50 protein-coding genes (1 of these 50 cut by a window edge) are annotated in these 51,756 nt (G+C 35.4%); 29 read left to right on the plus strand and 21 right to left on the minus strand.

All coding sequences use genetic code 11. The annotated features are described in order from the left end of the window. The 5 genes from LOK78_RS15145 to fucP all read left to right on the plus strand — a co-directional run. Positions 1-173 carry the 3' portion of a DUF5597 domain-containing protein gene (locus LOK78_RS15145; protein WP_232635480.1) on the plus strand. Its footprint begins 1,513 nt before the window's first position, so the window shows 173 of its 1,686 coding nt (coding positions 1,514-1,686); the start codon falls outside the window, past its left edge; the stop codon is at positions 171-173. A 98-nt stretch (positions 174-271) separates the two neighbouring features. Further along, entirely contained in the window at positions 272-5,287 is a 5,016-nt protein-coding gene (locus LOK78_RS15150; RefSeq protein WP_232635481.1) for a translocation/assembly module TamB domain-containing protein, read from the plus strand. Positions 5,288-5,294: 7 nt separating this feature from the next. Next, positions 5,295-7,583 carry a translocation and assembly module lipoprotein TamL gene (gene tamL, locus LOK78_RS15155; protein ID WP_232635482.1) on the plus strand — a complete coding sequence of 763 codons (2,289 nt, stop codon included), beginning with the start codon at positions 5,295-5,297 and terminating at the stop codon, positions 7,581-7,583. An 80-nt stretch (positions 7,584-7,663) separates the two neighbouring features. Continuing rightward, on the plus strand, positions 7,664-8,002 hold the full coding sequence (locus LOK78_RS15160; protein WP_232635483.1) for an L-rhamnose mutarotase: 339 nt from the start codon (positions 7,664-7,666) through the stop codon (positions 8,000-8,002). Between the two features lie 4 nt (positions 8,003-8,006). Further along, on the plus strand, positions 8,007-9,275 hold the full coding sequence (fucP, locus tag LOK78_RS15165) for an L-fucose:H+ symporter permease (RefSeq protein ID WP_232635484.1): 1,269 nt from the start codon (positions 8,007-8,009) through the stop codon (positions 9,273-9,275). On the opposite strand, the gene LOK78_RS15170 is transcribed toward fucP, so the two are convergent. After that, positions 9,270-10,424, minus strand: a complete 1,155-nt coding sequence (locus tag LOK78_RS15170) for an FAD synthase family protein (protein ID WP_232635485.1) — start codon at positions 10,422-10,424, stop codon at positions 9,270-9,272. The two genes, fucP and LOK78_RS15170, sit on opposite strands and share 6 nt — an antisense overlap. A gap of 205 nt (positions 10,425-10,629) precedes the next feature. On the opposite strand from LOK78_RS15170, the gene LOK78_RS15175 reads away from it, so the two are divergent. The 7 genes from LOK78_RS15175 to LOK78_RS15205 all read left to right on the plus strand — a co-directional run bounded on the left by LOK78_RS15175 (position 10,630) and on the right by LOK78_RS15205 (position 17,161). Next, on the plus strand, positions 10,630-11,109 hold the full coding sequence (locus LOK78_RS15175; protein WP_232395641.1) for a MarR family winged helix-turn-helix transcriptional regulator: 480 nt from the start codon (positions 10,630-10,632) through the stop codon (positions 11,107-11,109). Beyond that, complete coding sequence (locus LOK78_RS15180) at positions 11,106-11,342, plus strand: YgjV family protein (protein WP_232395642.1); 237 nt, start codon at positions 11,106-11,108, stop codon at positions 11,340-11,342. Before LOK78_RS15175 ends, LOK78_RS15180 begins: the two co-directional genes overlap by 4 nt. A 197-nt stretch (positions 11,343-11,539) precedes the next feature. Then, a complete protein-coding gene (locus LOK78_RS15185; RefSeq protein ID WP_232395643.1) occupies positions 11,540-12,514 on the plus strand; it encodes an alpha/beta hydrolase family protein in 975 nt (324 codons plus the stop codon). 71 nt (positions 12,515-12,585) lie between these two features. Then, entirely contained in the window at positions 12,586-13,167 is a 582-nt protein-coding gene (locus tag LOK78_RS15190; RefSeq protein ID WP_232635486.1) for an LOG family protein, read from the plus strand. Positions 13,168-13,254: 87 nt separating this feature from the next. After that, positions 13,255-15,300 (plus strand): amidohydrolase family protein, encoded by a 2,046-nt coding sequence (locus LOK78_RS15195; RefSeq protein WP_232635487.1) that lies wholly within the window; start codon positions 13,255-13,257, stop codon positions 15,298-15,300. Positions 15,301-15,371: 71 nt separating this feature from the next. Beyond that, positions 15,372-15,932, plus strand: a complete 561-nt coding sequence (locus LOK78_RS15200; protein WP_166961888.1) for a sugar O-acetyltransferase — start codon at positions 15,372-15,374, stop codon at positions 15,930-15,932. A gap of 113 nt (positions 15,933-16,045) precedes the next feature. After that, entirely contained in the window at positions 16,046-17,161 is a 1,116-nt protein-coding gene (locus LOK78_RS15205; protein WP_232635488.1) for a DUF2914 domain-containing protein, read from the plus strand. Positions 17,162-17,190: 29 nt separating this feature from the next. On the opposite strand, the gene rocD is transcribed toward LOK78_RS15205, so the two are convergent. Then, the gene (rocD, locus tag LOK78_RS15210; protein ID WP_232635489.1) at positions 17,191-18,435 is read right to left on the minus strand and encodes an ornithine--oxo-acid transaminase; all 1,245 of its coding nucleotides are present in this window, start codon (positions 18,433-18,435) and stop codon (positions 17,191-17,193) included. Between the two features lie 168 nt (positions 18,436-18,603). Here rocD and rlmD point away from each other — a divergent pair, with 168 nt between their 5' ends. Genes rlmD through LOK78_RS15225 form a run of 3 tightly spaced genes read left to right on the plus strand, consistent with a single transcriptional unit; the run spans position 18,604 to position 21,312 of the window. Further along, positions 18,604-20,016 carry a 23S rRNA (uracil(1939)-C(5))-methyltransferase RlmD gene (gene rlmD, locus LOK78_RS15215; RefSeq protein ID WP_232635490.1) on the plus strand — a complete coding sequence of 471 codons (1,413 nt, stop codon included), beginning with the start codon at positions 18,604-18,606 and terminating at the stop codon, positions 20,014-20,016. Between the two features lie 2 nt (positions 20,017-20,018). Continuing rightward, on the plus strand, positions 20,019-20,558 hold the full coding sequence (locus tag LOK78_RS15220; RefSeq protein ID WP_232635491.1) for a DUF6452 family protein: 540 nt from the start codon (positions 20,019-20,021) through the stop codon (positions 20,556-20,558). Further along, positions 20,539-21,312, plus strand: a complete 774-nt coding sequence (locus tag LOK78_RS15225) for a DUF6048 family protein (protein WP_232635492.1) — start codon at positions 20,539-20,541, stop codon at positions 21,310-21,312. Before LOK78_RS15220 ends, LOK78_RS15225 begins: the two co-directional genes overlap by 20 nt. 123 nt (positions 21,313-21,435) lie before the next feature. Here the strand turns inward: LOK78_RS15225 and LOK78_RS15230 are convergent, their stop codons facing one another. Next, positions 21,436-22,593: a THUMP domain-containing class I SAM-dependent RNA methyltransferase gene (locus tag LOK78_RS15230; RefSeq protein WP_053970063.1), complete on the minus strand. Its 1,158-nt coding sequence runs from the start codon at positions 22,591-22,593 to the stop codon at positions 21,436-21,438. Between the two features lie 178 nt (positions 22,594-22,771). Here LOK78_RS15230 and LOK78_RS15235 point away from each other — a divergent pair, with 178 nt between their 5' ends. Genes LOK78_RS15235 through LOK78_RS15250 form a run of 4 tightly spaced genes read left to right on the plus strand, consistent with a single transcriptional unit; the run spans position 22,772 to position 25,198 of the window. After that, the gene (locus LOK78_RS15235; protein WP_232635493.1) at positions 22,772-23,503 is read left to right on the plus strand and encodes a class I SAM-dependent methyltransferase; all 732 of its coding nucleotides are present in this window, start codon (positions 22,772-22,774) and stop codon (positions 23,501-23,503) included. Then, positions 23,500-24,174 carry a ZIP family metal transporter gene (locus LOK78_RS15240; protein WP_232635494.1) on the plus strand — a complete coding sequence of 225 codons (675 nt, stop codon included), beginning with the start codon at positions 23,500-23,502 and terminating at the stop codon, positions 24,172-24,174. Before LOK78_RS15235 ends, LOK78_RS15240 begins: the two co-directional genes overlap by 4 nt. Positions 24,175-24,181: 7 nt before the next feature. Further along, positions 24,182-24,760, plus strand: a complete 579-nt coding sequence (locus LOK78_RS15245; RefSeq protein ID WP_232635495.1) for a TlpA family protein disulfide reductase — start codon at positions 24,182-24,184, stop codon at positions 24,758-24,760. A gap of 9 nt (positions 24,761-24,769) precedes the next feature. Next, on the plus strand, positions 24,770-25,198 hold the full coding sequence (locus tag LOK78_RS15250) for a DUF4268 domain-containing protein (RefSeq protein ID WP_232635496.1): 429 nt from the start codon (positions 24,770-24,772) through the stop codon (positions 25,196-25,198). Here the strand turns inward: LOK78_RS15250 and trhA are convergent. Together trhA and LOK78_RS15260 are read right to left on the minus strand one after the other, a co-directional pair. After that, the gene (gene trhA, locus LOK78_RS15255; RefSeq protein ID WP_232635497.1) at positions 25,195-25,821 is read right to left on the minus strand and encodes a PAQR family membrane homeostasis protein TrhA; all 627 of its coding nucleotides are present in this window, start codon (positions 25,819-25,821) and stop codon (positions 25,195-25,197) included. The two genes, LOK78_RS15250 and trhA, sit on opposite strands and share 4 nt — an antisense overlap. Positions 25,822-25,823: 2 nt before the next feature. Continuing rightward, on the minus strand, positions 25,824-26,498 hold the full coding sequence (locus LOK78_RS15260) for a DUF4294 domain-containing protein (RefSeq protein WP_232635498.1): 675 nt from the start codon (positions 26,496-26,498) through the stop codon (positions 25,824-25,826). Positions 26,499-26,611: 113 nt separating this feature from the next. Between LOK78_RS15260 and LOK78_RS15265 the strand changes: the two genes are divergently transcribed. The 9 genes from LOK78_RS15265 (at position 26,612) to LOK78_RS15305 (ending at position 35,857) form a co-directional block, all read left to right on the plus strand. Then, positions 26,612-27,700, plus strand: coding sequence for a M42 family metallopeptidase (locus tag LOK78_RS15265; RefSeq protein WP_053970068.1), 1,089 nt, complete (start codon positions 26,612-26,614; stop codon positions 27,698-27,700). Positions 27,701-27,752: 52 nt separating this feature from the next. Beyond that, entirely contained in the window at positions 27,753-28,313 is a 561-nt protein-coding gene (locus LOK78_RS15270; protein ID WP_232635499.1) for an NUDIX hydrolase, read from the plus strand. Then, positions 28,310-28,993 (plus strand): PrsW family intramembrane metalloprotease, encoded by a 684-nt coding sequence (locus tag LOK78_RS15275; RefSeq protein ID WP_232635500.1) that lies wholly within the window; start codon positions 28,310-28,312, stop codon positions 28,991-28,993. The genes LOK78_RS15270 and LOK78_RS15275 overlap by 4 nt, the downstream gene beginning before the upstream one ends. 59 nt (positions 28,994-29,052) lie before the next feature. Further along, positions 29,053-30,981 (plus strand): DUF294 nucleotidyltransferase-like domain-containing protein, encoded by a 1,929-nt coding sequence (locus LOK78_RS15280; protein ID WP_232635501.1) that lies wholly within the window; start codon positions 29,053-29,055, stop codon positions 30,979-30,981. Continuing rightward, positions 30,981-31,646, plus strand: coding sequence for a 3'-5' exonuclease (locus LOK78_RS15285; RefSeq protein ID WP_232635502.1), 666 nt, complete (start codon positions 30,981-30,983; stop codon positions 31,644-31,646). The genes LOK78_RS15280 and LOK78_RS15285 overlap by 1 nt, the downstream gene beginning before the upstream one ends. A 78-nt stretch (positions 31,647-31,724) precedes the next feature. Next, positions 31,725-32,207: an acyl-CoA carboxylase biotin carboxyl carrier protein subunit gene (locus LOK78_RS15290; RefSeq protein WP_232635503.1), complete on the plus strand. Its 483-nt coding sequence runs from the start codon at positions 31,725-31,727 to the stop codon at positions 32,205-32,207. A 33-nt stretch (positions 32,208-32,240) separates the two neighbouring features. Continuing rightward, entirely contained in the window at positions 32,241-33,680 is a 1,440-nt protein-coding gene (accC, locus tag LOK78_RS15295) for an acetyl-CoA carboxylase biotin carboxylase subunit (protein WP_232635504.1), read from the plus strand. Between the two features lie 28 nt (positions 33,681-33,708). Continuing rightward, positions 33,709-35,250, plus strand: coding sequence for an acyl-CoA carboxylase subunit beta (locus LOK78_RS15300; protein WP_232635505.1), 1,542 nt, complete (start codon positions 33,709-33,711; stop codon positions 35,248-35,250). 43 nt (positions 35,251-35,293) lie between these two features. After that, complete coding sequence (locus tag LOK78_RS15305; RefSeq protein ID WP_232635506.1) at positions 35,294-35,857, plus strand: DUF1579 domain-containing protein; 564 nt, start codon at positions 35,294-35,296, stop codon at positions 35,855-35,857. Between the two features lie 54 nt (positions 35,858-35,911). Here the strand turns inward: LOK78_RS15305 and treF are convergent, their stop codons facing one another. Beyond that, positions 35,912-37,477, minus strand: a complete 1,566-nt coding sequence (gene treF, locus LOK78_RS15310) for an alpha,alpha-trehalase TreF (protein ID WP_232635507.1) — start codon at positions 37,475-37,477, stop codon at positions 35,912-35,914. Between the two features lie 108 nt (positions 37,478-37,585). Here treF and LOK78_RS15315 point away from each other — a divergent pair, with 108 nt between their 5' ends. Continuing rightward, positions 37,586-38,812 (plus strand): multidrug effflux MFS transporter, encoded by a 1,227-nt coding sequence (locus LOK78_RS15315; protein ID WP_232635508.1) that lies wholly within the window; start codon positions 37,586-37,588, stop codon positions 38,810-38,812. Between the two features lie 73 nt (positions 38,813-38,885). Here the strand turns inward: LOK78_RS15315 and LOK78_RS15320 are convergent, their stop codons facing one another. The 15 genes from LOK78_RS15320 to LOK78_RS15390 all read right to left on the minus strand — a co-directional run. Next, positions 38,886-39,446 carry a YceI family protein gene (locus LOK78_RS15320; protein ID WP_053970078.1) on the minus strand — a complete coding sequence of 187 codons (561 nt, stop codon included), beginning with the start codon at positions 39,444-39,446 and terminating at the stop codon, positions 38,886-38,888. A 471-nt stretch (positions 39,447-39,917) separates the two neighbouring features. Next, positions 39,918-40,676, minus strand: a complete 759-nt coding sequence (locus LOK78_RS15325) for a hypothetical protein (RefSeq protein ID WP_232635509.1) — start codon at positions 40,674-40,676, stop codon at positions 39,918-39,920. 128 nt (positions 40,677-40,804) lie between these two features. Further along, entirely contained in the window at positions 40,805-41,293 is a 489-nt protein-coding gene (locus LOK78_RS15330) for a hypothetical protein (RefSeq protein ID WP_053970080.1), read from the minus strand. A gap of 132 nt (positions 41,294-41,425) precedes the next feature. Next, positions 41,426-41,923 carry a hypothetical protein gene (locus LOK78_RS15335; RefSeq protein ID WP_232635510.1) on the minus strand — a complete coding sequence of 166 codons (498 nt, stop codon included), beginning with the start codon at positions 41,921-41,923 and terminating at the stop codon, positions 41,426-41,428. A gap of 150 nt (positions 41,924-42,073) precedes the next feature. After that, complete coding sequence (locus LOK78_RS15340; protein ID WP_232635511.1) at positions 42,074-42,526, minus strand: hypothetical protein; 453 nt, start codon at positions 42,524-42,526, stop codon at positions 42,074-42,076. Positions 42,527-42,664: 138 nt separating this feature from the next. Then, the gene (locus tag LOK78_RS15345) at positions 42,665-43,102 is read right to left on the minus strand and encodes a hypothetical protein (protein WP_232635512.1); all 438 of its coding nucleotides are present in this window, start codon (positions 43,100-43,102) and stop codon (positions 42,665-42,667) included. A 133-nt stretch (positions 43,103-43,235) separates the two neighbouring features. Beyond that, on the minus strand, positions 43,236-43,772 hold the full coding sequence (locus LOK78_RS15350) for a YcxB family protein (protein WP_232635513.1): 537 nt from the start codon (positions 43,770-43,772) through the stop codon (positions 43,236-43,238). Between the two features lie 134 nt (positions 43,773-43,906). Further along, positions 43,907-44,473, minus strand: coding sequence for a hypothetical protein (locus tag LOK78_RS15355; RefSeq protein ID WP_232635514.1), 567 nt, complete (start codon positions 44,471-44,473; stop codon positions 43,907-43,909). A 287-nt stretch (positions 44,474-44,760) separates the two neighbouring features. After that, the gene (locus LOK78_RS15360) at positions 44,761-45,153 is read right to left on the minus strand and encodes a hypothetical protein (protein ID WP_232635515.1); all 393 of its coding nucleotides are present in this window, start codon (positions 45,151-45,153) and stop codon (positions 44,761-44,763) included. A gap of 195 nt (positions 45,154-45,348) precedes the next feature. Next, on the minus strand, positions 45,349-45,879 hold the full coding sequence (locus tag LOK78_RS15365; RefSeq protein WP_232635516.1) for a hypothetical protein: 531 nt from the start codon (positions 45,877-45,879) through the stop codon (positions 45,349-45,351). Positions 45,880-45,918: 39 nt separating this feature from the next. After that, positions 45,919-47,292 carry a YopA family protein gene (locus LOK78_RS15370; protein WP_232635517.1) on the minus strand — a complete coding sequence of 458 codons (1,374 nt, stop codon included), beginning with the start codon at positions 47,290-47,292 and terminating at the stop codon, positions 45,919-45,921. Between the two features lie 34 nt (positions 47,293-47,326). Further along, a complete protein-coding gene (locus tag LOK78_RS15375; protein WP_232635518.1) occupies positions 47,327-48,211 on the minus strand; it encodes a hypothetical protein in 885 nt (294 codons plus the stop codon). 180 nt (positions 48,212-48,391) lie between these two features. Then, on the minus strand, positions 48,392-49,273 hold the full coding sequence (locus LOK78_RS15380; protein ID WP_232635519.1) for a trypsin-like peptidase domain-containing protein: 882 nt from the start codon (positions 49,271-49,273) through the stop codon (positions 48,392-48,394). 759 nt (positions 49,274-50,032) lie between these two features. Continuing rightward, entirely contained in the window at positions 50,033-51,202 is a 1,170-nt protein-coding gene (locus LOK78_RS15385; protein ID WP_232635520.1) for a serine hydrolase domain-containing protein, read from the minus strand. A 171-nt stretch (positions 51,203-51,373) separates the two neighbouring features. Next, positions 51,374-51,756 (minus strand): hypothetical protein (locus LOK78_RS15390; protein WP_232635521.1); only part of this gene is annotated, 383 nt, incomplete at its 5' end.

The raw sequence follows: 51,756 nt of genomic DNA on the forward strand, positions 1-51,756 counted from the left end.
TTGAACCTTCTGGAAAATATGCCGATAAGCCTTGGTGGTTTTTAAGTGTTGAGGAAGGACACTATGAAAATGGTACTTTTGTTATGGACCGTATCCTAAATGGAGACCAAACTGATTGGGGGTTAAATTTTGACACTCCAAAAGTACTACGAGTCAAACTTTATACCAGGTAACTAAAAAGTAGGCCATTTCTTATGGATTAGCAATTTATTAAGAACATGTAACTTACATTTAATTACATTTGTAAGAACCATCTAAATTGTATTAGGAATTGTCTACAGATTCTACCAAAACCTCAAAGAAGAGGAGACATCGTGTCTTCCGAATTCTTGTAAAAGTGTTTTTGGTACTCCTAGTCCTTTTTATCCTTTTGGTTGTTTTCATCAGGAGTCCGTGGGGACAAGATATTATTGTTCACAAGGCCATAGACTATGTCACCAATAAAACCCACTCCAAAATAGAACTGAAAAAGGCTTTTATAACCTTTGACGGCGATATACAAATTGAAGGTCTCTATGTGGAAGATCAACAAGGAGACACATTAGTTTACTCTAAAAGACTTGAAGCCAACATGCCGTTGTGGGCGTTAATTACAGGTAAGGGAATGGGTGTTGATGATTTGGAATGGGAAGGATTGCGTGCCAACATCATCAGGAAGGATTCTATCAATGGATTTAATTTCCAATTTTTAATTGATGCATTTACTTCCAATGAAACACCGGTTGAATCAACTCAAGATACGGTTTCCAAGCCATTTAATCTTGTATTGGGCTCTTTGGACTTAAAGGATTTTAATATCGTTTATATTGACCAAGTAACAGGCATTCAAAGCACTTACAAGTTTAAAACCTTGGAAGTTGACATGGATGAAACCAATTTGGAAACCATGACTTTTAAAGTCGATGACCTTGAGTTACAAGATGCCTTTATTGATGTTACCCAAACTCCAGTAATAGCCAGTTCTGAATCAGAAACGTCCATACTTCCATTCATTTCAGTGGATAACCTAACCCTGAACAAAGTAAAAGCACATTATAAATCCATTGGAGACGGCTTAGAAGTGAACACAAATATTGATGATTTTAATACTGAAATTGAAAGCATTGACTTAACAAACCAAGCGTTTGTTTTTGGGGAATTGAATTTAAAACAATCACAAATTGACATCAAAACAACCAAAAAAAATTCAACCGAATTCAATGAACCATTGGCTTCTGATTCCAACTCCCTTGAATGGCCAGACCTTCAATTAACCATTGGTGAAATAGATTTTGAGGACAATCAATTCAGTTTTATTTCCAACAATCAAAAACCGAAAAAGGGCACTTTCAACCCAGAAGCTGTGGTCATCACAAATTTCAACCTTCAAGCAGCTAATGTGCATTTGAAAGATAAGACTGCTGGATTAGAATTGAACACTTTAAATTTTAATGAAGCCTCAGGAATTAATGTACAAGAAATAGGTATTGGATTAACAATAACAGATCAAAATCTTAAAATTCAACAACTAAACGCCGCAGTAAATCAAAATAAAATCAAAGGAAGCCTAGACTTACAATATGCCTCTTTAGCCTCTTTTTTGGCAAACCCAGAACAAGCTAAAGTAAATTTGAATCTAGCAAACATGACATTTGACTTGAATGATGTGTTTAAATTTGAACCCAGTCTTCGGGACAATTCTTATATGCAAACACTTGGACAAAAGGCACTTCAAGGTAACCTGAAGGCACAAGGAACTTTGTCTGATATTCAAATTTCTCATTTGAATATCCAATGGGGAAAAGAAACGCAAATAGACTTAAAAGGTCAGATTAAAAAAATAACCACTTCAGATTCCATAACTTTTGACATTCCGAAATTTAGAGCAACTACGGTAAGATCTGATCTCATCAAATTTGCTTCGGAAGATTCATTAGGTATCCAGTTTCCAGAAACCGTTAATCTCCAAGGTAAAGCCAAAGGCAACCTCAACAATATTCGAGCTACCGCCTTGTTAAACACCTCACAAGGAAACGCCAAATTAGAAGGTTTTTTCAATAAAGAGGCAGGTATTCATTTTGATGTAGATGGTCAGATTGATAATTACCAACTTAATGAATTGCTTAAAAATGAAGATTTCGGTGCTCTAAGCTTAAGTTTAAAGGCCAACGGCTCGGGAAGTGACATCAATCATTTAAATGCTCAATTGGATGCTGTTATTTCAGAATTCAAACTAAAGCAATATGATGTTACAGACCTAAGTATTCAAGGAAATTTGGAAAATGGACAAGGTCATATCATTTCAGATTACAAAGATGACAACCTCAACATGAATCTGGATGCATTGGTCACTTTAGATTCTATTGCTCCAGAAGCCAAGATAAATTTGAATGTTATTGGGGCTAATTTAAACGCTTTGGGAATTACAGACCAATCCCTTAGAACTGGATTTCAGTTAGAAGCTGATTTTAAAGGTAATAGCTCGTCATTTGATGTTGAAACGGAAATTAATGAGGGCGTAATCGTTTATGACAATAAAAGGTATTTACTTGGTGATTTACAAGCTCAAGCCCATGTGAGACCAGATACCACTTCTGTCACTATACACAATAAAATAATTGATGCCGATTTGGAATCCAATTCAAACCCGCAAACCTTTAGCAAAGCTTTATCACAACACATACAAGGTTACTTTTACAGAGATCTCCAGAGGGTGGATACTTTAGAGCGGCCTGTTAAATTAAAATTCAAGGGTACTATAAATCCGTCTCCTCTGTTAAATGAAGTATTACTTGTCAACGTTGAAGATTTAGACACCATTCAAATTGCTATGGATTTTGATGAAATGGCTTATCGATTAGACACAGAAATTTCGGCTCCTCATATTAATTATGATGGTAATAAATTGGATAGCCTTCATTTTGATATGCTTACTGATAAAGAACATTTTGATTTCAATTTCAGGTTTAAAGAATTAACGGCTGGTCCATTGGTACTACCTCAAACCATTTTTTCAGGTCATCAGGAAAACCATGAACTCTCACTACAATTTATAGCTAAAGATCAGGACACTACCGTAATGCGTATGGATTCCAAAATTACCGGTGATAGCGAATTGCTTCATTTCCATATAGAACCCGAAACCCTTGTATTGAACAAAAACAATTGGCAAGTTCCCGCGACGAATCAAATTGATTATTCAAATCAGAAACTAACCTTTCAAGATGTTCTTTTTCAGTTTCAAGACCAGAAAATTCAATTGACTCATGAATTCCCTAACATACAAAAAGATCATGTAGCTATGACCTTCAAGCAATTAAACCTTGAAGAACTCCTAGGATATTTCAATCCTGACAAAACACTTGCAACTGGTTTAATAAATGGGGATTTAATAGTTGAGGATCCTTTTGGTAAAACTGGTTTAAATGCCCAATTGGACATCAATCAACTTCATGTATTAGACGTGGACTTAGGCACGCTTTCCCTTAAAGGAAAACCGATACAAAACCAGCAGTATGATTTTTATCTATCTACAAAAGGAGGAATGGTTGATTTAGACCTTAAAGGCGACTATTTAGCTGGAACAGAAAGAGCAGCCTTAGATTTGGATCTCAATATCAATGAATTTCAAATGAAAGCATTGGAAGGTTTCAGCATGGGAGCTTTGACTGATACAAATGGTAACATGACAGGTAAATTTCAAGTTAATGGAGCACCTAGTGATTTAAAATATCAAGGCCAATTGGATTTTAATAATGCAGCTTTTAATATAGCCAAGTTCAATGCCGCCTTCACCTTAAAACAAGAAAGTGTTCAAGTAACCAATGAAAAGATTTCATTAAGTAAATTCACCGTTTTAGATGCCAACAACAATCCTTTAATCCTAACTGGAGACATTCTTACTGAAAATACTTTAAATCCTTCGTTCAACCTTCAAATACAAGCAACAAACTTTCAGCTTTTAAATGCTTCTGCTGATGACAATGATTTTGTTTATGGTAAAGCTGTTTTTGATGCCACCGCAAGTTTAACCGGAAATCTTCAAATACCTAAATTGGATGTAGATGCAACTGTTGGTAATGAGACCGACATTTCATATATCATGCCTTCGGCTTCTGTCAACATGGAGCAACGAGATGGTGTCGTTATTTTTGTAAACAAGGATCATCCAGATGCTATTCTTACACAAACTGAAGAAACAACTTCCACACTTAAAGGTTTTGATATTAAAGCTCGCGTTAAGGTAAAACCAGAGGCAGCGGTGACTATTATTATCAATGAGAAAACCAATGATAATTTTAAAGTTTCTGGAGAAGGAGATTTTGTATTCAACATGAAACCCAATGGACAAATGACTCTTTCTGGAGTTTATGATGTTACGGATGGTCATTATGAGATGAGTTTATACAATTTAGTAAACCGTCGATTTGATTTAAGTCCCGGTAGTAGAGTAACCTGGTCTGGAGATCCGTTTGATGCTGCCCTTGACATCAAAGCCCTTTATGAAGTTAAAGCTTCGGCTTCGGCTTTAATGGCAACCCAAACTTCAGGATCTGACCCTTCTCTGCGTAATAAATTTAGACAGGTATTACCCTTTGAGGTGTATCTTAATATTGATGGGGAACTCATGCAACCTGTTATCTCATTTAATATTGATATGCCAGAAAATGAACGTGGTGCTATCAATGGTCAAGTCTATGGTCGTGTACAGCAATTAAATCAACAGGAAGAAGAATTGAACAAACAAGTTTTTTCCCTGTTGGTGCTGAACCGTTTTTATCCCGAACCCGGCAGTGATGGTAGTAATGGTGGTATGGCCTCAGTGGCACGTGACAATCTCAATGACGCTGTTTCTGATCAACTCAATATGTTTTCGGATAAACTACTAGGAAAAACAGGCTTTGAATTGGATTTCGGACTCGATAGTTTTACCGATTACCAAGGAAGTACTCCTCAGGATCGCACACAATTGGAGGTCGCGGCAAAGAAAAAACTCTTCAACGATCGATTGACGGTAAGTGTAGGAAGCGAAGTGGATATTCAGGGAAGCAATCAAACAGAGGAAGAAACTCCGGTTATAGGAAACGTTACATTAGAGTATTTATTGACCAAAAATGGCCGATATCGCATTAAGGGATTTAGAAGAAATGAATTTGAAAATGTCATTGATGGCCAAACAATGGTCAGTGGTATTGCTCTAATTTTCACCATGGAATTTAATAAATTTAGTGAGTTTTGGCATGCTATATTTCATCCTGAAGATGACACGCAAGAAAATGAATCGCAGCAAAATCAAGTAAAAGAATAGGAGGCAGATGAGAATAACTAATAATTCATATAACATACAATTTAGATATCTCAATCTTGTAATTCTATTGTTTATTACCTCTTGTGGTGTGGAAAAATTTATCCCAGAGGATGAACGCCTTTATACAGGGGCAACATTGAGCATGTCCTCAGATACGACCATTGTTAACAAGGATTTATTAAAAAATGAATTGGAGCAGGTCTTAATGCCAGAGCCCAATTCTAAATTCTTAGGAATGTACGTGGGGTTATATTATTATTATAAAAATCAGAAAAAACATCCTGGATTTATTAATAGATGGCTCTATAAAAATTTGGGGGAAGAACCTGTTTATCAATCAGATGTTGAACCCCATGAAGTGAGAGATCTTTTGGTCAACAGACTTGAAAACAGAGGTTTTTTTTACAGTACATCTGGTTCGCAGGTAAATGAAAAGGACAAAGAAGCATCGGTTGATTATACCGTAAATATTACAAGTCCCTATACCATGGCTACCTATCAATTAGACTCCATTCCAAGTCCATTTTATCAGGAAGTGAAAAGAAGTCTTGAGGAAACACCGTTTAAGGAAGGCATGCGCTTTGATTTGGGAAATTTTGAATTGGAACGCCAGCGTATTGAACGTCAACTAAAACTAAAAGGTTACTTTAATTTCAACAATCAGTTTTTAATTTTTGAAGCCGATACCAACAGATATAAAAACAAGCGCTATGATTTGTATTTAAGTTTGAAGTCCCATGTGCCGAACAAGGCTTTAATTCCCTATAAAATTGCAAAAGTTAATGTGTATTCCAATTACGAATTGAATCAAGATTCACTACAAATTCAAACTACTCGCTTTAATGAAAAAAACTATTTAGAAGAGCAACCTTTCTTTAAACCTAAGTATTTAGATCCCTTCATTCTGATTAAAGAAGGTGATTATTACCATCCTGAAAAATCTAGAAATACCGCTCGACGTCTCTCTTCTATTGGGTCCTATAAATACGTGAATATTCAATATAAGGAGTTGGATACGCTGGAAAATGACAATTTGGGATTGTTGCAGGCAGATATCTACCTATCGCCTTTAAATAAACGCTCTTTAAGAACCGAACTACAGGCGGTAACCAAATCCAACAATTTTGCGGGACCAGCTTTAGGGGTTACTTATACCAACCGAAACTTATTTGGTGGTGGCGAATCGTTTAGTGTAGGAGCCAAAGTGGGTTATGAAAAGCAAATTGCTAGTGGTAGCAGTAGTTCTTTGAGCAGTACCCAATTGGGTTTAGAAACAGAACTATTGGTTCCTAGAATGGTTTTTCCAATTAAGTTTGATAATGATTATTTTGAATATGCTATTCCTAAAACCAAAATTGGTTTCGGTATTGACTATTTGAATCGTACTCAGCTGTATGCCCTACTTTCTGGAAACGCCAAGTATGGTTATGTTTGGAATGCCAATCGGTATGTCACTCATGAGATCAATCCCGTAACGATCACTTATACCCAACTAACCAATACCACACCCGAATTTGAACAAATCCTTGATGACAACCCGTATTTGAGAGAAAGTTTTGAACAAGAATTCATTGCTGGACTCACCTATTCTTTTACTTATAACGGCATGGTAGATGCAGCTAACACTCACCAGTTCTATTTTAATACCACCTTTGATATGGCGGGTAACATCATTAGCTTGTTTGGAAAAGAGCAAGAGCCTGGACAGCCCGAAAGCTTTTTAGGTTTAGAATATGCACAATATGCCAAATTGGATGTGGATTTCCATTATCATTTTAATTTTGGAAAAGAACAAAAAATTGCCACGAGGCTTTTTGCCGGGTACGGACTACCCTATGGAAATTCAAACGTTTTACCATTTGTAAAACAATATTATGCAGGTGGACCATATAGTGTAAGAGCCTTTAGAATTCGTTCCTTGGGTCCAGGAACATTCCATCAGGAAACAGATAATGATGATGTTTATATAGACCAAAGTGGAAACATCAGGTTAGAAGCCAATATTGAATACCGCTTCCCTATTGTTTCATTTTTAAAAGGCGCCCTTTTTGTAGATGCTGGGAATATTTGGAACAGTAAATCCAATGAAATTCTACCAGGTGGCACCTTTAGTAACAATTTTTATAAAGAATTAGGAATGGGTGCTGGTGTGGGTACTCGTGTTGATGTTCAAGGATTTGTCATTCGTTTTGATTTTGCGACCCCATTCCATGATCCCTCATTACCTGACGGCGAGCGCTACAACTTTGATGTCAAAGACACCATTTTTAATTTTGCTATTGGCTATCCCTTTTAGTACTTAATTCTTGACACTTTCATATATGACATTGATTTGCCTATATTAGTTCCCAATAAGAATATATCATAAAAGCATTCATGAGACATTGTCTTACCTTAGACCTAAAGCCAGACGAAGAACTTATTCAGAAATATGAAGAATGGCATCAACCTAACAACATTCCGATGGACATTCCAAAAGGCATAAAGGCCATTGGTATTTTAAACATGGAAATCTTTAGATGGGAAAACCGGTTATTTATGATTGTTGATACGGAAGACTCGTTTGATTGGGATGTTCAAATGTCTAAACTAGGTGATATGCCTGGGCAAAAAGAATGGGAACTACTTATGGATGCCTACCAACAAAGACTGGACTCCTCTTCAGACAAGTGGAAGAAAATGGAGCGTATTTTTTCACTTTCTGATTGCTTCTAATTCTATGAATACTAACATAAGTCACTCAATATTACCCAAGAAAAACAGATTCGTATTTTTTCTTCTGGCCCTGTGTTTTATGGGATGGGGATTGGCAAACAACATTACGGATCCGCTAGTGAAGGTCTTTAAAAACGTCTTCGGCGAACTAAGCACCTTTCAAGCATCTTTAATTCAATTTACATTTTACTTTGGCTATTTTTGTATGGCTATACCAGGAGCACTGATATCGAAGAGGTATTCTTTTAAAATAGGTGTATTAGTCGGTTTAGGTCTTTACATCGCTGGGTGCTTTTTACTATATCCTGCTACCCTCGCCCAAAACTTCCTTTACTTTTGTCTATCCTTTTACATTCTTGCCTGTGGTTTGGGTATTTTAGAAACAAATGCCAACCCTTTTGTTCTGCTTCTTGGCCCAAAAGAAACAGCAACAGAGCGATTGAATTTAGCACAGTCCTTCAATCCTGTGGGTTCCATCTTAGGTGTGTTTATGTGTCAAATTCTAATTATGGCCCAGTTACCTACCAATACCCAAGGAGATTTAGCCATCCCTGCTCATGAAATAAAAGAAACACTCGGAGTTATTATTTATCCTTATTTAATTGTTGGTAGTGTGCTCATATTGGTTTGGGTATTAATTGCCATTACAAAAATGCCCGATTTAAAAAGAGCGACGACGGCTTTAAATATGAAGCAAACGGTTGGTCAATTGTTGCGCAAAAGTAACTACCGCTTTGCCGTATTGGCCCAATTTTTTTATGTAGGGGCACAGATTTCTGTTTGGACTTATACTAATTTCTATCTACCCGAACAGATAGGTGCTTCACAGGAATTAACCTTACAATATCATACCGTTGCCTTGATTTGCTTTGGTATATTTCGATGGATTTTCACTTCTTTAATGCATAAAATTGCTGCTAGCAAACTCTTGTTTGTAGTGGCCATAGTTGCTATTTTACTCAGTTTAAATGTTATTCTAATTGGAGGCATGGTAGGTGCAGTATCATTAATTGCCATTTCAGCCTGCATGTCGTTAATGTTCCCTACTATATTCGGAATGGGCTGTGAAGGATTAAACGAAGAAGAAACCAAAGTAGGAGCTTCTGGTCTTATAATGGCCATCCTTGGCGGCGCTATATTAACACCGCTGCAAGGTTCATTAATAGATTTTCAAAATGTGTCTTTTTCATATGTAGTTCCTCTGATATGTTTTTTAGTTATAGCCCTTTATGCTGCTTACCATAAGAAACTTCTAAAAAAGAATGTATTATAGGTGGGAATCTTTCCTTCTGATATGGATTCGCATGGTTCCGGGTATGGGTTCCTTAGATACCATTATCAAATACCCACCACCGCCCGCACCGGCCAGTTTCCAAGCTAAAGCTTGATCTTTATACTTGGCAATCTCTTGTTCAATACGGTCATTCAACATGTTAGGAAACATCGTTGTTTGGGCTTTAAAGGAATCTAAAAATCCTTGAGCAAACCTATCTAAATCTTGAGCTAATATGGCATCCCAAACTTGATCTGCAGCCTGTGCTAATGCCTTCACATTGGTTTCGTTGATATAGGTTTCTGACAGAAGATCTAATCCCTTTTCTCGCGGCCATAATAAGGTCATGCAAAGGTGAGCTTCCAACCAAGATAAAATTGATTCTGAGTGAATGGATTGAAATTTCTTGGGCCAATAATCATTGTCATAGTAATGCCTAACCAATCCAGGCATGCAAATACCAATTGCATCCTGAGCCCCTGATATAATGGAAGACCCGGGATCATTCTCAAACTTAAACAGGATTTCAGCCAGTTTTTCTGGTTTTTCCAAAGGAAGATAATAGGGCCATATATTTTTGGCCGCATTTCTTGTGGAGGTAGACATGCCGCACCTTTCATTGTATTCTATGGTAGGTTCCAGTGAAATGGTAAGCGCCCATCCTGGATGGAATTTGGACACATAGGGTTGATCGATCCAAGTGCCTGCCAAATCTATTCGGTAGGGCAGCGTACAATTTCCTTCGGTTCTAATGGCAGTAGTGGAACGCTCAGGTAAGCCCGCATCAGGTATACGCTTTAATACTTTAAAATCAATACCTAAGGAGTCACAAAGCTCCTTTTTTGCAGGTGAATAGCCATCTTCATTAACAACAAAAATATCTGGTTGCAGGTCCTTTAAATCCTCATCAAAATCCAAAATACCTGAACCTTTATTGACAAAGACTTTTTTGACGTGCTTGATGGCATCAATTACATACATTCGTTCTTGTTCAGAATTAATAGTATGTCTGCCCTTGAGCTCCAAAACGGTGGCATCTGAGCCAATGCCCACATAAAGATCTCCATAAGAAGCAGCCTCTTTAAAGAAAGCGATGTGTCCGCTATGCAACATATCAAAACAACCTGATACAAATACTTTTTTTGCCATGTACAAAATTTAAAGCCGTGAAGATATTCGTTTTTTGGTTTAATGCCAACCCTAGAACGTAATTGTTACAGTAAGTATCAAGGGATATTTTCACATAAGCAAAAGAGTTTAAACGAATTAAATTTTTCATAAAATAAACAAATATAAGTAACTGGTTACGTTTTATTATTTACATTTGCGTAACCAGTTAAATAAATTTAAAAAAATGGAAGACTTTTTAGAAAAGTTACATATAGAAGGTTTTACTAGTAGGATCAAGAGATTGAGTGATTTATTGTTATATAGTACGAGAGATTTATACAAAATTCAAGGCATGGATATCGAACCTAACTGGAACCTTATTTTTAGATTACTTCAAGAAAATGAGGAATTGACCATTTCAGATATGGCAGAGAAACTACAACTTTCTCATCCAGCAATTGTGAAGATTATCAACAAGATGAAGAAAAATGGATATATTATCACCAACGTTGATAAAATTGATAAAAGAAAATCCATTTTGACCTTATCTCCAAAAGCAAAAACCGAACTGGTGGATTTCGAAGAATTGTGGCATACACAAAATATGATTATCGAGAACTTATTAGCTGATAGTCCAAATTTTCTAAACGAACTAAAAAACATTGAACAAAAATTAACCGAATTAGATTATAAACAAAGAGTCCTTAACAAATTGAACGAATGAAATTAATCATTGAAGCAATAGGCTATATAGCCATCGCAGCTGGCTTTTTTGCCGCAACCAAAAAGGAAATGGAGCATTTTCGTTTTTGGCATTTAATTTCAAGCGCTGTTTATATTGTTTATGGATTTTTATTGAATTCTGGACCATTGGTAATCTCTGGGTTCATTTTTTGTATCATTCACATTTACCACTTAAAACAAAACAAATCGAAAAGAAATAGAAATTTTCGTTAACTAAATTTAATTCATGTTAAACTACCCTTTTATCTTAATAGAAATTTAGGTAATCAATTTCATCACACAAAAATTGTAACAAACTGTAGGACTTATCGTCTCATTTTAAAAGTAAGTTATTACATACCAAAGTCTTTCCAATTATTTATCAGACTTCTCTTAAATTACTTGACGACATAACCTTAAAATATATACGGATGAGATACCTAAACGCTTTAATTTTTCTATTGATACTTACAACCTGTCAGGCACAGGAAAACAAGCTTCTATTAAAACAGAACTTAATTTCTGACTTCTCCCAAACACCTATTTATTCAAGACTTACCGAGAATATCAACGGAAAAATAGAATGGAAAGAAGCTTTTAAATACATCGATAGTATTGATATTTATAGTATTACTTACCTAAGTGACGGTCTAAAAGTAAACGGTCTTTTAGTAAAGCCCAAAAAACAAGGAAATTATCCTTGTGTAATCTATAATCGAGGTGGAAACAGGGATTTTGGTTCATTAGTAATAGCTCACGGAATTATGACATTAGGCCAAATCGCCAAGGAAGGTTACGTGGTCATTGCAAGTCAGTACAGAGGTAACGGCGGTAGCGAGGGACAAGAAGAATTTGGCGGCAGTGATGTCAACGACATTACCATTTTACCCGAAGTATTAAAAGAAGTTGAAGGGGCCGATATTGAGAATATTGGCATGTACGGCTGGAGTCGAGGTGGTATGATGACCTACATAGCCCTTACCCAAATGAACAATATAAAGGCGGCAGCCGTTGGAGGGGCTGTTTCCAATAACTTCTCCACCATAAAGGACAGGCCAGACATGGAGTCTGGAGTTTTAGCTGAATTGATACCCAACTATAAAACTAATAAAGAGGCTGAGTTAGAAAAACGATCAGCTGTTAAGTGGGCTGACAAATTCTCTAAAGAAGTCCCAATTTTAATGCTACATGGTAATGCCGATTGGCGAGTCAAGCCAGAACAAAGCCTCACGCTTGCCTTAGAATTTGAAAAATATCGCATCCCCTATAGATTGATTATGTTTGAGGGAGGTGACCACGGTATCTCAGAACATAGAGATGAAGTCAACGAACAGGTTATAAATTGGTTTGATAATTATTTAAAGAATCATACTCCTCTACCAAACATGGAATATCATGGAAAATAATCCTAAAATTTAATCCAAGGATTTCAACAATTTGATAGTCATTTCCTAACTTTCGTGAAAAAGTAAATAACATGAAACGAGTGTCTGTATTTTGTGGTTCCAGTTTAGGAAATGATGCCATTTATAAACAAGAAGCCTTCCAATTAGGTAAAACCCTTGCCCAAAAAGGGATTGGTTTGGTCTATGGTGGTGCCCATATCGGATTAATGGGAGCCGTTGCAGATGGTGCGCTTTCTGAAAGCGGCGAAGTCATAGGGGTGATTCCAAATTTTTTGAGATCTAAAGAAATTGCTCATGAGGGTATTTCAGAATTGATCTTAACCGATACTATGCACCAAAGAAAATCAAAAATGAATGATTTATGTGATGGTGTTATTGTCTTGCCGGGAGGTTTCGGAACTTTGGACGAATATTTTGAAATGCTCACTTGGGGCCAATTAGGACTCCATCAAAAACCTTTAGGTATTTTAAATACCAATGGCTATTACAATCACTTAATAAACCATGTAGAAACCATGGCTCAAGAGGGTTTTCTATCTGAAGACAATAAATCTATGGTGATAATTGAAAGTGAAATCAACATTTTATTTGAAACCATGGCTTCATACCAATCTCCAAAAACTGGCAAATGGGTTGATGAACAAAAAATTTAGATTTCAATGGTTTTCAAATCAATTTAAAACTATTTAAAGAGGGAAATTATTTTTACGTATCTTCAAGATCCTAAAAACCAATCATCTATGAAGATTCAAGTTTATATTTCCCTGCTCTTAGGAATTAGTATCCTCTCCTGTAAACAGGATAAACAAAAAGCTATAACTTCTCTTTCCAACCATCAGGGAAACGAAGCTTATTCCGTCATAAATTACGGCGCCAAAATTGGATATTTGAAAACCGAGACTTCGGGCGATACCATCCATGTTGATTTTGACTATAAAAATAATGGTCGTGGACCCTCTCTCAAAGAATCCCTTATTTTAAATACGGAAGGCCTACCTCTTTCATGGCATATTGAAGGTAATACCACCTTTGGCAATCAGGTAAATGAGCAGTTTGAGTACGAAAATAAATGGGCTAGATGGACAGACGCCACCGGTTCAGATAGCTTGAAAACGACTTCTCCACCATTCTATTCAAATCAAAATGGCAGCCCCTACTCCATGCTTTTGATGGCAAGACATCTATTGCGTCAAAAAGATCAAAAAGCACCTGTCTTACCCCAAGGTACAATTTCTCTCCAAAAAATAGAACCCATTCAATTGGAAGGAGATACCACAAATTTAAAATTGGCGTCCTATTCCATTTCAGGAAACAGCATGAACCCAAGCTATTTTGTGATGGATGACCAGCAAAATTTATTTGCTACTATTTCTTCCCATACGGTCATCATTAAGGAAGGCTATGAGGACTTCACACAAAAAATGATTGATCTTTCAGAAACCTACGAAGCCCAACGGTTTACCGATTTACAAAAATCTTACGCCCACAACTATCCCAAAAAGGTTAGGATTAAACAAGTGAAGATTTTTGATCCGCAAACTTTAAATTTATCCAATATGGTGTCTGTAGTAGTTGAAGGTGACAAAATCTTGAGTATTGATGCCCCTGATACAGTTAGGGAAAATGAAGTTGTAATAGATGGTAATGGTGGAACCCTTATACCCGGTATGTATGACATGCATGCCCACACAGGTGAAAGACAAGGCCTTCTTAACCTATTGGCAGGCGTGACTTCCTTTAGAGATATGGGAAACCATAATGACGTTCTCACAAATTTGATGGTAAAAATTGATTCTGGATTATTGGCCGGACCAAGAATTCACAGATTGGGTTTTATTGAAGGTAAAAGTCCTTATAATAGTAATGGTGGTATTTTGGTATCCTCTTTGGAAGAAGCCTTGGAGGCTATTGATACCTATCACAACCAAGGGTTTTATGGTATCAAATTATACAACAGTATGAATGGTGATTGGGCTCCAGAATTAGTTAAAAAAGCCCATGAATATGACATGTTTGTATGCGGTCACGTGCCGGCCTTCTCAAATGCCAACGCTATGCTTAATGCAGGTTTTGATGAAATGACCCATATCAACCAAACTATGTTAGGTTGGGTTTTAGAACCAGATGAGGACACACGAACGTTACTCAGGCTCACCGCTATGAAGCGATTTCCGCAAATTGATTTAAACAGTGAGCAAGTGCAAGAAACCATCGGTTTGTTTATCAAAAACAATACAGCCATAGATCCTACTTTGGCTATTCATGAAGCCTTACTTCTAGGAAGAAATGGTACCATCTCCCCAGGTACTGTTGACTTTATATCTCATTTACCTCCCGCAGAACAAAGAAGCTATAAAGTTGCATGGTCTGAAGTTACCAACAGTGAGGATGATGAAGCTTATAAAGGGGCGTTCAAAAAAATTATTGAGACCCTGACTCTTATGAAAGATAAAGGCATACAAATAATACCTGGAACAGACATGGGTGGCTCTTTCTTTTTCCATCGGGAATTGGAATTATACCAACAGTTAGGCTTTACACCAGCCGAATTGTTAAAACTAGCAACTTATGACATGGCTGCATATCTGGGTGATAAAAATCTGGGAAGCATTAAACCAGGATATTTGGCAGACTTCTTTTTGGTTCCCGGTAATCCTGTAGAAGACCTTAAAGCCATTAAAACTGTTTCCATGGTATCAAAAGGTGGGACTTTCTATTATCCGAAAGAAATATACCCTTCTTTTGGTATTGAACCATTTACAGACATGCCTTCGGTTAAAGAATAATTTTTAATTATTTCAAGTATCTTTTTTAGTCTAAAGGTTTTAAATTTATAGGGACACTTAATACGTCTTAAATGAAAACCGAGAAAGAAAAAATGATGGCTGGTGAGCCATATGATGCACATTGTGAGGAAATGATTAGCATTAGAACCAAGGTAAAAAGGATTTTACACAAGCTGAATGTTACCGAATATTATACCGATAGATTTCAAGAAACCATTCATGAATTATGTCCAAACTCAGCTAAAAACATTCATTTAGAACCTCCCTTTTATTGCGATTATGGAGATAACATTTTTGCTGAAGAAGGTGTTTTTATCAATTTTGGAGCTGTTATTTTAGATGGGGCTCGGGTAACCATAGGCAGAAAAACATTGATTGCCCCAGGAGTTCATATTTATACCGCAAGACATCCTTTAGATATTAAAGAACGTAGAGTTTGGGAAGATTGTAGTCCTGTGACCATAGGAGAAGAATGTTGGATTGGTGGGCACGCAACCCTTTGCCCTGGTGTGACAATTGGAGACCGCTCGGTTATAGGTGCTGGTTCTGTCGTAACCAAAGACATTCCCGCAGATTCTTTAGCAGTAGGTAACCCAGCAAGAGTGGTAAAAAAACTAAATTTAAAGGAATAGAAAACTTCAATTTGACATCTTAGAGAGATCCATAGAGTCCAAAAATAATTCCAGTCATTTTTTAAATTTTATTTCATATTCATTTCTTTATCTTAGTTGCATAAATACCCTATATGAAAAGATTTTTGGTTAAGTATCGAAGAAGTGCGTTCAGTCGTTTTATACAAAGGCACCAAAAATCAGCTCCCGTCATTTTCTTTATAGGTGGTTTTATATTTGACTCGCTTACATTGGGTCGTATTGACCGACTTTATGATATGATTGTTTTATGTTCCCATATGACTTTGGTGAGCATAACACTTTATCTTTTTAACGTTGCAGATGATGGCAAGTGGAAAGGTACCTTTTTAGAGCGTTTTGAAACCTACTTCCCTTTGGCAATTCAATTTTTCTTTGGAGCACTTTCTAGTGCCTATGTGATTTATTTTTCAAGAAGTGTCTCCCTATCAAAAACGACATCATTCTTTATTATATTAGTCATTCTACTATTTGCCAATGAGTTTTTAAAGCAACGTATTTCCAATAAAAATTTACAGTTTAGTGTTTATTTCTTTATAAGCTTTACATTCTTTACCTTCATGGTTCCTGTGTTTATCAAAGAGATGAATCCAAATGTTTTTTTGTTTTCGGGAGCCATGAGTTTGGGGTGCACCTTATTTCTCATTCTTTTCATTTATAAAGTGAGTCCCACCACCCGCGCCGAAGTCAAACTACCTAGATTATTGGTGTTAATTTTTGGGATTTACATAACCATCAACACCTTTTATTATTTTAAATTAATTCCACCAGTACCTTTGGCCCTAAATCACGGAATTGTAGCTCACAACATAGAAAATAAGGACCATAAGTATTTTGTGACATTCGAAAAAAGGAAAGCCCAACACATCTTTTGGCGAGAACACCGCTTGACTTATGCTCATAGGCCAGGTGAACGAGTCTATGTGTTTTCATCTGTTTTTGCACCAACCGAATTGGAAAAATATATTATCCACCGCTGGAAGTGGTACAATCCCAAAACTGAGGAATGGGAAATTGTAGAAGATATTGGATATGATATCCAAGGAGGGCGTGATGAAGGCTTTAGAGGTTATACCTACAAAGCCAATGTAAAAGAAGGAGAATGGAAAGTGGAAGTGATCACAAATGAAGAATTGATTTTAGGTGTCATCGATTTTGTCATTGTTAATGATGGATCTTCTCCCAAACATTTAGTCACCAAAAAGTTTTAAAAAAAGCGACCCTCGGGTCGCTTTTCAATTTAAGATTCAAATTCTTTAAGAGTTTCGATAATAATACTAACGCAATCCAATAATTGCTCTTCCGTCATAACTAACGGAGGTGCAAAACGAATAATATTACCATGGGTAGGTTTAGCAAGAAGTCCGTTATCACGAAGTTTCAAACAAATGTTCCAAGCTGTCTCGCTTTCCTCATCATCATTGATGACAATGGCGTTTAACAACCCTTTACCTCTAACCAAATTCACAATTTGACTGGTTTGAATGTATTTGTCTAATTCACTTCTGAACAAATCACCCAAGCGTTCAGCATTCTCTGCCAATTGTTCATCCTTAACAACTTCCAAGGCAGCCATGGCTACAGCAGCAGCCAAAGGATTCCCTCCAAAAGTACTTCCGTGAGTTCCTGGCTTAATTACTTTCATAACGTCATCATTAGCCAAAACAGCACTCACAGGATAGACACCACCGCTCATAGCTTTCCCCAAAATCAAGATATCTGGGGTAACATTCTCATGATTTACAGCCAATAATTTCCCAGTACGGGCAACTCCTGTCTGCACCTCATCAGCTATAAACAAAACACCATAGGCTTCACAAAGAGCTTTGGCTTTACTTAAATAACCTTTAGATGGTACATAAACGCCTGCTTCTCCTTGAATAGGTTCTACTAAAAATCCAGCGACCTTAGGATTTGACTTTAAAGTTTCTTCTAGTGCTTCCAGATTATCATAATCTATTTTGATAAATCCGTCCGTATAAGGACCAAAGTTTTTTCTAGCTACAGGGTCGTTTGAAAAGGATATAATCGTTGTGGTACGTCCGTGAAAATTGTTTTTACAAACTACAATTTCTGCTTCATTCTCATCAATACCCTTAACCTCATAAGCCCATTTTCTACATATTTTAAGGGCCGTTTCAACAGCTTCGGCACCGGTATTCATCGGTAATAATTTATCAAACCCGAAATAATTGCAAGCAAACTCTTCATAACGTCCTAACATATCATTATAGAAAGCCCTTGAAGTTAAGGTTAGCTTTTGTGCTTGTTCGGTTAAAGCTCCTACAATACGTGGGTGACAATGCCCTTGATTTACAGCCGAATAGGCACTTAAAAAATCATAATACTTTTTACCTTCTACGTCCCAAACATATACCCCTTCTCCTCTACTTAATACTACAGGTAGCGGATGGTAATTGTGGGCGCCGTATTGGTCTTCTAATGCTATCGCTTGTTGCGAAGTCAATTGGTCTAAAACAGCCATTTTAATAAAATTTTAGTATGAAAAAAATAACCATTCCTTCTCTACCTTTATTCCTTCGAAGTTTCGAAAATTCAGCGTGGGAGAGAAATCATCCCTAAGAGGTTCGCAAATTAAGGAATCTTGAATGATTTTTAGAGAAAATCCTATCAATTATTCTATTTTTGCCCCATGGCCAGAAAAAACAAAAGACACATATTTACTGAAGTTGAAGTAATTGATGCAGGAGCCAAAGGTAAGGCAGTCGCTAAAGCTTCAGACGGAAAGGTGATTTTCCTTTCAAATGCGGTTCCCGGTGATGTGGTAGACATCCAAACCTTTAAAAAACGTCGTGCCTATTACGAGGGTAAGGCCATCCATTTTCATAAATATTCGTCTAAACGTACCGAACCCGTTTGTGAGCATTTTGGTGTTTGTGGCGGTTGTAAATGGCAAAACATGGATTACCAATACCAATTGGAATTCAAACAAAATGAGGTAGAAAACAACCTAAAAAGAATCGGTCATCTCGAATTACCCGAAACTACCAAAATATTAGGCTCTAAGGACGTCTATTTTTATAGAAATAAAATGGAATTTTCATTCAGTGATAGTCGCTGGCTAACTGAAAAGGAAATCAATTCTGAAAAGGATTTTGACAATAAAAATGCCTTAGGTTTTCATATCCCAGGTATGTGGGACAAGATTTTGGATATCAAAAAATGTTGGCTTCAAGAGGATCCCTCCAATGATATAAGAAACACTATCAAATCCTTTGCAACTGAGCATGGTTTGGAATTTTTCAATACTCGAAACCAAACCGGACTGCTCAGAACATTAATGATCAGGACTTCTTCCATAGGAGAAATTATGGTGCTTGTTCAATTCTTTGAGGACAAAAAAGAACAAAGAGAAGCATTGCTAAACCATATATCAGAAAGCTTTCCACAGATTACATCATTGCTCTATGTGATAAACCAAAAAGCTAACGACACCCTTTACGATCAAGAAGTCATTTGCTACCAAGGTAGAGATCATATTTTTGAGGAAATGGAAGGTTTGCGTTTTAAAATCAATGCTAAATCCTTTTACCAAACCAATTCCAATCAAGCCTACGAGCTTTATAAAGTAACCCGTGACTTTGCACAACTAACGGGTGAAGAATTGGTTTATGATTTATATACAGGGACCGGAACCATAGCTCAGTTCGTAGCTAAACAAGCCAAAAAAGTTATAGGTGTTGAAGCAGTACCGGATGCTATCACTGCGGCCAAAGCCAATGCACAATTTAACGGCATTGAAAACGTTGACTTTTTTGTTGGCGATATGAAAGAGGTTTTCAACGCCCAATTTATTAAAACCCATGGCAAGCCAGATGTCATCATAACCGATCCTCCTAGAGACGGGATGCACAAAGATGTGGTTGCCCAAATTTTAAAAATAGCACCCAAACGCGTCGTGTATGTAAGTTGCAACAGTGCTACACAGGCAAGAGATTTGGCTCTTATGGCTGAAGATTATAAAGTGATCAAGGTACAACCAGTAGATATGTTTCCTCAAACACATCACGTTGAAAATGTCGTACTTTTAGAACGAATAAAATAACTATGAAAAAACTCTTTTTACTTCTTCTTTTGATGGTCGTTTCGTCTAATTGCGAACGAGATGACATCTGTGATGAAGGCAAAGTAACTACTCCAAGGCTTTATATAGGTTTTTACGATATCGATTTGATCAACTCCGATACGCCAAAAAATGTTGTTGGGTTGCGCGTTCAAGGTATTGGCAATGATGATTATTTAGCAACCTATTCAGGAAGTAGTCCATTAAACGAAATTTACCTTCCCTTGAAAACCACTGAGGATCAAACGCAATATAGTTTGATTAGGGATTACTCGGTAAATGATAATGATACACCTGATGACCCTAGTGATGATTTCATTGAGGGAAATGAAGACATTATTACCATTTCCTACCAAAGAGAAACAGAATATGTTTCAAGGGCTTGTGGCTATAAAACCAATTTTGCTTTTTTGACTGTAACCCCAGTTAACGATGGTGATAACTGGATACAAGCCATCCAATATGCCGAGGACAATATGACAATAGAAAACGAACAAGACATTCATGTTAAGATATATCACTAATATTTTTTGTATTGCTTTAGCTTCATTTTCAATGTTTGCGCAAAATGACAGTCTAGTCGGACAACAAGTTCAAGGAAATGTTTTGATTGTCGAGGAGCCCAAATCTGATTCGCTAAAGATAAAAGAGACTTATGGGTTGCGATTGGGAGTTGATGTAAGCAAGTTTATAAGACCATTTGTTGAGGATGATTACACTGGTTTTGAGGTTATGGGAGATTACCGTCTTACCAGAAAATGGTACTTGGCAGGAGAAATAGGCGCTGAAAACAAGCGCACCCAAGACAATGATTATTTAGATGTCACCACTCAAGGGACCTATTTTAAAGCTGGAGCCGACTGGAATGCCTACGAAAATTGGTATGGCATGGAAAACATGATTTACCTTGGCTTTCGTGTTGGAGCTAGTTCATTTAGACAAACGCTTCATTCTTATGGGGTGTATTCCACAGATCAATATTGGCAACCCCAATTTACCAATAATGAAGAACAAGAGTTCAAGGGACTTTCTGCTATTTGGGGAGAAGTTATTGCGGGACTTAAAGTAGAAGTGTTCAATAACATCTATATGGGCGTCAATGTGCAATTCAAATATCTGGTTACCCAAGATGAGCCATCTGGTTTTGAAAACCTATACATTCCGGGATATCAGCGTACTTATGACAGTAGTAACTTCGGATTTGGTTTTGGATACAATGTATCTTATCTCATTCCTTTCTTTAAAAAAGATAAAAAGAAAATAACCGAAGAAGAATAGCTAATTGTTATCGGGAACATTTTGCGTCGATATACATGCTCAAACTTCCCGTTCTTGAATGCCAAATTCCCATGATAATTTACAACTAAGAACCGTTTTAAAGTTATTTAGCTTAAAGAATAGTTAATCTTGGTACTTTGCCTTTTTACTGCCCTCGTAGATTTCATATTTCACCAATTTCGACTCCAATTTGGCATTGAAAACCTTAATCTTTCTTGATGGTCTAAGTCCCACATGTTTTAAAGCATCTAGGTTGGAGGTTATGAACCAAGCTTCTGTACCTGGATAACTTTGTTTAAGGGTATCACCAATATTCTTATAGAAATTTTCCATATCAATATCCAAACGCTCTCCATACGGCGGATTAAAAACCATATGAAGTTTTCCATCCATAGGTTTTTCCGTTTTGAAAAAATCTTGGTGTTCAATAGTTATAAACTCATCCAAATGGGCATTCTTAATATTGTCGATAGCCTTTCTAACTGCTGAAGGCGATTTATCATACCCAATCATTTTATGGTGAAAATCTCTTGTTTTCTTCAATAGGGACTCTTCAATCATTTCAAACAAATCAACATCCCAATCCTGCCAGCGTTCAAAAGCAAATTCCTTACGCATTAAATTGGGCGGAATGTTACAGGCAATCATAGCCGCTTCTGCCAACATGGTTCCACTACCACACATGGGGTCCATAAAATTGGATTGTCCATCCCAACCAGACATCATAATCAATCCAGCTGCCAGAACTTCATTGATAGGTGCTATGTTGGTAGCTGTTTTATATCCTCTTCTGTGCAACGATTCACCCGAAGAATCTAAAGAAATGGTACAAAGGTTTCTGTCAATATGAACATTAATTTTTAAATCAGGGAATCTTAAATCGATATTGGGTCTATCGCCAGATTGGTTTCTAAATCTATCCACAATAGCATCTTTGGTTTTTAGCGCTATAAACTTGGAATGCGTAAAAACTTTAGAGTGTACTGTTGCATCAATAGCCAAAGTTCCAGTCGGCTTTAAATAGCGTTCCCAGGGCATTTTATATACTGCATCATAAAGATCCTGTTCACTTCTTATGTGAAATGTCTTTAAGGGTTTTAATATTTTGATAGCGGTTCTAAGCGCCAAGTTCGCCTTATACATAAAGCCCTTATCCCCTACAAAGCTTACATTCCTCACACCTTTCTCAATATCCATCGCTCCTAACTGTAGTAACTCTTTGGCTAGTAAATCTTCAAAACCAAATAAGGTTTTGGCCACCATTTTAAAATTATTATCCATATTGGGTTTTTAATTGCTAGCAAAAATACCATATTTTTGTGGCTTAGTTAATCTTTTTTAGTCGGGTTAAGGATTGAACACTTGTTGGAGCTTTTTTTTGGCGGAATTTCTGCCTAAAAAAGCGACTTGTGAAAGCCTGATTCAAAATTCTTTAGAATTTTGAAAACCCCATTATACTATGGCAGAACATACACAACAATGGTACGCTTCTTGGTTTGACACCCCATTCTACCACATTCTCTATAAAGATAGGGATCATCATGAGGCTCAACTTTTTATGGATAATCTTACCGGATACCTTAATTTACCGGAGCAAGCAGGTATTTTGGATTTGGCCTGCGGACGTGGAAGGCATTCGGTGTATTTGAATAATTTAGGATATCAAGTAACGGGAATTGACTTATCTGAAAAAAGTATTGCCTATGCCAAACAGTTTGAAACGGACTCTTTGAAGTTTGAAGTTCATGATATGTGTGACCCTTATCCTAAAAAATTTGATGCAGTTTTTAATTTATTTACAAGCTTTGGGTATTTTGATCAGGAAGAGGACAATCTTAAAACCATCAAAGCCATCAAGCAAGATTTAAACGACTATGGATTTGGGGTGATTGATTTCATGAATGTTTCTTTTGTTGCAAATCATTTAATTACTGAAGACAAAAAAACGGTTAATGGTATTGATTTTTATCTAAAAAGATATGTCAAGGACGGACATATTTTCAAAGACATTGAATTTGAATTTGAAAATAAGAACTACCATTTCCAGGAACGCGTCAAGGCCCTTACACTAAAGGATTTTGAAGCGCTATTTGAAGAAGCTGGTTGTTATTTATTGGATGTTTTTGGTGATTATAAACTAAGAAAGTACTATGAATCTAGCTCTGAACGACTAATCATGATATTTAAATGATAGAATATTTTTTACCCATTTTGGCCGTTTTTATGGGCGTAGGTATTGTATTGGCTACCAATCATAAAAAAACAACATTCTCAAAATTATTGTTGTCATTTAGTGGTGCCTTTTTATTGGCTGTCACTTTGTTCAACTTGCTACCCGAGGTTTATGAGCATTTAGATAAGGTCGTGGTAGGAACTTGTATTATGGGAGGAATTTTGATTCAGATCATTTTAGAATTTTTCTCAAAAGGTGCCGAACATGGACATATCCACCTACATGGTGATCATCACCAATTTCCATGGATGCTCTTTTTAAGTTTGTGTTTGCATAGCTTTTTGGAAGGCTTTCCCATTCACCATCATGAAACCATGGTCTATGGGGTATTTATCCATAAAATACCTATCGCCATGTTGATCACAACCTTTTTGTTGCATGCAGAATACAGTCGTTTCCAAATTATTATTTTTCTAAGTGTTTTTGCCGTCATGACACCTCTTGGAACCCTTGTATCATATAGTGGTTTGATTCCTCTTGGAGCCATCAATTATATTAATGCCTTAGTGATTGGTATCTTCCTACATATCTCAACGACTATTTTGTTTGAAAGCAATCAAGGCCATTCTTTTAATCTTACTAAATTGCTATCCATTATCTTTGGATTTGTTTTAGCATATTTCATATAATTCCGAAATGAATCACTTATCTATTTTCTGTTTACTATTTTTTTTGGGGGTTGCTGGACGAGCACAAACACCTGACTGTGTTCTGGAAAAGAGCTCTTTTAATGATATCTATAAAGTAGATAAGAATGATCTTATTTGCCTCTCCCAAAACACAAAAAAAGATAAGACTTTGGTATTTTCATTTGCTATTTGGTGTGCCCCTTGTATCAAACACCTCCCCAATGCCATCAAATTAGCTGAAGATTATAATTTAGATTTTTATGTTCTTTTAATTGAAAAAGAGGATGATCGAAATGCAACCAATGCCCTTTCCTTTCTAAATCAAATCAAAAAAGAAGCCAACAAAGATTTTCAGGTAGTTATTCTAAAGGATAGTTACGGCAAGCGTAGTAACAAGAAATATAAAGCCTTTTTAGATGAAATTACTCCAGACACCTTTGAGAACATTAATGGAATGTCCAAATATATTGTCATTGACCAAGAAGGAACCGTTTTAATGGTCACCAATTGGAAAGACAACAGGGAGAATGACTGGCAAGACGATTCAAAAATGATCGAAAAACGTATTATACCAATTTTAAAATAACATCAAACCTTGTTTTCTAAAGAAGAATCCAGATATTTAAGAGAAACCTTTTGGACCAGTTTTGGAAAGTCCTTCCCTAGAAAATGGATTTTGTACCATACCAAAATCAAAGGATTGAGTTTTAAATTCTATTTTGATACCAAATCAGCTTTTGTTTCACTGGACTTGGAAGATGATTTGGAAAACCGAATTGAATGCTGGGAGAAACTAGTCGCTCTAAAGAGTATCTTAACAGAAGATTATCTACCCGATGCCATATATGAAGAGGTCTTTTATCTTGAAAATGGAAAAGAAATATCTCGGATTTATGTTCCGCTGGAAGCCAAAGTTTCGATTCACAATAAAAATACTTGGCAACAGGTCATGGAATTTTTCAGTGAAAAAATGACTTTATTTGAAGCCTTTTTTGAAGAGTATAAAGACGTGATCAAACCTTAAATCGCGTATAATAATATCATCAGGTAATGGCTTATAGCCCCACCCAAAACAAACAAATGCCAAATCACATGGTTATATGGTATTTTCTCTATGGCATAAAACACGATTCCAACGGTATAAAAGAGACCTCCTGAAAATAAAAGCAATAATCCGTTATAGCTTAAAGCCTCCGATAAAAAACCATAGTCCAATACAACAAGCCAACCCATAACTAAATATAAAATGAGTGAAATCGCTTCATACTTTCCAGTGAAGAAGATTTTTAAAATGCTCCCGATAGCCACTATGACCCATTCTATGATAAAAAGAGTCCAACCTTTACTCGTTTCCAAAGTAATTAAACAAATGGGCGTATAAGTACCTGCAATCAACAGGTAGATACTTATATGGTCTAAAATGCGATAATAATGCTTTTTGGATTCATGCTGAACTGCATGATACAAAGTTGATGAAGAAAATAAAACAATGAGGGTGATGCCATAAACAATCACACTAAACAAACTATATTCTGTTTTGTGGTTGTCAAAAACTATGAGCAATATCAAACCGACTATTCCCAGTAAAGCTCCTATTCCATGAGTATAGGCATTGAACTTTTCTTCTAATGGAGATTGGATACGCATGCTTATTTGGTCGCCTTTTTAACCCATTTATTTGTTAGTTCAAAATAATCAAAATCCAAAGCAGACTCTTGATATTCTAACACCCCATTTTGAAAACTACGTTGCAAAATATCCTCAATATAGTAGTCTTCTTTACTATCTACAGGATTAAACTCTTCCTTCAAAGAAATACTAAACAAATTGGCTGTGCTGTTATACCAAAAGGCTCTCCAACCACTTCGTAAACTCTTTACCAACTCAAACGTCGTTTCTCCTGTTTGCCGATGAATTAACTTTACTAAAATTTGACCTTCAGTACGGGTAAGGTTTTTTAATTCTTCGGTAAATTCCTCCTCGAGATATTTTTGAATGAGTTTGGTATACTTTCTCTTGTCCTTTTTGGAAGTCATCATTTCCAAGCGTTCATTGAGTGTTTGTAACCTTTCAGAAGCCATTTTGGCATACGGATAGACCTTTATGGTTTTTCTTCTAAGTATCAAATAAGCCCGTCTGTCTTCCCTACTATCAAATTTCAATTTTTGAAGTAAAAGTACTTCCTCCAAATCTATGGCAGTTCTAGGAATGGAATCCCCCTGAATAATAATGTATTCTACCTCCTCAGAATCCCTATCATCAGAAAGTTCTTGGGCGTGTAACCATATTGGTAAAAACAAACAAATTAGGGGCCATTTTTTCATAACTGAAGGTTTATCTAAAACCGTTCCAAACATAGGTAAAATTAAGAATTTACTCTTCCAATCCCCTTAAAAATCTTATAATATTATTATTTTAGTGCAAAACTTAAAACCGTATGGCAAAGAAGCAAGTTCTCAATAAAAAATCCTTGGATTTTCTTGAAAAATACTTAAATAATGCCGCTCCTACTGGCTATGAATGGGACGGACAAAAACTGTGGATGGAATACGTAAAACCCTATGTGGATACGTTTATTACTGATACTTACGGCACCGCTGTTGGTGTCATTAATCCAGACGCTAAATACAAAGTCGTGATTGAAGGTCATGCTGATGAAATTTCTTGGTATGTCAATTACATCACAGACAATGGTCTTATCTATGTCATAAGAAATGGCGGAAGTGATCACCAAATTGCCCCAAGTAAAATCGTAAATATTCACACCAAAAAAGGCATTGTAAAAGGCGTTTTTGGTTGGCCTGCTATTCATACTCGGGACAAATCAAAAGAACAAACTCCTAGCCTAGAAAATATCTTTATTGATGTGGGAGCCAAAGATAAAGCAGAGGTGGAAAAAATGGGCGTTCACGTAGGTTGCGTTATTACCTATCCAGATGAATTTCATATCTTAAATGGTGACAAATTTGTTTGTAGAGCCCTTGACAACCGTATGGGTGGTTTCATGATTGCTGAAGTTGCTAGATTACTTCATGAAAATAAAAAGAAATTACCTTTTGGTTTATACATTACCAATTCAGTACAAGAGGAAATTGGTCTACGTGGTGCTGAAATGATTACCCAAACGATTAAACCCAATGTGGCAATAGTTACGGATGTAACTCATGACACCACCACCCCAATGATTGAAAAGAAAAAAGAAGGTCATTTGGAGTTGGGTCTTGGCCCAGTGGTAGCCTATGCTCCTGCTGTTCAGCAAAAATTACGTGATCTAATTACTGATACTGCTGAAGAAAATAAAATTCCTTTTCAACGTTCTGCCCTTTCAAGAGCAACCGGAACAGACACAGATGCCTTTGCATATAGTAACGGCGGAGTTGCTTCTGCCCTAATTTCATTACCATTAAGGTATATGCATACTACGGTAGAAATGGTACATAAAGAGGATGTAGAAAATGTTATCCGATTGATTTATGAAAGCCTTTTGAAAATAAAGGATGGCGAATCTTTTAGTTACTTTGATTAAATATTAATAAGTCCGCTTTACATTTTCAGAATGCTAAAGCGGCTTTTTTTTTATGACAGACGAATTCATAGATATTGTTACCCAAGACGGCAAGCCTACTGGTAAAAAGGCCCTTAAATCTGAAATCCATGCTAAAGGTTTTTACCACAACACAGCACATGTATGGTTATACAATGAAAATCATGAAATTTTGCTACAACAAAGGTCTGTGCAAAAAGTTATTTGTCCAGGTATGTGGGACGTTTCTGTAGCAGGCCATGTGGACGCAGGTGAAACACTCACCGAAGGAGCTGTGCGGGAAACTAAAGAAGAACTTGGGTTGAATCTCCATGAAAGTGACCTAAAAAAAATTGGTGTTTTTGAATGCTTTCAAGCGTATGATAATGGTATAAAGGATAATGAATTTCATCATACTTTTATAGCCAAATTAAACGCAAAACTTCAAGATTTAACTCCGCAAATTGAAGAAGTAGAAGCTTTAAAATTGGTTACTTTCGAGGAATTTGAATCGCTTCTTAAAGAAAGCGGTACTAATAATCACTTTGTGCCCACTAATAGAGCTTATTACCAAAAAGTACTTCAAGCTATTAAACAGGAAACAGCCAACTCTTGAGTATTTTAAATTTGATACTAGCTGCATTAGCCCCAGTGGTGGCTATTATCGTCTATATTTATGCCAAAGACAAGCATGAAAAGGAGCCTAGGCGCTTAATGTTTTATACGTTTCTATTTGGTGCTTTTCTGAGTATTTTTATTACTACCGTTCTGTATGTGATTTTTGATTATATACTTCCCATAAACAAAGACACAGTACTTCAACAATTTATAAAGGCCTTTTTTATAGTAGGACTTACCGAGGAATTCAGCAAGTATATCATTGTAAGATATTATTCCCAACGTCGATCAGAATTTAATGAGCCATTTGACGGTATTGTCTATGCCGTTATGGTTTCCATGGGCTTTTCCGCTACTGAAAATATCCTGTATGTTTTAGAAGGCGGTTATGAAGTGGCCCTCCTGAGAGCTTTCACAGCAATTCCAGCTCATGCCACCTTCGCCGTAATCATGGGCTTCTTTATGGGGCGAGCTAAATTTTCAAAAAATAGAATTAAATGGAACTTAATTGGCTTATTAGGAGCCATTATTTTTCATGGTGCCTATGATTTTTTCCTTTTCATCCACTTTATTCCAGGAATTTGGGTCGGTGCTTTTGCCTCTTTAATCCTTGGTCTATTCTTATCCTTAAAAGCGATTAAAATTCATCAAGAAGGTTCTTTTTTTAAAAACACCTAATCCATTTCTTAATAGCCTAGGATTGCTTAAATTAGCATAGATAAATACTTCTTGATACCATGAAGAATACTATTGCTGAACGGATTGCTGACTTTATAAAGCGCTTTCCTCCATTCGACCTATTAAGAAAACCCCAACTTCAAGAAATTTCGCAACAGGTAAAAATTATCTATTTAGAAAAAGGCGAAACCATATATAAAGAACATGATCCGCCACAGGATCGTTTTTACATCATCCATAAAGGAGCGGTTTCCCTCATGAAAAAAATGGATCAAGACAAAGTGGAAGTGATCGATAAGTTTGATGAAGGTGATGTTTTTGGTTTAAGACCCTTGTTTGCTCATGAGAACTATGCCATTACCGCTGTAACCGCCGAAGAATGCATTTTATACGGTATTCCCATTGACATTTTTCAACCAATGGCTTCCAAAAACAAGAACATAGGAAACTATTTGATTGAAAGCTTCGCTTCAAATACCGAAAATCCGTTTACCAAAGAACATCACGTTCAGTTCTTTTCTGATGCTGAAATCATTTTAAATCCAACGGATAACCACTTTGAATTACAACCTGTCAACTATATAAAAAAGATTATTCTTGCCGAACCAAGCTCCAAAATAAGAACCATTGCCAAGACAATGAGTGAAAAAAACATTGGTTCTATTATTATAGCTGATTTGGAAGATAAAATTCCAATAGGGATTGTGACTGATAAAGATCTACGTAATAAAGTGGCCACTGGGCTTCATTCCATCAACGAGCAAGTCACCAAAATCATGAGCAGTCCGGTGTTGTGTTATCCCAAAAACATTACCATCGCCCAAGCCCAAATAACCATGTTAAAACATAAAATTGGGCACTTGTGCATCACGCAAGATGGGACACCCAATAGCCGAATAATTGGTTTGGCTTCAGAACACGACCTCATTGTTATGAAAGGGACCAACCCTTCTGTGTTGATGAAGGCCATTAAAAGAAGTAATACCACTAAGGATCTCAAACGAATTAGAGAAAAAATCATGGTGCTTCTTAAGGGCTATATCATGCAAAATATCCCCCTTACCCATACCAGCAAGATTATTTTTGAACTCAATGATGCCACTGTAAAAAGAGTTGTCGAGCGCTGCTTGGTGAAGATGAAAGAAGATCCACCAGTCAATTTTGCTTGGATGTCACTAGGAAGCCAAGGAAGAAAAGAACAATTACTGCACACCGATCAAGATAATGCCATAGTTTTTGAAAATGTGCCCCCTGAAAAACTGGAAGAAACTCGAGCCTATTTTTTAAAACTGGCAAAAAAAATAAATAAGAGACTCAATACCATTGGTTTTGACTACTGTCCTGCCGATATGATGGCCAAAAACCCTAGATGGTGTCTAAGCTTGGATGAATGGAAAGACCAGTTTAAACAATGGACGACCAATACCGGCAACGACGAGCTGCTTTTATGTAATATCTTTTTTGATTTTGACATTAGTTATGGTGATTCTAGACTAACAAACGAATTGGCAGATCATGTACTCCATATTGTAAAAGATAATACCATTTTCCTATCCAAATTAGCAGCCAATGCGCTTAGCAACGCCTCCCCTTTAGGCTTCTTTAGGCAATTTTTGGTGGAATCTAATGGCGAGCACAAAGATCAATTTGATTTGAAAAAACGAGCCTTGATGCCCATAGTAGACGCTGGAAGATTACTTACCTTGAAATTCCAAGTTAAAAATATCAATAATACCGCTGAGCGCTTTGAAAAGTTAGCCGAAATCTTCCCAGAGAATGAGGAACTCTATTTGGGATGCTCCTATGCCTTTAAAGCCATTTCAAAATTCAGAACCAAACACGGGTTACAAAATAATGATAATGGTCGATTTATTGAATTGGAACATTTGACCAAAGAGGAAAAAATGAAATTAAAACGCTGTTTTAAAACCATTGCTCAGGTTCAAGAATTTATAAAAGTAAGGTTCAATGTAAGCACGCTTCTCTAATGTTTGATTGGTTTAAAAAAAATACAAAAAGATTAAGTCTCCCAGAATTCTGGAACCATTATGAAGATTCCTTTAAGGACGATGAGAATCTGACCTTAAAATCGGCTCGTTTTGTAGTGTTAGATACAGAAACAACCGGATTTGATTACCATATTGATCGGGTTTTGTGCATTGGTGCCGTAGATATCATGAACTATGAAATCCAAGTTGCCAACTCATTTGAAGTTTATATTCAGCAGGAGCGCTTTAACGAGAAAACGGTGCCTATACACGGAATCATAAAAAATGAAAGAATCTCAACGCTTACAGAAATTGAAGCCATCGAACGATTTTTAGACTATTTGGGTAATGCCATTATTGTAGCACATCATACCAAATTTGATGTCACAATGATTAATAACATGCTACAAAGACATGGATTTCCCAAATTAAAGAACAAAGTTCTAGATACCGTCCATCTTTACAGAGAAACCAAAATAAGAACAAATTTCAACCAAAACGAAACCCTTTCCTTAGATCACATTGCCGATAAGTATTTATTGGACGTTTCAGATCGACATACAGCAGCAGGTGACGCGCTTCTCACAGCTCTTATTTTTCTTAAAACGACAACCATACTACAAAATAAAAAGGACTGGACCTTGAAAGACATGTTAAAGCTATAGCAAATTACCAATAATATGGTTTCTTAGTTACGAAAACGTTATAGATTGGTTATCTTTATCGCATTAAAAAATCAATCTATGAGTCATTTCAAAGTGTCAGTTAATGAAAATGAACCCATCACCCTTACTTCTGAGGAACTAATGGGTTTAGACATTCATCCAATTACTGAAAACGAGCAACACGTTCTGTATCAAAATAAAGGATATTATGCTCAAATAAAAACTAAAGATTTCAACCACAAAGAATTTGAAGTAAAAATTAACAACAACCTATACAACGTTAATATTTTTAGCGAATTAGACGTTTTAATTAAGGACATGGGCTTTGAAGTTGGAGCTTCAAAATTTGTAAATGATATTAAAGCTCCCATGCCAGGTTTAATTTTAGATATTCAAGTTACCGAGGGAAATGAAGTCCAAGAAGGCTCCCCATTACTTATTCTAGAAGCCATGAAAATGGAAAATGTATTAACCTCTCCCCGATCAGGTATTATTAAATCCATAAAAATTAATAAAGGTGATGCTGTTGATAAAAACCAGCTCCTTATTGAATTTGAATAATCCAAAAAGATCTCAAAACTAAAAGTTTCTTTCATGAAAAAAATACTAGTTGCCAATCGTGGTGAAATAGCTCTAAGGGTTATGAAAACCATTAAAAAAATGGGCATTAAAACGGTGGCCATTTACTCCACTGTTGACAGGCAATCTCCTCATGTAACCTTTGCTGATGAAGCCATTTGCGTGGGTGAAGCCCCTTCCAATCAATCTTATTTGCTTGGAGACAAAATTGTAAATATTGCAAAAGAATTAGAAGTGGATGCCATACACCCTGGTTATGGTTTTCTTAGTGAAAATGCTGATTTCGCTGAATTATGTGAAGCTAATGACATTGTTTTCATTGGTCCCAAATCCAAAGCGATTAAAGTGATGGGTAGCAAACTTGCTGCCAAGGATGCGGTTAAAGCCTATGACATTCCTATGGTGCCTGGAATTGATGAAGCCATTACCGATGTTGATAAGGCCAAAAGCATTGCCAATGATATTGGGTTCCCCATACTTATCAAAGCCTCGGCAGGTGGTGGTGGAAAAGGGATGCGAGTGGTGGAAAAGGCCAGTGATCTGGAATCCCAAATGAACCGTGCCATTAGTGAAGCTACTTCTGCTTTTGGAGATGGCTCCGTTTTTATTGAAAAATATGTTGCTTCTCCAAGGCACATAGAAATACAAGTAATGGCCGATACCCATGGCAATATCATTCACCTTTTTGAAAGGGAGTGCAGCATTCAAAGAAGGCATCAAAAGGTTATTGAAGAAGCGCCTTCTTCCGTATTGACTCCAGAATTAAGACAGGAAATGGGACAGGCGGCCGTAAAAGTGGCAAAAGCTTGTGACTATGTAGGTGCCGGTACGGTAGAGTTTCTTTTGGATGAAAATATGAATTTTTATTTCTTGGAAATGAATACCAGACTTCAAGTAGAACATCCTGTAACAGAGCTGATAACAGACACCGATTTGGTAGAAATGCAAATTCGTGTAGCTCGTGGGGAAGAGCTCCCCAAAAAACAAGAGGACCTACAAATTAATGGTCACGCTTTGGAATTAAGGGTATATGCAGAAGATCCCCTAAATGATTTTCTTCCTAGTGTAGGAACCTTGGAAAAGTACCGTTTACCTAAAGGAGAGCATATCAGGGTAGACAACGGATTTGAAGAAGGTATGGATATTCCTATTTATTACGACCCCATGCTGTCCAAATTGATTACCTATGGCAAAAATCGTGAAGAGGCAATTCAATTAATGAAAGAGGCCATTTCTGATTATCAAGTGAAAGGCGTTGAAACAACCTTACCGTTCGGAACCTTTGTTTGTAACCATGAAGCCTTTATTTCAGGAAATTTTGACACCCATTTCGTCAAAAAATACTATTCGCCAGAGGCCATTCAAAACGAATGGAATCAAGAAGCTAAAATTGCTGCCCTTTTGGCCATAAAACAATTTGAAAAGGAAAAAACCATTTTAAAACTACCTAAATAGGAAGTTCTAACAAGAAGAAAAAGATCCTATGGAAGATAAAATCAAAGATTTACAAGATAAATTAAGTTTAGCCTATGCTGGTGGCGGACAAAAAAGAATTGATAAACAGCATGAAAACAAAAAACTAACCGCTCGTGAGCGTGTTGAGTATCTGTTGGATGAAAGCTCCTTTGAAGAAATTGGCGCCTTGGTAACGCATAGAACCAAAGATTTTGGCATGGACAAACAGCAGTTTTATGGCGATGGTGTTGTTACCGGTTATGGTACCATTGATGGCCGATTGGTTTATGTGTTTGCCCAAGATTTTACAGTATTTGGTGGTTCCTTATCAGAAACCCATGCAGAAAAGATTTGTAAAATAATGGACTTGGCCTTAAAAGTTGGTGCTCCCGTCATCGGACTCAATGATTCCGGTGGTGCGCGTATTCAGGAAGGAGTTCGTTCTTTAGGTGGTTATGCCGATATTTTTTATAGAAATGTTCAGTCCTCTGGGGTTATACCTCAAATATCTGCCATTATGGGCCCATGTGCGGGAGGTGCCGTTTATTCTCCAGCAATGACCGACTTTACCTTAATGGTTGAAAATACAAGCTATATGTTTGTGACGGGACCTAATGTGGTTAAAACCGTGACGAATGAAACGGTAACCTCTGAAGAATTGGGAGGTGCTTCTACACATGCCACAAAATCAGGAGTTGCCCATAAAACCTCGTCTAATGATGTGGAGTGCTTGGAAGATGTTCGGAAATTATTGAGCTATTTGCCTCAAAATAATCAAGAAACACCACCCAAACTGGAATATGTTCTAACCGATGAAATACGAGAACAATTATCTGATATTGTTCCTGACAACGCCAACAAACCCTATGACATGCACGATGTTATTTCGGGGATCATAGATCCGGATTCGTTTTATGAAATCCATAAAGATCATGCAGAAAACATTATTGTAGGGTTTGCTAGATTAGGTGGCAAAAGCATCGGAATCGTGGCCAACCAGCCGATGTTTTTAGCTGGTGTTTTGGATGTCAACAGTTCGAAAAAAGCTGCAAGGTTTGTGCGATTCTGCGATAGTTTTAATATTCCATTACTAGTTCTGGAAGACGTACCTGGATTTTTACCCGGTACCGATCAAGAATGGAACGGTATCATTGTTCATGGAGCTAAATTACTCTATGCTTTCAGTGAAGCGACGGTTCCAAGAGTTACGGTTATTACCAGAAAAGCCTATGGAGGTGCTTATGACGTGATGAACTCCAAACATATTGGTGCTGATATGAATTTTGCCTGGCCAAGTGCCGAAATTGCCGTCATGGGTGCCAAAGGTGCTGCTGAAATTATTTTTAAGAAAGAAATCAAGGAAGCTGAAGATCATGATGCCAAATTGAAAGAAAAGGAAGCAGAATATGCTGAGAAATTTGCAAACCCTTATAGCGCCACCGAACGTGGTTTTATTGATGAAGTTATCTTACCAAAAGATACCCGTCGCAAATTAATTAAAGCATTTGCTATGCTGGAGGACAAAAAAATTGATAGGCCAACTAGAAAACATGGTAATATTCCATTGTAAAAATCTGTATCTTTAGGGACAACAACAATTAAAGAAAACTAACATGAGAAACCCTTTATTTTTAATGATTGCCCTATTTATTTCTTTTTCAAGTTTTTCTCAATCGCCTGAGGAAATGAAAGCTTGGGAAAGTTATATGACTCCAGGAGAAGAGCACAAATGGTTGGCAAGTATGAATGGTCAATGGACTGCTACTGTGAAACAATGGATGGATCCTTCAAAACCACCAGTAGAGTCTAAAGCAACTACAGAAAACCGCATGCTTATGAATGGTTTGTATCAAGAATCAACCCATCGAGGAAACATGATGAATATGGCTTTTGAAGGTCGAAGCATCACAGGTTTTGACAATTCAAAGAAAATGTTTGTTTCCACCTGGATTGACAACTTCGGAAGTGGTATTATGGTGATGGAAGGTATTTTTGTGGAGCCATATCGTGTGCTTGTTATGGAAGGCACCATGGTAGACCCAAGTACTGGAAAAGATTTAAAGGTGAAAGAAGTCATGACGTTTGTTTCTAAAAACTCCTATAAGTTTGAGATGTATATGGATATGGGAGGTGCTCAGATAAAAACCATGGAAATAAATTATACAAGGGAGAAATAAAATCCCATTCTAAAATTTAGAAGCTCCTATTTTCTGAAGAATTTAGGAGCTTTTTTATTTAAGCTTCCCTTTAAATGCCAAATAGACCCCATTACTCCATCCAAAACCATCTTGCAACGGATACTCTCCCCCTCCTGCTTCAATATCTAGATTTTCAACATGGTACTTTTCAACAAACTTCCCCGAAGTTCTAAAGACCTTTTCGTTCAAATTTACCCACCGACTCATAATCTCGTTGGCCAACTCTTGATGTCCATAATTTTCTAAACCAATAACCGTAATCCATTGTAATGGCGCCCAACCATTTGGTGCATCCCATTGCTGCCCTGTATGTTTTAATGTGGTAACCAAACCTCCCTCCTTTAAAAAATGAGCCTCTATAAAACGTGCTACCCTATCTGCTTGATTTTGATTTGCCATTTTAGAAAACAAAGGATACACCATGGCTAACGATAATCGCCCTGTCTTTTCCTGGGTTTTCCAATAAACATCTTCAAATACTCCTAGGGAGTCATTCCATGAAACCTCGTTCAAATACCTTAGTCTATTGGCTTGGTTGGTTTTTAATTGATTGATGAATTCTGCATCTTCACTTTCATATGCTGAGCGTAAAATGATTTCCATCTTAAACATCAAAGCATTCAAATCAACTGGTAAAATTTCTAATATTTCTATAGTTTGCAGCTCTTGATTGTTTTGAAACCATCTAGAACTATAATCCCATCCTGATTCTGCTCCCGCTCGCAACTGTCTGTAAAGGTCTCGATTGGGGAATTGCTTTTGTAATAAATAATCTTCTCTGAAGGATTCTTGTCTGGGTTTGTTATAAAAATCATAATAACGATTCATCAACCCATATTCTGTCTTGACGACATGCTGATATACTTTTTGTGTAGAATCATGTGCCATCCAAAATTCATATTCCTTTTTAAGGGCTCCTCTATATTTCTTATAAACTGATGCCCCGTTTTTTTGAGCAAGTAATTCTACCATGCAAGCAAAAAAAGGTGGTTGTGACCTAGATAGATAGTATGTTCGGTTGCCATTAGGTATAAACCCAAATCGGTTAATTAAATAGCTAAAATTATCCAATATATCTTCAATTAAATCCCAATGACCACTTTCTACTAATCCCAACATAGTAAAATAGGAATCCCAATAATACACTTCCCTAAATCTTCCTCCCGGAACAATGTAAGCATTGGGCAAAGGAATCAGACTGTTTCTTAAACCAACTGAATCTTTCACTTTTGTCAAAACAGGCCATAATCTTTCAATATGTTCTGAGGCTGAATTTGTGGTGTCTGTTTTAAAATGAAGGTCATTGACTTTTGGAACCTCAAAATATCTAGCTACAAAGGATTCTAAATCTAAATTGCCATTGGTCCTTTTCTGTTGGTAGTCCTTAAGAATAGCATCATAAGAATCAAGTGCTGTGGCGTCAACAAATGTTTTACTGTCGGGAAATATTTCGGCTAATTGTATTTCTACAAACAAATCCCCCAGTTGTTGTTCTGGAAAAACCAATTCGGTGGAAGGGCTAGTTGCCTTTTTGGAGCTTTTTGGTTCCTTCTTGCAGCTAATGAAAAGAAAAATGGGAATCCAGATGAGATATTTCATGATCTTAATTTCATTGAAATTACGGTTTTTTGTTAAACAACTGTGAAATTTACTGTTGACACTTTAACTACATCGTTTTCTCTGAATTGGTTGCTTTACATTTGTGGCATGCAAAAGCTTACCCAAAAACTCTCAGAAAAGAATATTAACATCGAATTTATTGGCTTAATGGCTTCCTTGATGGCTATTGTAGCCTTAAGTATCGATGCCTTATTACCGGCATTGCCAGATATTGCTTCAGATTTAAACGTACACGACCCTACCCAAAACCAAAAGCTTATTACCATGATTTTTTTGGGTCTGGGCTTTGGCCAACTTATTTTCGGACCTCTATCTGATAGCTTTGGAAGGAAACCCATCATTTACACCGGATTCACCATTTTTGTTTTCGCGAGTATTTTATGCGTCACCACCAATAGTTTTGAGTGGATGGTCGTGGGAAGAATATTTCAAGGGGTGGGATTGTCTGCTCCTCGTACGATCAGTATCGCTATGATTAGAGACACTTACCGGGGTGATTTTATGGCTCAAGTGATGTCTTTTGTGACCATGATATTTATTCTTGTTCCGGTAGTAGCGCCAACCATAGGGCAATTAATGATTACCTTTTTTGATTGGCATTCCATATTCAATCTCAATTTAATTTATGGTTGTTTGGTCATTTTCTGGTTTTGGAAAAAGCAACCAGAAACCTTAGCTCGGGAAAAACGCATTAAACTGTCACCCAAACTCTTTTTGAACGGGACACGCGAATTTTTTAGATACAAGGATGCTGTGGCCTATACCTTTGTTTCTGGGTTGATTACGGGATCCTTTATGGTGTACCTAAGTACCTCCCAACAAATTTTTGAAGAGCAATATCACACGGCTGAATTGTTCCCTTATATTTTTGCCAGTTTGGCTATTTCCATTGGGTTTTCAACCTTTTTCAATAGTGCCTTGGTGCTGAAGTTTGGGATGAAACGTCTAGCTACCGTTTCTACGATAGGGTTTAGTGTCATATCGCTCCTATTTGTTCTGATCTTTCACTCTGGAGTGAATCCTCCCCTAGCTGTGCTGGTTCCGTTTTTTGGACTACAGTTCTTTGCTATCGGTTTTATCTTTGGGAACCTACGTTCTATGGCAATGGAACCCATAGGGCATATTGCAGGTATTGGAGCGGCCATCAATGGTTTTATTTCAACTATTATGGCGGTGCCCATTGCTAACTACATTGGGAGTTTTGTGAATGATAGTGTGCTGCCGCTTTTTATTGGTTTTTCAATTTCGGGGGTACTTTCCCTGGTGTTAATGTACATGGTAAGACATATAAAACATCCTGAACCTGAAGCATAAAAAAGTCGGTTGACTTTTTAAGGAATCAACCGACTTGAAACTAACTAATAATTAAACTTAGGGATTTAAAAGATTAGAATTGTAAATCTGCAACGATGTCAAACTCATCATAGATTACTTTGTCTTTTAAGTTTCCGAAGAAACTAGAAGAACCATATCTTACATCATACTTACTTCTATCTACTTTAACGCTAGCACTTGCTTTGCTTCCGTAAACAGATAAGTCAAAAGTAATGGGATGTGTGGTTCCTTTTATGGTTAGGTCACCAGTTACTTCGTAAGAGTTTTTACCTGTAGAAGTCACTTCAGTGAAAGTTAAAGAAGAGGTTGGGTACTTTTCTACACCAAAGAAATCATCACTTTTTAAGTGACCATCTAATTGGTCTTTGTATTCTCCAGACAAATCAGTTGATCCGATAGAAGTCATATCCATTACGAAGCTACCCCCAACTAATTCTTCTCCATTGAATTCTAAGTTACCAGATTTTACCGCAATGGTACCTTCATGAGCTCCGGCTACTTTATAACCTTTCCATACTACTTTACTTTCTTCTGCTTTAATCATCTTTTTTTCTTTTTTAATAGGATTTGTAATTACTGCTAAAACTAAAACTGCTGTTGCTATTAATTTCATGGTTATCTTTTTTGTTTGTTATTGATGGTACAAAGATCCCGCAGATGCCCCTATTTAAAAATGAAGTAGATTATGAAATGAAGTTAAACTAGTTTAACCTGTGAGGTGTTTTTGGTCAAACATGTTTGGAATATATTGGTTTAAGCACCTCTTTTTGAACCTATTGTATAGACAACTAGGTTACCGAGTCTATTTCTTGTTCTCTATACTCCTTTTGCTCATTTCAATCGCAAAAGGCACTCGAACTCACCCAATGTTCTTCAAATACACCCTACTTGATCTATGGCGAATCGATGCTTTAAACAGGGTTTTGACCCGAACTCACCCGAACTCACCCGAATATGACCCGAATATGACCCGAAGATAACCCGACTATAACCTGGTTTAAAATGCTTAAATAAGTTTGGCGGTGTAAGGAGTGAAATAGATTGTTTATTGGCTTTTAACTTAGGGCTTTGTTGTAATTGGTATCTATTTAAGGTTTTTTAATTTTATTTCTTGATTGATTCGGAAAGTTAAAATATCTGATAATTCATTTTTGTCCAACTTTCCTTTTACAAAAAATGTTAAATCGGTCTGTTGATTTAAAAACACTCCTTTATTATTATCAAATTGAAAAATAGTATTCCCGTTAACAAAGACTGTCAAAGATTCTACATTAGGGTTTTCAATGGAATGTTTTTTAGAATTAATTGTACCTGAATAAGTATTAAGTCCATTTTCAGATTTAGTTTTGACAATAACATTTTCCACTTCCAACTCTATAATATCATTAATCAAATTAAAGGGGATTTTGAATTTTTTAGTAATTGATTCACCTGTTTTAATTTCTTCCAAAATTACTGGGAAGAGAATATCTTTTATTGAGGTAGCCTCTTCTGAAATTTTACCTTCTATTTTTCCTTGATTAGTGTAGTTTTTAAAAATAACATCATCTTTCAGATCAATTTCGTCAAATGTAGTAACAGAGTCATTTACTTTTTCAATAATCTTTTTATTTATAATAACTAAGTCAGCATGTGTACTATCAACAATATCAACTATAAGGCTTGCAGAAACTTTCACTCCATTTTTTTGATTTAAATAGTTCACTTCATTTGTAGCTGACATCGAAAAATCATATTCGATTTTATCATAATTCTCGAAATTCCATATATTTTCTTTTTTAGATAGTTTAGTTGCTGAAACTAAGATTAAAAAAATTAAAGGGTAAAAAAATACTTTATTCATATTTGGGTATTAAATACAAAGGTTCGTAGAACCTCCAGTTATCGGTTTAGTTTACTTTGTTTTTCAATTTAGAACTAGTAAAGAATTCCATTCGGAATTGTTGTTATTGGTTGTTATCAGGTGTTTTTTTATTCACATTTATGCAATTCGGAATAGTATTTAAACGGATTGTGTTTAACATATTCTTTTCCACTTATCGATGCGCAGAACTTTTCTTTATCCATTTCTATTATTAATTCCAAATATTCAATAAATTCCTCAGCAAATTCTCCATCTGCAAAACTGATTAATTTTAAACTCGGCAAATAAAAATTGTTATTTTTTTCGGAAGACACTTTCTCAAAAATTAGACGAGTAGTGTCATAGAAAAAGTCAGTTTTAGCCAATTTGTGGTCAGGTCCAGTTGTTCCGTAATAAATGTGAAATTCAGCATTATTTTCAGGAACTAATTTTATTAAAATGGAATCAGGTATTTCCTTTTTCTGTAAATAATATTCTGAAGCAGTATTTAAATTTTTTTCATAATCAGTTTGACTCCATTTTTTTAATTCAGTCATATTATTAAAAGTCAGAAGTGAAAGAATGATTGCAATTTTCAAAGTCAATATTTTACTCATAGGTTTTTCTCAAATGTGCTAAAACGTTAATGGCTAAAGCAAGTATGGTGAAAATTTCCGCTTAGCTGTGGGTCGTGATAAAGGGAATAGAAAGTATGGATGTGTCAAATTAAACGCCAAAACATCTTATAATTAGTCTTTGTTATAGGTAGTTTTTAATTTTTCAGTTTGCATGTGAATACAATCTGAAATTGTTAAGTTGAGAATGGAAACTCTATTTTTTCCTTTTTTGAATGCTAAATAAAAACTGTTCCACTGTTTTGGAAAGAGTATTCCTGAAAGGGCAAAGAGTAGGCAATAAATGCTATAATTTCCATTTCCAAGTAAATACATTTGCATTCTGATTTCCTCAAGTGGAGACATTCCGTATCCCAGTATTAAATGTTTTAAATCATGGTTTTCAAACTTTGGTATTACTTTCAAATGGTACTTTTTAAGCATCCCATAAATATCATAACCGACTGTACCTTCTTTACAACTTTGTAACTCTACCATATGTTTTTCCATCTCATTTTTGAATAAGAATTGAAGAGGTTTAATAACTAACCATATCTTTAAACCTTCAACAAAGTTTTCACGAATATTTAAAGGAGGTAACTTTTGGTTCTGCGCAACATTAATACTAATCATGATTTCTTTTTTTAATTATATACAACGGTGATAGATAGGTTTCGTTTTGGAAAAATCCGCAAAAATTTTGATACGCCAGTTTGCACTTCGTGCTCGTGTGGGAGATAGCCGGGAACAAGCAATTACTTATCCATTATTATTTGGCTTTGTTTATCTTTTTTCAGCATAATTAAACTTCTCAAAATTTTCGGGAAATTCGTTTTTCAATTCTAATTTATTTGACGTCACAGTGGGTTTGATTTTAATAACTTTTGTTTCGCTATCAATTTCAACTTCGTGTTCACTTCTCATATTTACAACGTCAATATGCAAAACTTTAAATTGATGTTTTCCGCTATTAAGGTTTATAATTACATATTCACTTGGTCTAATTTGTCCAAGAGGTTTATTGTCCAGCCAAATATTCAACCGAGCTGTATTGTCCATTTTATGTAAAATATTCGCACCATTATAAATCAGGACATTTCCATTCCCTAAATCATTCAGTTCAACATTTTCAATGTTAGTTTTTAAGAATGTATATTCGGATGTAATTGGTTTTAATGCACAAGAGGTTAAGAGTATTAAACTTAATAAAGTGATGATAATTCTGATGTTTTTCATTTTCAATGTTTGGGGTTTAATAACGCACTACGGTCTATTCTAACTGTAAGTTACGGGTTTTTAGTTAATGATTTCGGTTTAGCACTAGCGAAGCATTCCAATCGGAATTACTGTTATTGATTGTTCTCAGGTGTTTTTTTATTCATCTAATAGGTCTAACTTCCAACTGGTATTTTTTCTTTTCTCTTTCCAGTCCCAATAAGTTCCAAAAAAATCTTCATGAAGCATAGAATCCATTTCGTTTTCTTCGTCAAAGTCAACCAACATAACTTCTCCCCACTCTCCGTACTCAACGGTTGGGTCAGATGTCCCATCTAAAATATTTAGGAATCCGAAAAACACATCTGAAGTATTACTTGCTAATATTTTCCTCAATGCGCTTTTTAGAACCGGATTACCGCTTAATTTTGAGACTTCTTCTTTTTCTGATTCTGTCAAGCCTCCATTAGGCGGATAGTTTATAAGGCGATTGATTTTATTACTCTCAATGTCATTAGCAATATAGTTTGCATTTTCTTCAATCATCTGATGGATTGAAACTAAAAGAGACATTTTATTTTCTTCTGATAACTTCATTTTCCGTTTATTAAGTTTCCTAACGGTCCCTTCTAACCGTAAGTCATTGTTTTATTTTATTATGTTTTTCAATTTAGAAATAGCGAAGATCTCCAATCGGAATTGCTGTTTTACATTGTTGCCAATAGCACCTTTATTTCCATTTCCAATTCAGTTCGTCAATATATTCTGCTCCTAAGTCGGTCACACGTTTTTTAAATTCCGTTTGATTTTCAATTGAGTGTTTTGGGACAATCAAAGATAAATCAGTAGTTAATTTTATGAAGAAATGTTCTTTTGTTTCTATCAGTTCTTTGATTTCAGTTCCGTTTAATTTGGTATCAGATGTAAAATCTTTGGCATTAATAGAATTTTCATTAAAGTCAATTTGCACAGGCTTATTTATCCGGTTTTTATAATTTTCCTCAACGTGTTTTCTAAAATGATTTTTATACCTCCTTTTGGAATATTTTGGATAGAATATAAACCACAGAATTGCTGTAATTCCAAAAACTATAATTCCAATGTAATTTTCATCCCTATTGGTTAAGTATAATCCATATGGTAAAAAAAGAATTGGTCCTAAAATTCTATTATTCCTGAGTTTCTTTTTATGTGATTCAGACTTTGAAGACGCATATAGCTGATATTCTAAAAAATCTGAGTTTGTAAGTTCGTATTTTAAGGTCATTTGGGTATTAATGGTTTGTGTATAAAAAATTGTGGTTTTGGGTAAAAGGATTATTCTTTACCAGTTCGCACTTTGTGCTCGTGTCAGAAGTAAGCGAGAACAAGTAATTACTTATCCGTTGTTCCGCTAATTTTTTATTCCTTTTCAAAGAATGCTTTCACTTCTGAATAATAATCCTCCCCGTATTGTTGATAGAATTCTCCATTAGGTTTTATTATTAAAAATCCGGCACAGTTTTGATGTTCTGTAAAAACATTCTTATAGAAAAAACCAGAATCCATTATAAATTCATCCATTTGTTCATAAATTTCTCTATTGTAAGAATCATTCGTATAAACAAAAAAGTCAATTGCATTATAATCAGAACTCATTCTTGATGAAATACTAATTCTGTTTTTGGTCACTTTTCTATTGTCATTTTTGTTGAATCTAACATTTATACAATTTGGCGCTTTTTGGTTATAATTTATAAGAATAGATTTATTATCAGGAATTGTGGTTTTTAATTCTTCTTCCAGATTTTTAATCAATTTATCGTATTCAGTTCGGTTTAGTGTTCCAGAGTAAGCTACTCTACTTTTTTTGTATTGAGAATTGGAATGAGTATTTACTTTTGTGTTATCTAGATCTTTATTAGCTCCACAGGAGGATACTAAAATTAAGAAAATAATATATGCTCCTTTTTTTAATATTTCATTCATAGATTTTTGTTTGGTCAATTTATGCACAACGTTTTTTGAATGGCTTGTTTCAGTTTAGCTTTTGAGGATTTTGCTTCGCCAGTTCGCACTTTGTGCTCGTGTAAGATGTAGGCGAAAAAAAGCAATTATTCATCCGTTGTTGTGTGTTAGGCATTTTTATTTTCAGTCGATTACTAATTCTTTATACAATTCTTTTTCAAATTCAATCATTTATAATGTGGCATTTCCCAAATAAATACTTTCATTAAATTTCAACATACATGAATTAGATTTATAATTCATAACATTTAATTTATCCGAACTACCATCCTATTTTCTGCTTCAAAATTCCATTGTACTTGCCAAGTTCTACCATCTATTTGGTCAAGCAGAATGAAGTTATATGAATTGGTAGTTGGATAAAGAAAAAACCTTCCATTTTTCTCTTCTTCTTTAGGTACAAGTGAAATATAGGATAATATAGTTTCAAATTGATTGTCATCTAGGCTCCATTGGACTTGCCACATATGTCCATTTCTCGTATTCAATTTGATAAAATTATGTGAATTATCTGTAGCAAAAAGCCGAAAGACAACATCACTGTCAGTAGAAATATTTTGATTAGGAATGTCAGGTTTTCCTTGAGCAAAAGTTAGCATTGTCGTCAATACAAAAATCAGTGTTAGAGAAAGTGTCTTCATAAAATTTGCTTTCTATGTTAGTATTTATTTTATGCGTGTCATTTGTTTTGCTGACACACAACGATTTCGGCTATGAACATTTGGGGATTTTACGCATTAACTTTTCGGATAATAACTGACCTTCAATTTATTCATTTTACTTTCTTTAGGCGATTAAACCGCTATTTTTTATATACGTTGTTAGCAGCTGGTTTTTCATTTCAGATTTTCTCTTTTAGTTGGCATTCCATTCTGGTAATAATGTATCTCATATTCGCCAGCTCTTTTTTTTGTACCAAAAACAATTGCAATTCCAATTCTATAATTGTAATGATTGCCAGAATAGTCAATTGTCATATGTTCAAGTTTTAGTAAATCAAAATCCTTTCTCTTTTTCGAATTGCTGTCCTTTTTAGCCTCAATTACAACCAGATTATGAGCATTTGTGTTTCGCTGATGGATAATTATATCTGGTGTTAACTGATAGTTGTCAGTTTCATTTGGTGAAATTCCAATTTCAATCATTCTATTTCTTGCAATATCTAATGCTTTTCTATCATTATCTTTCAGTTTATCACCATTATATTCAGGGTCGACAGTTAGTTCTTCAAAATGTGGTGTTAAATACTTTGTCAGATGGCCAGTAAGATTAAGCTCATTAAGTCCTCTTGCTAAAATGTCATATTCATTTTCCAAAACGGATTTAATTGAATTATCAAGTCTTTTTAGTATTTCATTAATTTCCATTTTATAAAATAGTTGAATTTGTAGTTAACTCAATTATAATCAAATCCAAGGAACATTTATTTCCCTGTCTTTTGGATAAAGTTTTTTTGAACATCGATTAGAATATTTCCCTTTATGCCCTAAAATAAATAAAAGCGACATTTCAATGTACCAAATACATAATTGAAGAGCTTGGTATTTAGTCTGTAAGGATAAAGCTGATATTTTTTTTCTTTTTTCAATTTGAGAATGTACAATTGAATTACGAATTTGTACGACTATTGAAGGCGCATCAATGTATTCTGGTGACGTGCCAATTAATTCATTTAACTCATTAAAATCTTTTGGGACACTATAATCAATTTTTAGATGAGAGAGTAAAAGTCGAATTTTATTTGCTGCGTTAATATTTTCTGAATCTTTCCCAATTAACAGCCCATTTTTTTCAATTAGTAACCAGTTGTATATTAATTCTAATGCAGTTTGAGCCATTATTATTGAACCTTCTGTGTAACCTGAATTATTGTTTGCTTCAATGTACCAGTGCACCGTTGAAATCAAAAAATTTCTATCATTCTCATCTTTCCACAAATTTGTAAATTTTTGAAAAAGTTCATTAAGACCCTCTGTAGAATGCCTTAAAGTCCAACTGGTGGCACTTTTATGAATATCTAATGAGTAATTTGAATAATCAGACCAAACTTTGTTGTTTTCGAAAATCCCACTATGAAAAACAGTTGAAACTCTTCGTCCATTTAAAAAAGTTAGGAATGTGTCAAAGCAATTTATAATTACTCTTGCGTTTTCAAGTGTTAAATTACCCTTTGTTTTTGTCAACCTTCCTGAATAGAGTAGAAGATAGCCACCTTTGGAATTTAGGTTTTCGAGTCGTTCATTATAGTCTAATGTTTTATCAATAACAATTTTATATTCCTTGTTTTCAAATTGAACACGGCTTCTTGACCAAGAAACAGATTTTTCAAACATTTTATGAACAGATGAACCTAAAAAGTTTCTCAAGTTGGGAATAGCAAAGGTTATAGAATCAACACCAATTGAACTGTCATTAAAAACAGCATACTTTGTAAAAACACCTTTAATCTTTTGCTTATCATTAGAAAGTCCTAATGTGCGATTAGTTATGAATGTATTTCCAGAGGATAAGCCATCAATTATCAAATCATATTCATCTAATGCATTTTCTGATTTTATTGAAATTTCAGTTTCTGATAATACGAATCCGCTGAATACCGTGCCTTTTTGTGGAAACCATTGATATTCAATTTTCCCATCTATGTGAATTTCACATTTTTTATTTTTTAATAAAAATTCTCCTGTATAAATATCAATAACTTCATTAGCATTATCCATTTTTACAGGAAGGTCAACTATAGGCGGAATGCCTTCTATTAATTCATCTATATCCTTTCGCATTTAGTTGTTCAGCTGGTTTAATTATTTTAATTTTTTAATCAATTCCAAGGTTTTTTTCCATATCTCTCCATTGCTTACCGAATTCAATTTGTTCTTCTACTGCTTTTCGTTTTTCTTCTGGCAAACATTGGATACAAGTTGGATATTGAATTCCCTTGTAGTACTCCTCACATTTTGGGCATAATTCCATTCCATATAAGTCATAGTTAGAAGCACATTTTCTACAAGCTGTTATCGTGTCTTCAAAGGAAAGGTATTTGATGTTGTCGTTTAGATAAAGTATAAACGCTTTTTTCTCTATAGATTCAGCGTCATTATTTTTTGCTATATTTCTTTGAAACCAATACTTAATATTTGATAAGTTATGTTGATTTCTCCATTTATCTTTTGACACAAAGCACTTATCTCGCACTTCATATGCGTCCTTACCTTCGAAAAAAATAGAAATCAGTTCAGTTGCCGACCTATAATTCGCTTCTTCAAATTCGTGCTTACAATCCGCACATCGATATTTTGGAATTTTTCTCACCCTTTCACTTGGGTTTTTATTCATACAATTCGGACACAATGGAATCGGTACATATTCATAATTATTTAATACATGATTTCTAAATACCGTTTTATCAATTTCGGAATTGTTATCTATATATTGATTTATGTATGTTCTCGTTATCTCTCTTAAATATTCGTTGTATTTCTTTGGATGAGACAGGTGCTGTAACGTTAAAGTATCTGTACTACTACATATCTGGCATTTTTCTTTAATGAATTTTAACCTTCTTTCTTTCCAATCTTTTGTATGCCAAGACCTTTGATCTTCTTTGAAACCATTCCAACATTGCTCTTTTGCAAGTTCTATCCCAATCTCATTATTTATGAGTTTATCTCTTAATTCTATATATTCATCGTATGTTAACATTCGAATTCTATTATTAAGTATTGATGAACGCAATATCAGTTTAACTTGCTGCTAACGGTCTCGGCTATGCGTAGTTGCGTGGGTTAGCACTCAACTTTGCAAGTACACACCAAACTGAAAATCCGAGAGGATTTTCAGAAGTAAGCGAGAACAAGCAATTACTTATAGCCATTGTTGTGCTTAGTTTTTTAATAATTTTTTCAATTCTGTTTTAAAATCCAATAACAAATTAGATTTAATAGAAACTCCAATATTGATAGGCACACCAGTAGTAGTTGTAATGTTAACTGGTAAATTATGGATTGTTATTTCACCGGTTCCTTTAGCGTTATACATAGGTCCAGCGTATAATATTCCTACTAAATAAAGCCTTGTGCCCAAATTTATTCCTGTATCGGTTGCATAAGAACCTTGATTATATAATATAACTGGTGAACCACTAGAACCTGGGAATGCAGGTATATCCAATAAAAATTCAGCTTTTCCTTGATAGTCAATCTTCATTGGTGTTGCTGTTTGCCCTTTCCTAATAATTGGTAAATTATTTTTACTATCCCATAATCCTATTGGGTAACCAATCATAAGTATGTCTTCAAGAGCTGTGAAAGATTCCCAGATTTCTTTTTCGGGAATTAAACTTTCATCAAAACTTCTGTAATAAATAGGTTTATTATTTTTTATTGATTGATTTAGTATCGGTGCGATTGGCATAATACATAAATCAATTTTTGGGTCTGGATGTGGTAACCAGTATTTTTGAAAATTAACTATTTCAATTGTTTCTTTCTCACCGTAAATAGGATTACCTAAACTATCTTTTTTTGTAAATAGAAATTTACCTTTTATTGCATTTTGTATTACATGTTTATTAGTTACAATAACTGGGATAGTAGTGCTGTCGGTTTCATTCATTTTAAAACTAAATATGAATCCACTCCCAGTTCCGTCTTTCGAGATTGTTTTTCCTGTATTATCCTTTATTAAATATTGACATTCAATTCTTATTGTGCTATGTATTAATTGTTCTGAAAGAGAGTTAACTTGAGCGTTAGATTCAGCCATAAAAAATAATGTTAATGTGAGTAGTATATATTTCATTATGTGTTTTTGTTCAAATTAAGCACAACTCGTTATATCCCCATAAAAATAGTCTTTTACCCCTCTTTTTGTCAGGATATCATCACTTTTTTGTGTGGGTTTACGAGTCTTGTTATTGTTTGTTATTATTGTTTTAAAATACATGAACTAATAGGCTTATTTCAATTAATAAACCGTACGAGCTAGAAACTAGTCGTATCAACTTAAGGAGAGCCACTAATTTATTATTATTTATTAAAATTGTAGGTGTTTTTTTGTTAAAAAAATAGGTTTTTTTGTGGGGTGGTGAAATAAGAGATGCTGAAACAAGTTCAGCATGACAAGGGTTTGGGTTCAGTATGACAGGGTTGGATTCAGCGTGACTAGAGATACTGAAACGAGTTCAGCATGACAAGGGATTGGGGTTCAGCATGACAAGGGTTGGGTTCAGTATGACAAGGGTTGGGTTCAGTATGACAAGGGTTGGGTTCAGTATGACAAGGGTTGGGTTCAGTATGACAAGGGTTGGGGTTCTGCGTGACTAGAGATGCTGAAAACAAGTTCAGCAGGACAAGGTTGGGTTCTGCAGGACAAGGTTGGGTTCTGCAGGACAGGTCTGGGTTCCGTATTACAAGAAATCCAAAATTACTATTGTCTGTTGAGCACTGAAGTAAGCCATTTCAAGTGGTTTGCTTCGCCAGTTCACACTTTGAACTTTTGTTGTTTGTAGGCGAGAACAAGCAATTACTTATGACCATTTTTAACGGTAGTTTTTATATAATCACTTACTAGACTGTATGTTTCGTTTATTAGTTCGTTAAATGATGAATTTGAATTTAAAAATATGGCAATAGTTAAAGGTCGGTCAAATTCTCTTAAAACTACTGTTCTTGTACCGTACCAACCCCCAGTATGCATTGCCAAATCTTCATTAGTAAACCATCCCATAGCATACTTTAGTTCACTATTCGCTAAAAATGGATAACTTTCCTCAAAAGGGTTCGAACTCGGCCATTTCTTTTTTAGGATTGAACTTGGTTTAAAAATTAAATCGTGTGCCTTTTTGGATAGTATGTTATTATTTCGCAAAGAGTTATCATATGCTAAAAAATCATTTGCACTTGTATATACTGCCCCATCTCCCATAATGCCATTCATATACCAGCCATCAACTTTTTTCCAATTATCTAGACTGTCTTTTTCATAGCAAAAAGCTCTTTCTTTAATTTCTATTGGATTTGCTAGATTATAGTAATTCGTTTCTTTCATACCAGCTTTGTCAAAAATATTTTTCTTGGCATAATTTGAGAATTCTTCTCCTGAAACCTTTTCGACCAATAAAGCTAAAACAAGATAAGCAGTATTAGAATATTCCCAATTTTTGCCCGATTGGAACAATGGTTTTGGATTTGTAGCTAGCCATTCTAAAACATCTTTATTTTCTACTATTTTGCTCCGGTCCCAATTGTTATCAAAATAAGCTTCATAGTCAGCAATTCCTGAGGTGTGATTCATCAATTGCTCAATAGTAATATCGGCGAAAACGGGATAATCCCAAAATTTATTTATGGAATCATTCAAGGAAAGTAAGCCCTTGTCCACGAGACTTAAAACACATAAAGCAGTAAATTGTTTACTCACAGAAGCCATTCTCATATTCGTATTAATGGTAATAGGCTTTTTAGTTTCTAAATCCCTTAAACCATAACCTTTTCCGATGATCATTTCTTGATTATAAGAAATCAATAAAGCAGCGCCAGGTTCATTTATTCCAATTTTTGAATTGAAAAGTGAATCTAGTTTTACTTCTAGTTCTTTTAAACTTGTTACGTTTGTTTCCTCTTTTTTATCATTCGAATACTTGCAAGAAAATAAGAGGACAACACATGTTATTATTAAAAATAGATTCTTCATTTGGTTGATTTGAATTACTGTTAATGGTCAGGTATATGGCTTGTAGCTGGTTTCAAGTTAATGATTTTTGGTTTAGCACTGACACTGGCAATTCCGAGTGGATTCTAGCCTGCCGTGGGCGTAGTCGAATCCGCCGTAATTGGGGTTATACATTGTTGTGCTTTCGCTATTTTAGTCATATTCCTCTATTAATTCATAAATGTTTTCTAATTCAGTTTTAAGTCTTTGGTAGTTGTCTATCTGTACATTAGAGTTATAAAATATATTGTCTATTAAGCTCTCAAACTTTAGAATATTCAGCACATTTAAATTGTTGTGGCTGCTAAATTTTGAAGGTCCGATTAGTTCTCCATGTGCAGTGTGTTCATAGTCCATCTGTCTGAAACTAATATGCTCATATATAAACGGGTAAAAATAATCGTTAAGGTCTTCGTTCATGTATTTTTCTCCACTTCTAACCTCTTCGACTAGAGATGGTAAACCGTATAAAAGTGTTTTTAAGGAATCGGATTTAATAAGCGCGACTTTTCCAGTATTCAGTCCTTCGTTTAAGG

The organism is Mangrovimonas futianensis (assembly GCF_021245805.1).
Taxonomy (GTDB): Bacteria; Bacteroidota; Bacteroidia; order Flavobacteriales; family Flavobacteriaceae; genus Mangrovimonas; species Mangrovimonas futianensis.

What these genes read in the sequence shown, in the direction of transcription:
- LOK78_RS15335 (WP_232635510.1), bottom strand. Translation starts at nt 41,923, where the DNA reads ATGATTAGTATTAATGTTGCGCAGAACCAAAAGTTACCTCCTTTAAAT.
- rocD (WP_232635489.1), bottom strand. Translation starts at nt 18,435, where the DNA reads ATGGCTGTTTTAGACCAATTGACTTCGCAACAAGCGATAGCATTAGAA.
- LOK78_RS15385 (WP_232635520.1), bottom strand. Translation starts at nt 51,202, where the DNA reads ATGAAGAATCTATTTTTAATAATAACATGTGTTGTCCTCTTATTTTCT.
- LOK78_RS15260 (WP_232635498.1), bottom strand. Translation starts at nt 26,498, where the DNA reads ATGAAAAAATGGCCCCTAATTTGTTTGTTTTTACCAATATGGTTACAC.
- LOK78_RS15330 (WP_053970080.1), bottom strand. Translation starts at nt 41,293, where the DNA reads ATGAGTAAAATATTGACTTTGAAAATTGCAATCATTCTTTCACTTCTG.
- LOK78_RS15185 (WP_232395643.1), top strand. Translation starts at nt 11,540, where the DNA reads ATGAGATACCTAAACGCTTTAATTTTTCTATTGATACTTACAACCTGT.
- LOK78_RS15205 (WP_232635488.1), top strand. Translation starts at nt 16,046, where the DNA reads ATGAAAAGATTTTTGGTTAAGTATCGAAGAAGTGCGTTCAGTCGTTTT.
- LOK78_RS15350 (WP_232635513.1), bottom strand. Translation starts at nt 43,772, where the DNA reads ATGACCTTAAAATACGAACTTACAAACTCAGATTTTTTAGAATATCAG.
- LOK78_RS15325 (WP_232635509.1), bottom strand. Translation starts at nt 40,676, where the DNA reads ATGAATAAAGTATTTTTTTACCCTTTAATTTTTTTAATCTTAGTTTCA.
- LOK78_RS15245 (WP_232635495.1), top strand. Translation starts at nt 24,182, where the DNA reads ATGAATCACTTATCTATTTTCTGTTTACTATTTTTTTTGGGGGTTGCT.
- LOK78_RS15230 (WP_053970063.1), bottom strand. Translation starts at nt 22,593, where the DNA reads ATGGATAATAATTTTAAAATGGTGGCCAAAACCTTATTTGGTTTTGAA.
- LOK78_RS15355 (WP_232635514.1), bottom strand. Translation starts at nt 44,473, where the DNA reads ATGAATGAAATATTAAAAAAAGGAGCATATATTATTTTCTTAATTTTA.
- treF (WP_232635507.1), bottom strand. Translation starts at nt 37,477, where the DNA reads ATGAAATATCTCATCTGGATTCCCATTTTTCTTTTCATTAGCTGCAAG.
- LOK78_RS15285 (WP_232635502.1), top strand. Translation starts at nt 30,981, where the DNA reads ATGTTTGATTGGTTTAAAAAAAATACAAAAAGATTAAGTCTCCCAGAA.
- LOK78_RS15380 (WP_232635519.1), bottom strand. Translation starts at nt 49,273, where the DNA reads ATGGCTGAATCTAACGCTCAAGTTAACTCTCTTTCAGAACAATTAATA.
- accC (WP_232635504.1), top strand. Translation starts at nt 32,241, where the DNA reads ATGAAAAAAATACTAGTTGCCAATCGTGGTGAAATAGCTCTAAGGGTT.
- rlmD (WP_232635490.1), top strand. Translation starts at nt 18,604, where the DNA reads ATGGCCAGAAAAAACAAAAGACACATATTTACTGAAGTTGAAGTAATT.
- tamL (WP_232635482.1), top strand. Translation starts at nt 5,295, where the DNA reads ATGAGAATAACTAATAATTCATATAACATACAATTTAGATATCTCAAT.
- LOK78_RS15370 (WP_232635517.1), bottom strand. Translation starts at nt 47,292, where the DNA reads ATGCGAAAGGATATAGATGAATTAATAGAAGGCATTCCGCCTATAGTT.
- LOK78_RS15320 (WP_053970078.1), bottom strand. Translation starts at nt 39,446, where the DNA reads ATGAAATTAATAGCAACAGCAGTTTTAGTTTTAGCAGTAATTACAAAT.
- LOK78_RS15175 (WP_232395641.1), top strand. Translation starts at nt 10,630, where the DNA reads ATGGAAGACTTTTTAGAAAAGTTACATATAGAAGGTTTTACTAGTAGG.
- LOK78_RS15200 (WP_166961888.1), top strand. Translation starts at nt 15,372, where the DNA reads ATGAAAACCGAGAAAGAAAAAATGATGGCTGGTGAGCCATATGATGCA.
- LOK78_RS15305 (WP_232635506.1), top strand. Translation starts at nt 35,294, where the DNA reads ATGAGAAACCCTTTATTTTTAATGATTGCCCTATTTATTTCTTTTTCA.
- LOK78_RS15340 (WP_232635511.1), bottom strand. Translation starts at nt 42,526, where the DNA reads ATGAAAAACATCAGAATTATCATCACTTTATTAAGTTTAATACTCTTA.
- LOK78_RS15190 (WP_232635486.1), top strand. Translation starts at nt 12,586, where the DNA reads ATGAAACGAGTGTCTGTATTTTGTGGTTCCAGTTTAGGAAATGATGCC.
- LOK78_RS15235 (WP_232635493.1), top strand. Translation starts at nt 22,772, where the DNA reads ATGGCAGAACATACACAACAATGGTACGCTTCTTGGTTTGACACCCCA.
- LOK78_RS15300 (WP_232635505.1), top strand. Translation starts at nt 33,709, where the DNA reads ATGGAAGATAAAATCAAAGATTTACAAGATAAATTAAGTTTAGCCTAT.
- LOK78_RS15365 (WP_232635516.1), bottom strand. Translation starts at nt 45,879, where the DNA reads ATGGAAATTAATGAAATACTAAAAAGACTTGATAATTCAATTAAATCC.
- LOK78_RS15240 (WP_232635494.1), top strand. Translation starts at nt 23,500, where the DNA reads ATGATAGAATATTTTTTACCCATTTTGGCCGTTTTTATGGGCGTAGGT.
- fucP (WP_232635484.1), top strand. Translation starts at nt 8,007, where the DNA reads ATGAATACTAACATAAGTCACTCAATATTACCCAAGAAAAACAGATTC.
- LOK78_RS15160 (WP_232635483.1), top strand. Translation starts at nt 7,664, where the DNA reads ATGAGACATTGTCTTACCTTAGACCTAAAGCCAGACGAAGAACTTATT.
- trhA (WP_232635497.1), bottom strand. Translation starts at nt 25,821, where the DNA reads ATGCGTATCCAATCTCCATTAGAAGAAAAGTTCAATGCCTATACTCAT.
- LOK78_RS15265 (WP_053970068.1), top strand. Translation starts at nt 26,612, where the DNA reads ATGGCAAAGAAGCAAGTTCTCAATAAAAAATCCTTGGATTTTCTTGAA.
- LOK78_RS15360 (WP_232635515.1), bottom strand. Translation starts at nt 45,153, where the DNA reads ATGAAGACACTTTCTCTAACACTGATTTTTGTATTGACGACAATGCTA.
- LOK78_RS15220 (WP_232635491.1), top strand. Translation starts at nt 20,019, where the DNA reads ATGAAAAAACTCTTTTTACTTCTTCTTTTGATGGTCGTTTCGTCTAAT.
- LOK78_RS15225 (WP_232635492.1), top strand. Translation starts at nt 20,539, where the DNA reads ATGTTAAGATATATCACTAATATTTTTTGTATTGCTTTAGCTTCATTT.
- LOK78_RS15195 (WP_232635487.1), top strand. Translation starts at nt 13,255, where the DNA reads ATGAAGATTCAAGTTTATATTTCCCTGCTCTTAGGAATTAGTATCCTC.
- LOK78_RS15290 (WP_232635503.1), top strand. Translation starts at nt 31,725, where the DNA reads ATGAGTCATTTCAAAGTGTCAGTTAATGAAAATGAACCCATCACCCTT.
- LOK78_RS15180 (WP_232395642.1), top strand. Translation starts at nt 11,106, where the DNA reads ATGAAATTAATCATTGAAGCAATAGGCTATATAGCCATCGCAGCTGGC.
- LOK78_RS15280 (WP_232635501.1), top strand. Translation starts at nt 29,053, where the DNA reads ATGAAGAATACTATTGCTGAACGGATTGCTGACTTTATAAAGCGCTTT.
- LOK78_RS15315 (WP_232635508.1), top strand. Translation starts at nt 37,586, where the DNA reads ATGCAAAAGCTTACCCAAAAACTCTCAGAAAAGAATATTAACATCGAA.
- LOK78_RS15345 (WP_232635512.1), bottom strand. Translation starts at nt 43,102, where the DNA reads ATGAAGTTATCAGAAGAAAATAAAATGTCTCTTTTAGTTTCAATCCAT.
- LOK78_RS15170 (WP_232635485.1), bottom strand. Translation starts at nt 10,424, where the DNA reads ATGGCAAAAAAAGTATTTGTATCAGGTTGTTTTGATATGTTGCATAGC.
- LOK78_RS15375 (WP_232635518.1), bottom strand. Translation starts at nt 48,211, where the DNA reads ATGTTAACATACGATGAATATATAGAATTAAGAGATAAACTCATAAAT.
- LOK78_RS15270 (WP_232635499.1), top strand. Translation starts at nt 27,753, where the DNA reads ATGACAGACGAATTCATAGATATTGTTACCCAAGACGGCAAGCCTACT.